This is a genomic window from Prevotella fusca JCM 17724 (genome assembly GCF_001262015.1).
Taxonomy (GTDB): domain Bacteria; phylum Bacteroidota; class Bacteroidia; order Bacteroidales; family Bacteroidaceae; genus Prevotella; species Prevotella fusca.
In genome coordinates, this window is sequence record NZ_CP012074.1 from 716,885 (window position 1) to 774,555 (window position 57,671).

Consider the following 57,671-nt stretch of genomic DNA (forward strand, 5'->3'; position numbering starts at 1 on the left):
TTGTCGCTTTCTGCAATCTGCTCTATCAGAATGTCCTAAACAAATATACGAATAAAGTATATTGTTTAGAAGTATTACAAGAATCACTGTACTTCTTATTGGTTCCTATGTTCTCCATTTGTTCAGGTAGATGGCACATACAAAAGGACGATACGCCTTAGGGATGCATCCAGACACACATGGACACGAAAGTGTTATCCGAACAAGTTAAATCTTCTTACGAAGAAAAGGGTTGTAGAATTAAGGAATAATACTTTTCAAATGGATAGAACTGTGTTTGTTTCAGCGTTTTTCATACAATTCTTATTTGTTTCATTTATATTGACCTGCGTTAAGTTCAAGCTAAAGTTTTGATTTTTAGCAGAGTAATTTCCCTGTATGGATAATTAATCGTACCTTTGCACATGTTTTTAAGATAAAAGATTGTTTTGTTATGGTCGAAAACCAGATGGAAAGTTCCAAGAGAACCCTTCGTAGAAAACTTGATCTGCTCCTTCGCACAGGACAGATTCTTATGGAAAGCTCTGCAGATACGAGTCGTGTGAAACGTAATATGGAGCGCACAGCAGCTTATCTGGGACTTCCTAAGGAAAACCTGCACATCAACATTGATTATTATATGTTGCAGGTAAATGTGAGTGACGAATTTCATAGCTTTTCGAAGATGCAACGCTGTGACAAGCACGTGATTAACATGCTTGCTATTCAGGAAGTTTCAAAACTCTCATGGCGTGCTCTCAAGGCGGACTACTCTTTGGACAAGTATGAAGAGGAACTGGAGAAGATTGCTCATGGCAAGCATTATTACAAGGACTGGATGATTGCTGTCGGTGCTGGTCTTGCCTGCGGTGGTTTCTGTATTCAGTTCGGTTGCGACTGGACAGCATTCTTCTACGCTTCCATTGCAGCAATCTTGGGCAATCGCCTGCGTATGTTCTTGAACCATTCCGGTTCCAATCTCTATGCCAACTTTGCTGTGGCAGCATTTGTGAGTACAATTCTGGCGTGGTTGTCATCTTATCTTTCTGCACCGTCGGTACAGGCAGTACTCCCTGAGTTCCTTCGCCCCATCTTACATAGCGAAACACCTTATCATCCTCTCTTGGCTTGTGCACTTTATGTTGTTCCGGGAGTCCCTTTAATAAATGCTGTTAATGACCTGTTAGACAATCATATAAACACAGGATTGGTTCGTGTGACGAATACGCTTCTTATAGTCATTGCAATGTCATTCGGTATTATGCTGGCAATTAAATGTGGCAGTATTGACAACTTTGTAAAAGAGCTTTCACTGATACCTCACCATCCGTTCTATGTGTATGCCATTGCAGCTGCAATCTCTGCGATGGGCTTTGCCACGATTTACAATATCCCTTACCGTCTGATGCCTTGGATAGCAATAGGTGGCATCATCTGTGTTTGTTCACGCAACTTTATTAATCTTGAACCCTCAGCAGACACTATTGGCTTAGGTTTGGGATTGGTTGTCGGTTCACTTTGCGGTTCAGCTCTGATTTCAATTATTAACATTAAGGCTGTACACTTCTTCCATACTCCTCACCAGTGTATTACTATTCCTGCGGTCATCCCTATCATTCCTGGAGTACTGATGTATCGTGCACTCTATGGATTTATTGGAATGCAGGGTGTTGTTGGAGAAGTTACGCATGCAATGTTCAATGCAATTAACGGCTCATTAGTTCTGATTTGCATTGCCTTGGGTGTAGCTATTCCGAACATCTTTGCCCGCAAATGGATTGCACCACATCGTAAAGCCAAGCTGACACGTTTGATAGAAGAGCGCCGTAAGCGTGGTAAGTTTGTTGATTTGCACAGCTTTGTAGTAGATTAGAACGTGTCATGATGAATATGTGCGGGGCTGCAACACCATTGGTGTTGCAGCCCCGCACGGTTTGTTCTGTAGCCCCGCACGGATGGTGCGGCAGTGTTTCAATAGCCGATTCCTTTCCCCGGCTTTGCTCTCTTGGTTAAAGACAGTGATGTTATCCTTGGCTTTATTGACAGGTGCTGAGCGTTCATTAATTGTAAATGTATGCTTTTATGAGGCTTTTTTATACTAATAAATGATGATAAAGACGCAAATACTTGACAACTACTATTGTGTGATTGACTTTTTTTTTGTTATTTTGCATGCAATATCATTACAGAAGGACAGATGAAGAATCAGAAAATGTATGAGCCCGATGATAAGATGATTTATCTTATCAGAGATAATTATGACCTGTTACAGAGCTTAGGCAGCTTCGGCATCAGCTTAGGTTTTGGCGACAAGACCGTAAGAGAGGTTTGTGATGATCAGAATGTAGATACTTACACATTCCTGGCTGTTGTTAATTTTACGATAAACGGATATAAAGGCTTTGATGATGTAGACAGACTGTCTATTCCAACTCTTATGCAATACCTCAAGGCAAGCCATTCTTATTATCTTGACTATGAGCTTCCATTCATCCGCAGAGAGTTGACTGCAGCCTTGGATGAGAGTGATAATCTTGCCCGTTTGATACTTCGCCTTTATGACGAGTATGCCCATTCTATCCGCAATCACATGCAGTATGAGGAGAAAAACGTGTTCCCATACGTTGAATCTTTGTTGAAAGGTGAAGCTAATGATACGTATGATGTTGAGACTTACTCCAAGCACCACAGCCAGACGGATGTGAAGCTGCGTGAACTGAAAAGTATCATTATCAAGTATCTTCCCTCTGACTCTCATCATAACAACCGCCTTACTGCCACCTTATATGATATATATAATTGTGAAGCCTGGCTTGAGCAGCATGCCCAGGTAGAAGAGGAAATATTCATCCCGGTCATCAGACGGTTGGAGCAGAAGAGCAAGCAGAACGATGTAAGCGTAAAGATATCAAACATGATTACGCAGAACTCAGAGTCGAATGAGGTACTGAGTGACCGTGAGAAGGATGTCATCGTTTCTGTTGCACAGGGAATGACAAACAAGGAGATAGCTGACCATTTGTGTATCTCTACCAATACGGTGATAACGCACCGCCGTAACATTGCCCGTAAACTGCAGATACATTCACCGGCAGGACTGACCATCTATGCCATTGTCAACAATCTGGTGGATATAAGCAGTGTAAAGTTGTAACAGGGATTGTGATAGAGTAGGGATGTAATCTCAGCTACTTTAGGAAAACAAGATCAAATTATACCGTTGTCAAGCGTATGGAGCATACGACAAAGATGAAGATGGGACGCCCCAAGATGGCTATAGTTGATCCTAATACGCTTGCCGTGTTAGGACTGAAACAGATATTGCAGAATGTCATACCTATCATGACAGTGGAGACATTCTCTAACTTCCAGGAGTTTGAGAATGCCCAGCCTGATACGTTCTATCATTACTTTGTGGCACAGGTGATTGTCTTGGAGAACAGGCAGTTCTTCTCGCAATGTATTCATAAGACAATCGTTCTGACAATTACAAAAGACCCTAATGCACAACTTTCAGGCTTCCATAGTTTCTGCATCAATGTTCCCGAGGACGAACTTGTCAAGGCTATTTTGAAGATAGAACAGTACGGACACTCTGGTGGCAAGAACCTTCCGGAATTGCCCCAAGTGTTGAAGAACAAGATTCTGAGCAACCGTGAGATAGAAGTGTTGTCGCTGATAGTTCAGGGACTGATTAATAAGGAGATTGCTGAGAAGCTGAATATCAGTCTGACTACTGTTATCACGCACCGCAAGAATATTATGGATAAACTCGGCATGAAGAGTGTGTCTGCATTGACCATCTATGCGGTTATGCACGGTTATATTGATATTAATAAGATATAACGTCAGTGTAGTTGGAACTATCATAAAAGAACTATCATAAGTTGGACGGTAAAACAAATGCCCGTAGCCATTGTTGTCTGGTTACGGGCATTATGCTTGCTCTTAGAATGATAATTCTGTGTTTTACTTCTTACCGAGTCCGCGAAGCCACTTCAAAGGCTTTTTGATGAGTGCCTTCAAGCCTGATTCATTCTTGGATGTTGATGGCAACTCCTCACGTATATCATACTTGGTACTCCTTCTTGAAGCCTTATCTTCAGGTGTGCGCTGTCGGTTATTACGCTTCTTGCGCTTGTTGTTCGGCTTCTTGGTCTGCTGGTTAGCAGTATTCCCGGCAGCATCCTTGTTATTGCCGGGCTTTCTGTCGCTGCGCTTCTCGTTTTCAGCTTTTGGCTTTCGTTCCTGCTGTCTGCCCTTTCCCTGACGGTTATTCTTCTTGTTTACTATCTTGTCATCTGTTGCAGCAGGATCATTCTCTTGCTGCTTCTGCGCGCTATTGTTCTGTCTGTTGCCAGTCTTACGCTCCTGTGGCTTGGCGTTGTTCTCATCCGGACTGCCTTGTGTTTGTGGGGTAGGGCGTCTGTTGCGCTGCTTGTTATTACCCTGCTTCTTGTCCTTATGGCTCTGATGGTCTCTGGCTTTTCTGCGACGGGTCTTGGCATTGTTGCCCTTCTTTGGTCGTCCGTTGTTCTTGTATTCAGGACCTTCACCCAGCTCTGCGGGAAGGGATGCCTTCTCAACTTCTTTCTCTAAGAATGACTCAATCTGCTGGAAATAGTATATATCTTCGTCATTCACGAATGTGATAGCCTTTCCGTCACGGTCAGCACGAGCTGTACGACCAATGCGGTGAACATAATCCTCTGCATCATGTGGTACGTCATAATTGATGACCATTGCGATGTCATCAATGTCAATACCACGTGATACGATGTCGGTTGCAACCAGTACGTCTATCTGACCGCTCTTGAACTTGAACATAACGTCATTACGCTGCTCCTGGTCGAGGTCGGAGTGCATTTCGCCACAGTTGATGTGCTTGCGGTTAAGTGATGCTGCAATCTGCTTCACCTTCTGCTTTGAGCCAGAGAAGATGATGACACGTTTCAGGTCACCAGCCTTGAAGATGTCCTTGATGATACCCATCTTCTGCGTCTCATAGCATACGTAAGCAGTCTGCTGAATCTTCTCAGCAGGCTTGCTGACAGCCAGTTTGATTTCAACAGGGTTCTTCAGCAATGTCTTGGCAAGTTCCTCGATTTTCGTCGGCATGGTTGCAGAGAACATGATGGTCTGACATGATGCAGGCAACTTCTTTGCAATGGTCATAATGTCATCAGAGAATCCCATGTCAAGCATGCGGTCAGCCTCGTCAAGAATGAAGAAGCTCACCTTGGACAAGTCTACGTTTCCGAGAGAGATATGAGAGATGAAGCGTCCCGGCGTAGCGATGACGACATCGGCTCCGAGTGACAGGCTCTTCAGCTCCTGGTCATATCGGTTGCCGTCATTGCCACCATAGACAGCAACACATGAAACGCCATCAAGATAGTAGGCAAAGCCCTGCATAGCCTGGTCAATCTGCTGCGCCAATTCGCGGGTAGGCGACATGATTACACAGTTGATAGCTGACTCAGGATAGCCACCATCAGCCAGTTTTGACAGAACAGGAAGGAGATAAGCCGCTGTCTTTCCCGTTCCTGTCTGGGCAACTCCCAGTACATCGTGTCCTTTTAATATTTCAGGAATGCACTTCTCCTGAACAGGAGTGCATTCATCAAAACGCATGTCATAGAGTGCGTCGAGTACGTTATCGTTTAAATCTAAATCTTCAAAATACATATTTTACTGTTTTTCCCTTCGTCACAAAGGGTAGTTCTTAATTTTTTGTTCTGTCCGCCTTATTAGCTTGGCGCATGCCGATAGCAGAAGTAGGCGATAACTGCAAAGATGATGTTTGGAATCCATGCTGCCAGTATGGGTGGTGTGTCAGCCTGAACAGCAAAGGTTGCTGATACGGTCTGGAGCATGATATAGCCGAAACTTAGTGCCAGACCGATTCCAAGATACAGTCCCATTCCTCCTTTTCGTTTGCGGGAAGAAAGTGAAAGACCGATGATGGTGAGGATGAATGATGAAAATGACATAGCTATTCGCTTGTGAAACTCAACCTCATACTGTACCACATTGCCTGATCCACGGCTTGTCTGCTTGGAGATATAATCCAACAGCTCTGGTGAAGTGAAGGTCTCCTGCTGTCCCTTGGAATAGACAAGGTCGGTCGGTTCCATTAGCAGGACGGTGTCCTTTGAGGCTCCACTCTCGATGTGTTCCTTTAATCCCTTGAGCGTACGTATCTTCCAGTTGCTGACTTTCCAGTGATACTTTGTGTCTGCAACTGTGTCATACTGAATCTCCATAGCCGTCATGTGGCTGACAATCTTCTTGTCCTTGAACTTTACGAGTGAGAATCCGTAGCCTCTCTTATACTGATTGTCGTAATGCTGGATGTAGGCTATCGTGTTCTTAGCTACCTGTAGCTGTACGTTCTCAGCCGATGTGTTCTTCTTTGAGTTACGGTAGAGTGACTCAAAGTTCTGGCGAATGACAGTGCCATGGGGTATCACGAAGCTGTTGAGATAGAATGTAAGTCCTGCAATGAGAACACATGATATCATGTATGGACGCATCAGTCGTTTGATGGAGACGCCTGCTGCCATCATTGATATTATCTCGGAGTTTCCTGCCAGTTTGGAAGTAAAGAAGATGACGGCAATGAATACGAACAGCGGTGAGAAGAGATTGGAGTAGTAAGGGATGAAGTTGGCATAGTAATCAAAGATGATTGCTCGCCACGGAGCATGATATTGTGTGAACTTTGAGAGGTTCTCATTGAAGTCGAACACAATAGCAATAGAGATAATCAGCAAGATAGAATAGATGTAAGTTCCTGTGAACTTCTTGATGATATATCTATCCAGGATGCCTATATAGCGAGAAGGGGCGAACATCTGAAGCTGATGTCCGACTTTCTTCAAGATGGGTAAGTGCTCTGCAGCACATTGCCCGACGCACTTATTCAATCCTTTTACTTTGTCAACAGTCTTTTTGACCTTACTCATTTGGTTTCTTCTTAAATTCTTCTTCCCAGTTGCTCTATGACAGAGGCTTTCCACTGTACGAAGTCGCCTTGCTCAATATGGGCACGTGCATCTGTCACGAGGCGGAGATAGAACGCAAGGTTATGAATGCTGGCAATCTGCATCGCAAGCAGTTCTCCAGCCTTGAAGAGATGATGGAGGTAGGCTTTGCTTGTGATGAGATCTACGTCACATCCGTCAGGGTCAATTGGTGAGAAGTCATTTTCCCACTTCTTGTTCTTCATGTTCATCGTACCATTGTAGGTGAAGAGCATTGCATTGCGACCGTTACGGGTAGGCATAACGCAGTCGAACATATCCACACCACGTTCAATGGCTTCAAGAATGTTCTGCGGAGTACCGACCCCCATCAGATAACGGGGCTTGTCCTTAGGAAGGATCTCATTGACCACCTCAATCATCTCATACATGATTTCCGTCGGTTCGCCAACGGCCAAGCCGCCGATAGCATTGCCGTCAGCCCCCTTGTCAGCCACAAACTTTGCAGCTTCACGGCGCAGATCTTTGTAGGTGCAGCCCTGTACAATAGGGAAAAGACTCTGGTTGTAGCCATAGAGAGGTTCCGTCTCGTTGAACCGTTTGATACAACGATCCAGCCAACGCTGTGTCATTCTCAGGCTCTTCTTGGCATATTCGTAGTCGCTCTTGCCAGGAGGACATTCGTCAAGTGCCATCATGATGTCGGCACCGATGATGCGTTCTGTATCCATGACATTCTCGGGAGTGAAGATGTGCTTGGAGCCATCTATGTGACTTCTGAACTCACAACCCTCTTCCGACAACTTGCGGATACCCGTCAAAGAAAAGACCTGGAAGCCTCCTGAGTCTGTCAGGATTGGGCGTTCCCATCCATTGAAGCCATGCAGACCACCAGCTGCTTTGAGTACTTCCAATCCCGGACGCAGATAAAGATGGTAAGTGTTACCAAGGATAATCTGTGCCTTAACCTGCTTGCGCAACTCTTCAAAGTGTACACCCTTTACTGAACCGACTGTGCCGACAGGCATAAAGATAGGTGTCTTTATCTGTCCATGGTCAGTAGTGATGATACCTGTACGGGCATCACTGGCGTTATCTGTATGCTGAAGTTCAAATGTCATTACTTCGTTTCCTCTTTTTTATCTTCTGCAATAGTGAAGTCTACTGGGTGATCCACCTTTTCATCGGTCAATGCAAAGTCCCATACCTGTTGGATGTTCTCAACAAAATGGAAGTCAAGTCCCTTGCGGTAGACCTCTGGAATTTCTTCAATGTCTTTCTTGTTCTCAGAACACATGACAATGTCAGTAATACCTGCACGCTTGGCAGCAAGTATCTTCTCCTTGATACCACCGACAGGAAGAACCTTGCCACGCAGGGTTATCTCGCCTGTCATAGCAGTGTTCTTGCGTACCTTGCGCTGTGTGAGTGCAGAAGCAATACTTGTTGCAATCGTGATGCCTGCTGAAGGACCGTCCTTGGGAGTAGCCCCTTCGGGTACGTGAATATGGATGTTCCACTGGTCAAATATGCGATAGTCTACATCAAGGGCATTGATATGCGCCTTGACATATTCCAATGCAATGACAGCCGACTCCTTCATGACATCGCCGAGGTTACCAGTCAGTGTCAGTTTTCCTGTCTTTCCTTTTGAAAGTGATGTCTCAATAAAGAGAATCTCACCGCCAAAGCTGGTCCATGCAAGACCAGTTACGACACCGGCATACTTGTTTCCTTGGTAGATATCACGTGTGAATGGTGGCTTGCCCAACAGGTCTTCCAGTTTGTCCGGAGTGACCTTTGTGTAAGGAAGCTGCTTGTCCATAGCCTGTCTGAAAGCCAACTTGCGCATAGCCTTGTTGATTTGTTTCTCAAGCTGGCGCACACCACTCTCACGGGAATAGCTTTCGATAATCTTCTCCAGTGTAGCCTTGGCAAATTTTGGACTCTCTTCCAGCTGGTCCAAACCAGTGCTTTCAAGTTCTTTGGGTACCAGGTGACGCTTGGCAATTTCAATCTTTTCCTCCGTGATATAACCCGAAACCTCAATGAGTTCCATACGGTCGAGCAATGGACGTGGAATGGTGTTAAGGTCATTTGCCGTTGCGATGAACAATACCTTTGACAGGTCGTAGTCCATGTCAAGGTAGTTGTCATGGAAAGCATTGTTCTGCTCCGGGTCAAGAACCTCTAACAAGGCTGATGAGGGATCACCGTTAATGGTGTTCTGGGTAACCTTATCAATTTCGTCAAGGATGAATACAGGGTTTGATGAGCCTGCCTTCTGAATGTTCTTGATGATGCGACCGGGCATAGCACCAATGTAAGTCTTACGATGTCCTCTGATTTCCGACTCATCATGCAGACCGCCCAGTGAGACACGAACATACTTCCGCTTCATTGCTTCAGCAATACTCTTGCCCAGACTGGTCTTACCCACACCCGGAGGACCATAGAGACAGAGGATTGGCGACTTCAGGCTGCCACGTAACTGAAGGACTGCAATATACTCAAGGATACGCTCCTTCACCTTTTCCATACCATAGTGGTCCTTGTCAAGAATACGTTTCGCACGTTTCAAGTCAAGGTCGTCCTTGGTATATTCATTCCAAGGCAGGCTGACCATCGTCTGCAGGTAATTCACCTGTACGCTATAATCAGGGCTCTGCGGATTCAGTGTTTCAAGTTTGTCTAATTCCTTTTGGAATGTCTTGGCAACATCCTCTGACCACTTTTTGTTCTTTGCCTTTTCAAGCAATTCTTTCTTATCAGGGGCTGAATCTCCGTCACCCAGCTCTTCCTTGATATTCTTGATTTGCTGGTGCAGGAAGTATTCGCGCTGTTGTTCATCAAGGTCCTCACGTGTCTTAGAACGTATATCCTGGCGGAGATGCTGGAACTGGATTTCACGATTCAGCACCTTCATCAATGTGAACAGCCGGTCCTTGATGGAGTTTTCCTCTAACAGCTGAATCTTGTCAGTGACAGAGAAAGGCATGGATGAACATACATAGTTCACGGCAACGACTGGGTTGTTGATGTTGTCGAGGGCAAACTGTGTGTCATCAGGAATATCATCACTGCCGTGGATATACTCCTTTGCCACCATTTTCATGTCCTCGACAGCCGTAGAGAACTCCTTGTCTTTCTTCGGTTCAGCCTCTTCGGGCAAAGAGACGGTGAGTCCCTTCATGAAAGGTTCTATAGCTGTGATTTCCTTTATCTGGCATTTGCCGAGTCCTTGTAGTATAACCGTGCGGTTGCTTCCCTCATAGTTGCCGGGCATGTCAAAGGCACGGACAAAACGTGCATAGACACCTGTCATGTAGATGTCGTCTACCTGCGGGTCGTTGATGTTGCTATCCTTCTGGCTGACAATTGCAATGATTGCATTCGGGTTCTCCTCCAGATACTTGACGAGTGCCAAGGTAGGCTTCCTGCCAACGAGGATAGGAGAGAGGATCCCCGGGAACATAACGAGGTTACGGGTTACGAAAATGGGAATCTCACCATCAACTTGTATGTCCAAGTTGGGCAGGTCCCCCTCGTAATCTGTAATCATCTGTATAGAGCTATTTTGTTTCATAAAGTTCTTTTGTACTTATATTAGCCTGCAAAGTTACAAAATAAAACCGAAAGACTGAAAGAATAGGGGTGCTTTAATTAGCTGATTAGGAAAAAGATGGAGATAAAGCTGTGAGAGGCAATGATAATCTGGGGTGCTTTGCATTTGCTGGTATAGATTCAAGGCAACTTGTTTTTCAGCATGAATGATGGATGGGAGTGGAAAACGTGAACTGTAAGGCTGTTGTTCTGATGCATCCTTTTGCCTTTTCTGTCGGTTTAGGAGACGAGTCTTCTGCATTCCGATAAGTCTGAAAATTATTTACATAAATTCTCTTTTACATTGCTTGTAAACCAAGACGGAAATAGATTTGTTTGTGTGTATGTAACAGTCGGATTGTTAGGCAGTTATGATGTCGTGGAAGTAACAGATGCCGAATTGGGGTTCAATTAAGCCTTAGTTGGACTTCAATTAAGCATCTATTGGACTTCAATTAGTGCTTAGTTGGAACGCAATTAAGCATCTATAGAAATTCATGGGGTGAATTTTCTTGACAAAGTTATGTAAAAATGGGTAATGGGTGATGGATTGTCAGTTATGTTTGTCTGCTATATCTTCTCGTGGTAAGAGGATAGCGTGAGGACTGTAAGTCTGCTCCATCTGAGCGATTTGATTCATGCAGCCAGTCCTTATCTGTGTTGTTCTGAATTTCCTCCAGTTAAAGCAGGTTCTGTAAAGCCTATGTAGAAAGGTCTGTTTTTATGAACGTAATCAGCTTTTTGTACCTTTGTGCTTTCTTTTTCAGTCATATAGCCTGCCGTGGTCTTTCAATAAGAAAGCAAAAAAAGACTTGTCTGAAAGACTGAATACAGGTAAATATTATTCTTCAGAATCTTTGTTAATGTAAAATTCTTTAGTCAGATTATGATACCATTCTGTGCGCGAGTTGTCAGAGTTTGTCAGCACCTCTTCGCTCACACTGCTGTGCACCGTAAGCCCCTTCTTGAATTCAATCATGCAACGTTTGGCAGGTTTTGATGTTCTGGTTTTAATGTTTACTATTCTCTCCGTTGATAATCCATTGAATACAGCTTCTGCTTCAAGTAATTCTTTGTTATCTGAAGGAATGATAACCGACAATGTGCCATGCTCTTTAAGAAGTCTTGCTGCATGAAAAACAAGCTCCTGGTGAGAGAGCGTATCAATATGCCGGGCAGTTGTTCTCTGTTGTAAAGGATTCTTTAACGAATTAATGAAATAGGGAGGATTGCAGACGATGGCATCATATATCCCTTTTTCTTGCGTGTCAGTGCAGGGGTGATAATCTTGCAATGAAGTATTGATTATGTTTATCCTGTCTTTGAAAGGAGACTGCAAGGTGTTAAAACGTGAATCTTCCAATGCACCTTCATCAATCTCTATGCCATCAATGCGTGCGGAAGGGAACCGCTGTGCCATCATCAGGGCCATGAGTCCTGTGCCTGTACCTATGTCAAGAATCTTCAAACCACCTGCAGCCCATGCTCCAAGCAATACACCATCCGTTCCGACTTTCATAGCCGTGTGGTCATCAGTAACATGAAATTTCTTAAAAGTAAAGCCCATCCGTCTGGCTTAGGTTGTTTAAATATTCAACTTGCGAAGTAGGTTCTTGTTGATTGCCTGTACCTTTCTGCTTTGTTTCGTGAGGTCCTGTCGCATGAGGTCGATGTTGAAAAAAATCTCAGAGAAAGCCATCTGCAGCATGTTCGGCTGTCGGTAATCCTTGCCTCCCTTTGGGTTTACAATGATGTTGATGCCCTTCGGGACGATGGAAATATCCACTTCAGCTCCCGATGTGACAGGGTCTCCATCGTAATGGATAATGCCTTCCTTTTTGCGACGGATACGGATATGCTTGGCTTTGAAGGTCTTTATTTTCAGATTCTTATCCAGTGTCTTGTTGAAAAGTTCAATTGCAACTTGCGGTGCATCAATGATGTCGAAAGGCTCCATAATGATAATGTCCAGCAATCCGTCACTCATAGACGCCTGCGGAGCTATATATGCGTTGTTGCCATACTGTGATGCGTTTGCTGCCGATACGAGGAAAGCCTTGTAATGGTGCGTGCCGTCTTCGTCTTCAATCTCGTAGGTCTCCGGCTCATACCGCAGTCCTTCTTCAAGTATCTTCTGCATATAAGTGATAGGACCACGTTTGCCTGCCTCCGCAAACTTCATGGATATGAAAGCATCAAAGCCCATTCCGCAGGTACAGAAGAAAGGATGCCCGTTGATGATGCCATAGTCGAGTTCCCTTACGTCGTAGAGGTTGAGAATGTCAACACACTTTTTCAGATTCATCGGCAGGTTCAGATGCCTGGCAAGACCGTTCCCTGAACCGCAGGGAAGTATGCCCATGGCAGTCTTGGTGTTGATGAGTGACCTTCCTACTTCATTGACAGTGCCGTCTCCGCCCACCGCAACAACAATGTCAACACCTTCCTGCACAGCTTCCTGTGCAAGCTCTGTTGCATGACCAGCATGCTGTGTTTCTGCAATGCGGTAGTCAAACTTGTTTTTGTCAAGACGTTCTTCTATAAGGTCAGGGATGCCTGCCTTGCTGACTGTACCCGATATAGGGTTGAGAATGAAAACGATATTCTTTTTATTCATTATGCCAAGATAATCAGCGCATGTTTTTTCCTTGACAAAGATACATATTTATCGGTTATGTCATGGATATTGAGGGGTAAAAATCTTTAAAAATCACTTTTCTAACCAAAAACTCCGTTTTATCATTCTAAATTAGTAACTTTGCAGCCTGAAAAATAATTTTAAGTAGTCATTGGCTACACCATATTAAAAATAATGGGACAGTTACAAGACAAGTACAAGAGCTACCGCGATCCGCAGAAGTTTATGGATGCTGGTGTTTATCCTTACTTCCGTGAGATTACAAGTAAGCAAGGAACAGAAGTTACGGATATTGATGGCAACGAGATTCTTATGTTTGGTTCTAACGCCTACACAGGCCTGCCAAACGATCAGCGTGTGATTGATGCTGCTCATCGTGCCCTTGACAAGTATGGCTCAGGATGTGCCGGAAGCCGTTTCCTGAACGGTACACTCGACCTTCATGTACAGTTGGAGAAAGAACTGGCTGCTTTTGAAGGCAAGGATGAGGCACTTGTCTTCTCTACAGGTTTTGCAGTTAATGCTGGTGTTCTCTCCGTGGTTGTAGGACGTGGTGATTATATTATCTGTGATGACCGTGACCATGCGAGTATCGTGGACGGACGTCGTCTGAGTTTTGCTACCCAGCTTCACTACAAGCATAATGATATGGAAGATTTGGAGCGTGTTCTCCAGAAACTTCCTGAGGAAGCTGTCAAACTGATTGTTGTTGATGGTGTCTTCTCAATGGAAGGTGACCTTGCTAATCTGCCTGCAATCGTTGAACTGAAGCACAAGTACAACTGCTCTATCATGGTTGATGAGGCTCATGGCATAGGTGTCTTTGGTCGCCAGGGAAGAGGTGTCTGTGACCATTTCGGTTTGACGGATGAAGTAGACCTCATTATGGGTACGTTCTCAAAGAGTCTGGCATCAATCGGTGGTTTCATTGCTGGTGACAAGGATACTATCAATTATCTTCGTCACACCTGCCGTACTTACATTTTCTCTGCAAGTAATGCACCTGCAGCAACAGCTGCTGCCCTGGAGGCACTTCATATTCTTGAGCAGGAGCCGGAACGTTTGGAGCAACTTTGGAAGGTAACCAATTATGCCTTGAAGCGTTTCAGGGAAGAAGGCTTTGAAATCGGTGATACAGAGAGTCCTATCATTCCGCTTTATGTCCGTGATATTGAAAAGACTTTCGTTGTAACCAAGCTGGCATACGAGGCTGGTGTGTTCATCAATCCTGTTATTCCTCCAGCTTGTGCTCCGCAGGATACATTGGTTCGTTTTGCCTTGATGGCTACTCATACAAAGGATCAGGTTGAGCGTGGTGTTCAGGCTTTGGCTAAGATATTCAGAGCACAGGGTCTTATTAAGTAAGTAAAGTATATTCCTCGTAAAAGGAGTTTATGATATTAAGAGGCGAAGGGATTATTCTTTTAGAGTAATCTCTTCGTCTTTTTTGTGTCTATACCCTTATTAAGCCTTTTAGATTATATGATGGAAACCTCTTTGACTATTATTGCTGTCCGATAAAACTGTTCCCATATAAGCTGGTCATTATAGTGGTTTATTATTATTATGACAATAACAGACCCTTTTTCCCGTTTTCACCCGATATGTTGGTGTACATCACGCATGGTGCTGTTGGTAAACACCAGTCGTGTTGAGGCTGAACACCAATGGTGTTTAGTACTCAACACCTTGCAATATGTAGTCGGGAGAGAAGAAACTTGTTGTAAGAAAAGAGTTGTACTACTAAAGGTAAACAAAACTTATTTGGTTAGGAGACTTATTTTTCTTAAGACGTCGGGTAACAAAAAGCAAGCAGAAAGGATGAAAACAAGTCTGAAATGAATGAAAGCAGAAAGGACGTAAAAGCAAAGAATCAACTGGTTTAGAAGAATAATACTAAAATCTTCTCTGCTTTCAATCCTTATCTGTAATCTTTTCGTTAACTTTGTGGCATGAAACGATTGATTAACTGGAAAGAATTCGCAGTGCTCTTCATTGTTATCGGGGGGCTCTACTATATCACTAAGTCATGGCTGATTACAGGTGGCGTGCTTGCCCTCCTGTTGTTGATAGATGGCTTGCTGCGCCAATATGACCATAAAAAACGGGGTGAGAAGCAGGCTGAGGATATAAAGAAAAAATTGGAGGAGGAATAAGGAATGCTCTGTCGGTTGTCTATGTTACACATCTGGCAACCTTATCCCTTATTAATCTCCAAGAAGGGGATGTGATGACCGATATTAATTAGGAGAAAGTGTCGTTACATCAGGGGGAAGAATGTAGAGATGTATGAATTTGTATATCCATCAAGAACAGTGGTAATGGATTCACAGAAAGTGCATTCATGTAGAAAAAGATATGGAAAAGTTATTAGAACTATATAAGAAATGGAAGGGTAGTGTACCTGCCAATGTAGAGAAGCTGGAAGGAGCTGGAAGTAATCGTGAGTATTTCCGGATGGCAGATGAAGATGGAGAAACGATCATTGGCGTTATCGGTACAAGCCGTGATGAAAACCATGCCTTCGTTTATCTTGCCAAGCATTTCGAGAAAAGGCAGTTGCCTGTGCCACACATACTGGCTGTTTCGGAAGATGAGACACGTTATCTGCAGTCTGACCTTGGCGACACATCACTTTTTAATGCCATCCGTGGAGGACGTGAGGCAGGCGGACGATACAATCTTGCTGAACAGGAACTCTTGCGCAGAACCATCCGTGAATTGCCGAACATACAGCTGCGTGGTGCAAGAGGGCTTGATTTCTCTAATTGTTATCCGCAACCAGAGTTCAACCAGGAGAGTGTGCTCTTTGATTTGAACTACTTTAAGTACTGCTTCCTCAAAGCAACAGAGCTCGATTTCCATGAACTGAAACTCGAAGCAAACTTCCGTATGTTTGCCAAGGATCTGACTTCTGAGAAGATGGACTCTTTCCTTTATCGTGACTTCCAGGCTCGTAATGTCATGCTGGATAAGGACGGAAAGCCTTACTTCATTGATTTCCAAGGTGGACGGAAGGGGCCTTTTTATTATGACCTTGCGTCTTTTCTGTGGCAGGCAAGTGCAAAGTATTCCTTCAAACTGCGACGTGAATTGGTGTTTGATTACTATCAGAGTTTGAAGAACTATACGGAGGTTCCATCCAAGCGTCACTTCGTAAACCGTCTTTCTTTGTTCGTTCTCTTCCGTACCTTGCAGGTGCTAGGTGCTTACGGTTTCCGTGGTTACTATGAAAGAAAGAAACATTTTATCGACTCCATACCTCCTGCTATACAGAACCTGCGAGATCTCCTGGCGTTAGGTGAGGATGTTTTCCATTATCCTTATATGATGGATATGCTGAAACGACTCACACTGCTGCCACAGTTTGCGCATATTGAAAAGCCTGCAGTCAACAGGGCTGATGGCTTTAAGACGGTGGAGAAGGATATTTACAACGCCAACCCGTTGGATGGTCCAGCCACATTTTCAAAGTATGATGGTAAAGGACCGCTGGTTGTCCGTGTATTCAGTTTCTCTTTTAAGAAAGGTATTCCGGAGGATTCATCCGGCAATGGAGGAGGATATGTTTTCGACTGCCGGAGCACACATAACCCGGGACGATACGAACCTTATAAGAAGATTACGGGTTTAGATGAGCCTGTCATCCGTTTCCTTGAGGATGATGGAGAGATTCTCGACTTCCTCAAGCCTGTATATAAGCTCGCTGACCATCATGTGAAGCGTTATATGCAGCGTGGCTTTACCGACCTGATGTTCAGTTTCGGTTGTACGGGTGGACAGCATCGTTCGGTCTATAGTGCGCAACATCTTGCCGAACATCTCAACGAAAAGTATGGAATCGAGGTGAGAATAGTACATAGGGAGCAGGGAATTGAGCAGACGCTGAAGGCAAGATAACAGACTGTTCCTCCTTTCTTGTCTGATGAGAATGGAGTGAAAACTGCAACTTCCCTGTTAATAACGTTCAAAAATTCTGCAAAAAGAAAGAGGAGGTACAACGGCAATTACTTGCTTGTTGCGCCTCCTCCCTTACTGTCGACAGACGGTCTGGAGTGTTTCTCCTGAACTTCAATCAATTTAACCGAAAATCTGCTAATAGTCTAATCTCCTCTGAAACAATCAATAAATTCTACCTAAACTAACTAAAACCTAAATCTATTTACTACTAATCTAAACAATCTTATTTTTGTTTTGCAAAAGTACTACGCTTAAAATAATTATACAAGAAGCTGTCGTGAAACGTTTGTCGTGCAAGAGTTTTATTGATATATGTCAAAATTTTAACGTTTAAAAAGCTGTGTTTGTGGATAAACATGTCGGTTCTGTACACAAAAGCATAAAGAGCAGAGAGGCAATGTGTTATCCTGACACACCCGATGAAACAGACTCGGCGGACTCGACAGATAAGATAAAGGCTTTGCAGATTCAGTCTGCAAAGCCTTTTGCTCACTTTAACCCAAATGGGCTCATTAGACCACAATAGTCCATTATCCTTATTAATCGTATTGTTTCCTGGCATCTTTTATTTCCTTGCCGGCATCTTTGTCTGTTTTGCTGACTTGATGTAGCCCGCTACGCCTTCGTTACAAAGACAAACAATCTGCTCGACAATAAAACAAAATCTGTACAGGCTCTAATGAACCAATTTAGGTTTAAGACGTACCACAACATCTTCTACATCATCGATTTCAGTTCCTCTGGTACACGGATAGACTCGCAGTGTAACTGCTCCAGCCGTTCCAAGCCATGCTTTGTGATATGGAACCGCTGACACCGACCGTCCTCCGAACAGGCACGGCGACGGATGAGCGAGTCATGCTCAAGTGAGGCGATTACCTTTGAGGCATTTGACCGTGTCAGTCCCATCTCATCAGCAATTTCGCCTGCCAGCATCGGCTCCTCACATTCAGAGAGCAGGCAGAGCAACATGGCTTCATTGATATTCAAGCCTATCTGCTTTTGTAAGCTGCCCTCGAAAGCTGTAATGAGACGAAGTATGTCGCGAATCTTACATATACATTGGTTGTTCATAATCCTGGAACTTACTTCAGCAGGACAGATTTGATAGCCTCCTCAAACTGAGGCTTGTTCATAGCACCTGACTGCATTGTAGGTTCGCCATTCTTCGGGATGAAGAGTATTGATGGGATTGAACGGATACCGAAGAGAGCTGCCAGCTCACGCTGTTTATCAACGTCAACCTTGTAAACATCAATCTTTCCGGCATACTCACTCGCTACTTCTTCAAGAACGGGTGCCGTTGCCTTGCAAGGACCACACCACGTTGCATAAAAGTCAATGATGGCAGGCTTATCACCCTTGAACTCCCAAGTCTTTGGGTTCTTCTCATAATCCATCACTTTCTGCTTGAACATTTCTGCGTTCATTTCCTTTACATTCATATTCTTTTCCTTTCCATCATTTTGGTTATTAACTTCTGTTTGTTCTGTTGCCGTAGCACTGCCCCTCTGTTGTGCAGCCTCCTTGCCAGCCTTGCTATCTGCTTTGCAGGCTGTCAGTGTGAGTGCCATAATAGCTACTACGAATGTTGCTGTACGTTTCATACTTTATACTATGTTATCTTTAAGATTACCGAGGCTATATTACTAGTCGGTTTGCTATTGTCGTTTTTGTTTCTTGTGGAAAACGATGCAAAGATAAGTATTATTTTGTTTTCTACCAAATTTCCAATGGAAAATTATTCGTATTATTTAAACTTTAATCTCACACACATAAGATTAGAGAATACGGATCAGATAATATTGACAAACATGAATCAGTAATTGTAGAATACATAAAAGTCTGCCTATCATTTTTTCTTTAATTATTCTTCAGGTAACTGATTTTGTTGTAGTTTAGAAGTAAAGGAACAGTTTTGCATAGTATAAAATCTATCGTCATTAAAACAATCAAGGCTTGTGAAATATATTTACATATTCTTGGATAAACATTACTTTATAGCACACAAAAAGCATCACAAAAGTTTAGGTTTGCAACAGTCAGATAATCAGTTAATTACTGCGGTGTACAAGAAAAGGTGCTTAGTTGGCTTTTGACCAACGCCCTTTAAATCTCATTAAGCCTTAGTTAGACGTCAATTAAGGTTTAATTCAAATGCAAAAGGGCATCTTTTAGGTTCATCCGACATTTGGAGTAATAACCAATGAATGATACTCAAATTTTGAGATAAAAATCTCTTCATAACCTTCTCATTAATAATGGATTTAGACTAAATGAAGTGAATTTATAAGTTATAGTAACTCCTGCACTACTAATTAGCACATTATGATTATAATTCTCCGTATATAAAGGGTTTAACATATATGAGCAATGGTGTAAGTAGTTGATTATTAATAACTAATTATTATCACTCCAAAATCCGGAAGACCCATCTTTTATTTTTCGGCATTAGAATTTTATTTACAAAAACAAACACATCTAATAGATGTAATAATCTTCTTGCACATTCAATATTAAGTTTGATATTCTTTGGCGTATAATAGTTGACAACCAACTATAAAAAACATCAGGGGTTTCTGTGATGGAGGCTGTGCGCCTCAAAAGTAAAGTCATGTGTTCATGCAAAAAGGTTCTATATAAAACACAAGATTGATACATTGCTTATATAGAAACAATAGCCCAAGAGAAAAATTGAACTTTAGAAGCCCAGAATTTGTTTCTCACAAAAAGATTAAGTAAATTCGCATTTGGTCCTTGAATCTGTCGGCAATATAAAGAAGGTATTTTTTTCAAATGTCTATATAACTCCTTAATTCAATAGTATAGGGACGAATGCAGGTTCAAGAGCTGGAAGTGTAATTTATAAAAAAAAAGAGATGATGAATCTAAAAAAAATATTAAATAAAGAAGCAACTTGGTATTTCTTGGCCTTAGCGGGGCTGTTGATACTACTCTATATGGGAGGAAATATCATTATAGATACGTATTTCTATGTGATATCATTAAATATTTTGATCTTTTTATTTTCTTATATAATACTTAAAATAAAGAATAAACTGCATTACTACTCTTATGTTGTAGGCTGTGCGTTTTTTGCTATTTGGTTTATCTTTTATAGCATATGCGATCTGCGAAGCAGAAACATGAAAGGTTATCTCACCAAACAACTCCCGATATTGTTTTATATTCCAACGGGTACTGAAGGGAGGTGGTCCAGTAGTGGAATCGAAATAGAATGTAAAGGAAGTAAGCATAAAATACCAACAACTCAAGAATCAGATAATCTATATCAGATTTACGGAGATTCGGTTATCAATCATATCGTAGTACGTTTTTTGCTAAAGGAACCTTTTCCTTCTGTGTATTATGTAGATAGCGTACGAATAACTTATAAATAAGTTAGTTCTCTCAATACATACTTGACAGGTTGAGAGTCTTACGAGCAATAAACAGGGACGTCAGAGCGTTATTGTTGATATAATAGGTTACGACAAGGAAGGTCATACGGTCTATACGAAGCTCGGCAATGGCACGGAAACCACCTTATACCTACGACAAGCAGCGTGAATGTCTGCAGGTGATGAACCTTACGGCGGATAGTCAGACTGTGATGGAAAACAAGTATCGCTATGATGCTGTAGATAATATCCTCGGTATCACGAATGCTGCCAACCCAACGTCGCTGACGAAACTCAACAAGGCTAAGCTGGGAGGAATGAGTAAGCATACGTATTAGTATGATGTTATGAACTGGTATCAAATAAAAAAAAACATATACTATTCAAATGACGATTATGTCAGAGATATAATTGCTCTGCACCTTAAAAATGGTGCATTGAAAGCTATTTATAACTATATCTGTCAAACATCTTTGGTTTCTATGGAAGAGAGATTTAAAGGTATTGCAGAAGATATAGAGCATGATGTTTGTAATGAGATAATCACTCTTTTCTTATGCAAAAAACCTGTTTTTAGGTGGTACTTAAATAGTGCAGAACAGTTAGAAATGGATATTGATGCAAGATTTGTAGACAGTTTGAATATTCACAATACGATTTGTGAATTCTTGACAAACTTGTCATGTCTGATAGATGAGGATATTTTTTTATTAGATGATGTTATCAAGGAAAAATCTTTGGTATTAATGGTATTCAAACCTCAAGCGCCACCAGAAATAATAGAAGGTACAAAATCTATTGAAATTCCTTCTTGTCTGTAAGATTTGAGTTTGGGCAGCTATGCCCTCTGTCGGGCAGGTGATGACCGTTCTGCTTCCTAACGCCAAGGAGACAAAGTGTGACTAATGACAAGTAGCGTGATGATCTGCAGATGATGAACCTACAGAGGAGGTTTGGCAGCAGGACTATGCTGTGCGCATGAATCATTGCTCGCCAAGATGTGTTTAATTTTGATAGCGAAGACATGAAATGAAAAAGAAACTTATAGCTATGTGTTTATTGTCAATCTTTGTTTTCGTTATTGGCAGAATAGCTTATAACAGCTTTATGCTTAATTCATATTATAGTCATGGGGATGAACTAATTGCTAAGATAGAAAAATACAAAATAGATAGACGGACTTATCCACTTTCTTCAGACTCAATAGGAATAAAGGAATATGATTTTTAGGTGGAGGTCTTATATATAAGAATCTTCCTTTTAGATATTCCTGTGTCGGTATAGGTGACTTCCGCTTGGCATTCGAGCATGGTTCATTACTCTATACCTATTCCCATTATTAAGGAAGTGGGGCAAGGACTTAGACTTAGATACCTAAAGTTTCCCACCCCTTAATCATGCGATAGAAACAGTTCTTGGCATGATTTGAAAGCTCATATATCTTATGCTTGCATATGCGGTGGATGCTCTCACAGACAATGCGGAAGAGGCAAAGAGAAAGAATCAACTCCGAAGCGCAGACCCCGTCCTGTTTCTCCAATGACAGGCGAGATAACAGGTGACCGATGCCAAACTTGCCAAAAAGATGAAATAAATCATCACTCATTCGGTTTTTAACACTCAAAAGCTTGGACAACTCGCTTATTTTCTCTATTTTTGCTTCCATAACAGTTTTGTTGTTTTGTCTTTAAAATCAGTTCTTTAGCGATTACTAATTTACAAAGAAAATTCGACAAACTGTTATTTTCCTATCTATTTATTAGGGTGGGAAACTTTAGTTATTAAAAAAGACAAAAGGAATTCCAACAGGACAGGACGCTGGAGATTTTATACTGAAGACGGAAGGAACCATTATGGTGTCCTATGAGGATAAAGATTATCAGAAAGGAATTTTTATAATGGAAGGATTCCCGCTAATGGGGATTATGATAAATATACTTATCAATGAATATTATTTATCTGGATTTACTCATCGATTAAAGAACATTCCCTTTATTGGCAGTTCCTGTTCTCAACTACCCTGATGACGATAAAAAATCCCACATCCCACCCTCGTCAGATATGTTATAGTCAGCTTATGGTAATGCTATATGCAAAATGCTATGTACACCGTACGGTCCTTTTAGACATTATGTGCTGGGAAATGCTACCTGCGAATGATCTTCAGAAACCCCGTACTCTGATGCTAAATTGGTTTTCAGCTCACACCTACAACATAATAAGACTACACCAAAAAATCTTTATGATAACTTCTTACAACACAGAATACTACTCTATTAATTCGGTTGTGAAGTTCAGAGCCTGAATCTTCATGTCAAGTTCGCGTAGTCGCTTAGACAGTTCGTCAATCTGTTTGCCCAAAGCCTTGATGTCTATTGTAGTTACCAGTTTGATTTCCGACCGGCTGTAACGGTCTTGAGACTCGGATGCCTTGTTAAATATATCACGAAGAGCAGTGACACGCATAGAAAGCACATCACGTTCTGCCATCATCTCTGTAACGGTTCGCCCTTCGCTTACGGTGTTCATATTCGTCTTGTTAATCTTGAAGATCAGAGCAAAAAGGTCTTTCAAGCAAGCATCCATCTCCCCCATCAGTTCCGCTGGGTTTTCAGAAGGAATGTCACCCTCCTGAATACGAACATTGTTCAACACTCTGCTTTTGAGCTGTTCTATCTTCTTTTGCTTGTCCTTGCGGATAGCCAATGCTTCTGCTAATTTCATTTCTATCAATTTTTAACTGTTATTCCATTGTTATCTGATTGTTCTTACGTGCTTCATCAAACTTAGCTTTCATCGTTGGATTCTTGTAGGTCAGTTTGCGTATGGTGAGGTCGTCAGTATCTTGGTTGGATAGGCGTAGATAGTTCTCGCTACCGACAAGTTCCTCACGTATCTTTTGAAGTTTGGTAATTGTAGCATCAATATCCTTAATGGCATCATTGAATTTCTTGGAGGCAAGCTCATAATGACGACCGAACTTGGACTTGAAGTCTTCTATCTTGCTTTCAAAGTTGGTGACATCCACTTCTTTACTCTGTGCAAGAATAAGTTGCTTCTTATACTCCAAACTCTTTTTCGATGTCTGTACAAGTAGATTGATGAATGGTACAAAGAACTGCGGACGGATAACATACATCTTCGGATAGAGATGACTCTTGTTTACGATTCCTGTGTTATAGAGCTCGTTATCAGCTTCCAGAAGACTGACTAATACAGCGAACTCACAGCCTTTCTTTTTGCGGTCATCATCAAGTTTCTTCAGGAAATCTTCATTCTTGTGCTTGGTGGCAGTAGTATCCATCTCATTCTTCATCTCAAACATAATGGATATATACTCTGCACCATCTTCTGAAGCACGAAAAATGAAATCACCCTTTGTGCCATCACTTGCATCATTATCCTTATCGAAGTAGGCATTAGGCATCATGGGGCGAATATACTGATCGAATTCAATACTACAGTGTTGCTCCAGTGTTTCACCAACCATCTTGGTAGACATCTTGGTTTTCAAGTCTTTATAGTAGTCTACCTGTTCCTGCTTCATGCGAAGTTCGTTCTCATGGTGTTGGATGAGTGATGCCTCGTGAAGCTGTGCCTCACGCTTCTCCAGTTCGGCAGCAGAACGAAGTTGAGAGATTTCCGTATCCTTTGCCTGAACTTCCTTCTGAGCTTTGTTACGCTCTTCCATAATCGCAAGCTGCAACTTAGAGTCATTCTGTTCTATGGTTGAGTTGAGCCTTGAAATTTGCTGGTCTTTCTCTGCCAAAGCAATAGTCAACTCGTTCTTCTTTTGTGCAGCGATATTCTCCAACTGTGTTTTAAGAACTTCTATCTCAGCCGAGAGTGCACTCTTCAACTTTGTGAGTTCATTTTCTTTCTCACTCTTCAGGCGTTCAATCTCTGCATCCTTGGCACCTATCTCAATCTCTTTCTTGGAGAGTTGGTGCTGGAAAGACTGTTCCGTCTTAGCTGTAGCCAAGGCTTGCTCTGCTTTGTGTTGTTCACGAAGTTCTGCTATGCGACGGTCAACTTCCTCATTAAATGCTGTGTTCTTAACCTGATTAACGATGGAGGCATAGTCAGCTTCGTCGACAGTGAATGCCTTATGACAGTTGGGGCATATTAATTCTTTCATGAATGTAATGTCTTTATATCTTTATTGTCTACCAACAGAATTCTGAATATCAAGGATTCTTGTAGTTTATCGTCTCTCGCTCTGTATCAACTTTTACTTTAGCCTTTGTATAAATAAAACAGATGCGAATATACGAAATTATTTGCTAATTTCAGATAATCACAAGAGAAAATCATCAACAGCATACTAAAATTCTATGATTATATATCTTTATCCGAATAGTCTTGCCCGTTTTACTTCTGTCACCGTGTTTTGTAATCATCTGATTGTCTGACTGTTGCAAATTTGACTTTTAATGGTCTTTTTTATGTTTGAAAGCTATTTCTGATTGATATTTTGTAAAATCAGAAGAACAAAAGAACGTTGATAACAAGAAAAAAGAGGTTCATCCGTTAAATGAGTGGACACTTTTCGTATAATAGCTTTAACAAAAGAACCGAAGTTATGCATTATACAAAAAGACAGCCAAGACAGTCTTGGCTGTCTTTTTTATTATCATCCTCCGACACAGAAAACCTTTTCATGTCAATACTTTGAAAAGCGCAGACAACAGATTGAAAAATCATGACATAATTCCGGATAAAACATCTACAGATAAAGGCAAAAATACGCATAAAAAAGCAACTTCGCAACCAACAGGAAATCAGTTAGTTATAAAGCCGTGCAAGAAAAGGTGCTTAATTGGACTTCAAAAGGGCGTTAGTTAGACCTCAAAAGGGCATCTATTGCAAGTCAATTGGGCGTCTTTTAGAAGCCAATAGAGCATATATTGGTTTTGAGTTGCATGAAAATAGTTTACAGACTCCGATTGACACGGGAATAAGTTGTTCATAGAAGACTGAAAGACATAGTAACGGGTAGACATCGTACTCATTTGCCTTTTCTGCATTTTATATTGTAGTTTATCCCCCCTTGTGAGACCATCTTATTTTGGATAGTCATACCATGCAAGCGTATAAGCCTTTATTCTATTTCCAATTCCATGCATTTAACGGAAGAACCAAAAAAGAGGAACATCCTTTAGGATATTCCTCTTTAAATTCTGAGTGATTCCGTTGGGATTCGAACCCAAGACCCACAGCTTAGAAGGCTGTTGCTCTAATCCAACTGAGCTACGGAACCATCATGCGGGTGCAAAGGTACGGATTTTATTCGGTTCTGCCAAATTCCGTTCCATCAAATTTCGTGCCACCAAACTATCAAATATAGTTTATTTGTACTTCTGTAGGAATGTGTCAGCTTGCGCATTGCCAAGTTCCTTAGCCTTTTGAATATTCTTGAGACCTTCTTCTTTCTGTTTGCTTTCACATTGTGCAATACCCAGAATAAGATGAGCATCAGGCTGAGATGCATCAAGCTGGATTGCTTGTTGAGCAGCACTGATAGCAGCATCTACCTTGTTCAGACGTAAGAGGAGGCTACCAGCCTCTGTTGGATATAATGCTTCTTTAGGGTCAAGTCGTGATGCAATGAGGATATCCTGCAGGGCTTGCTGCCACATGCGCCCCTTCACTTCACACTGTTCCCGCATATAATAAAAAGCTGCTCCAAGGCGTCCTTGATTAAAATATTCATACGTATAATAGTCCTGCACCGCTTTACGATACTCCCCCATCTTCTCCAACTGCTGACCACGTGTATAGAAATAAGGTGCAGAAGTTGACACGTATGGTGTGTCACAAAGTTCGATGCTCTTATTGAGCAAGTCGAGAATTTCCTGATCAGTAGCTCCCAAGTGCTGACGACTCTGCGCCATCTCCAAATAAAGTTCAGAATTATTGAACTTAGTCTTGGTCAGTGCATCAAACTCACTGTAGGCTTTTGCATAATCACCCTTTGCAAAGATAATCTGTGCCTGAAGGTGACGATAGGCATCATTTGCTTTCACAGTTTGAGCTTTCTGAATTTCGTCCAAGGCTTTATCAAGTGTCCATCCTGCTGCCTTGGTATTCTCTTCAAGCACGGGAAGAACTGTATTGTGATAAACAAGACGGGCGTAGTTGTAGTGTGCTTCATCCTTTGCCGTAACTTTCGCAACAGCAGTCTGTAATGTTTTGTCAGCATTGGCTATCTCACCCTTTCCAATCTGCATGTTCGCCAACGCATAGTACCCATCGTTTGCTTGTGGGAACTTTGCAATAAAATCATTGATAACAGCTTCATGAACATTTGCTGGTTTCTCAGAAGAGAGCATCAGAGCCACAACAGCTTCCTCGATGGTGTTGGGCAGTCCTATGCGAATACCACTCTGTCGAAGGGTCATGTCATTCTGTGACAATCCTTTCAGAATAAAGTCTTTAGCATAATTTGCATCTGTCGCACTCTGTGAATCACCTGATGTATTGAACAGACCGACAACCTGTCCTTTAGCGTTAAAGACAGGTGAACCATTTAACTTATCAGTTGCAGAAGAAGCCAGAATAGAATAGTTGTACTTATCCATGAACTTCTCAACATTTGACACATTAGCTTTTACTGCGCTGCCACTCTGTGTCATAGGAGTAACCCATACTTCTTCACCAGCAGGAACGGCACTTGCCAAAGGAGCAGCGGTGGTTTTCCCACTCACTTGGAACTTTGCTATATCATAAATCTCATTGGCTCCAAGCAGACATTCCACGTCGTGTTTCTGCCCTTTTGCATCAATAATAACAGCTTTATCAGCCCCTATAAAGGGTTTCCAAGGACTTACGGCAATACCATCCGCACTGATACAAACGCCATTTGAAGTTGCCTGAATACTGCCGTCTGCTTTAAAGGTTGTCAATGTAAAGGCAGCATTCGCTGCTTTCTTCACAGCACCAGGCTGAGCGAAAATGCTATTCGAAACACCCAGTACGAGGGCAATGATCAAAATTAAAGTTCTCAGTTTCATGTTCATTCTTTCTTTCATTGTATATTTTAGTAAGGCATATTACTTCTTCTTGATTAAATCTAATAATTCACGGGCATTCTGCAAAGCAGCGTCAGAGACGTCAGCACCCGAAAGCATCTGGGCAATCTCGCTTACACGCTGTTCTTTATTCAATTCACACATGTGGCTGCGAGTTCCTTCTACAGTCTCCTCTTTCTCAACTTTATAATGTGAACTACCCAAAGCTGCAATTTGTGGAAGATGAGTAATAGAAATTACCTGGCGATTGTTATTACCCATTTCCTGCATGATAAGTGCCATTTTCTGAGCAATCTTACCACTCACTCCTGTATCAATCTCGTCAAAGATAATCGTTGGCAGCTTTACAGCCCCACTTACCATAGCCTTCAATGACAACATCACACGTGCAATCTCACCACCTGAAGCCACCTGTGCAACTGGTTCCATAGCCGTACTTGTGTTAGCAGAGAAAAGGAACTGGACCTTGTCAGCACCATCCAATGACAAAGGTTTAGGCGACAACTCAACCTTAAACCTAACATTAGGGATGCCCAGTGGTATAAGTCGGCTACTCATCTGCTCCTCAACAGTCTTGATAGCCTTGCGTCTGAGCCCCGTCAACTTCTCAGCTTGCTTTTCACAGGCTGCCAGTTTCGTCTTTACCTCCTGCTCCAGCAATTCCAGCTCCTCATCGCTGTTATCAATATTCTTCAGCTGTTCAGCTATATTATCACGAATATCTATCAATTCTTTCTCTGTAGAAACATGGAACTTCTGCTCAAGTGCATTCAAAAGGTCAAGCTGTTGGTTGATGTTATCCAGACGAGAGGGGTCAAAGTCGATATTCTCAACTTCACTACCTACCTCGCCTGCTATATCCTTTAATTCTATATGCACTGACGATAAGCGTTGTGCGAGTTCCTGTGCCTTTGGATAAACCTTCTCGATGTTTCCAAGGCTATCCAGACTCTGTCCCAGCTTGCGGATAACTCCGTTGTCATCATCATTCAACAGATTATCAGCCTCATAGAAAGCAGTCTTGATATCTTCTGCATGAGAGAGTGTTTCACTCTCCTGCTCCAGTTCCTCCTGTCTGCCTTCTATCAGCCCTGCACTATCCAATTCGCTGAACTGGAAACGCATAAATTCTTCATTTTCCTGTGCTTTGGAAATCTGCTCCTTCACCTCTGACAGGCGTCGTTCTGCTTCTTTATAGTCTTGATAAGCTGAACGATAAGCCGTCAGTTCCTTATTATTCTGGGCAATGATGTCAACAACATTCAGCTGAAAATCATCCTTCTGCAACAACAGATTCTGATGTTGTGAGTGAATATCTATAAGCTGTTCGCCCAATGCACGCATCATCTGAAGTGATACAGGTGTATCATTGATGAAAGCACGTGATTTGCCTGTAGCCGTCAACTCACGGCGGACGATTGTATCATCGGGTTCAAAATCAATGTCATGCTCTTCAAAAAAAGGCTCAAAGCCATAGTTAGAGAGGTCGAAATGAGCTTCAATCGTACATTTCTTCTCCCCTTGTTTAATTTGCCTGCTATCAGCCCTATTGCCTAACAGCAAACCTATTGCACCAAGGATAATACTCTTTCCCGCACCCGTTTCACCAGTAATCACCGAGAACCCCGAGTGGAAAGCAATATCCAGCTGGTCTATTAATGTGAAGTTCTTTATATATAGATGTTTCAGCATATCTGACAATTATTATAGTTGAAGTTAAGGTATATGAACGTATTGCGGTGTAATGAGGCTACTATTGCTTGATTTTCTCCCATGTAATATTCTGGCTGGCATTGATTCCAAAGAGAATGTCATAGACCAGTTCCTTTTCCTTTTGCGTACCTTTTCCCTTATAAATATTAGCCAGTTCATCTTTCTTATAGTCTGTCCATATCTGTGGCAACATACTTATAGGACGATTCTCATGCGCTTTCTTCAGTCCGTTCTCCAAGGCTGTCGTTATATTTGTCCTGCCACGTTCAGCATTATTTGCCATCTCATCCAATCCTGTTCTGTAATAATCATACTGCAACTGACGGAAAGGTTTCATGGCTCCATCAAGATAATCGTTGATAATAGCAAAGCGGTTACGTGAATTATCAAAAGCCTTCCACCCCGTGAAACTGAGGTTCTGCGCATTATTCGTCAGAATCATACAACGTTGCAGGATGTCTTCGCCCCCCATAGGGGAAAAAGAATCAAGATCTAATCCTATGATAAGATAAGCATAATAGGCTATCAATGCCGTCAGTTGGTTATCGATATTCTCCTCATTGAACTCAATCTGGTCATACTGAGCAAAGGTAAAGTTGAAGTCACCATCCTGATTATTGTAGAGCGTTGAAGTATAAGCTGCATTGTACACAGGGCGATTCGCCTGTATCAAAGCAGAACAGGTGAACATGTTGCTACCAGGGTCATACTTGTTTACGGTAATATTAAAGTTGCAGTTTATACGTTCGTTTCTTTGAAACTGATAATGAGTCCATTGACGAGTATTTATAAACTGCTCCAAAGTCTGCTGTAGATTCTCAAAGACCGATGCATCCGTGCCTTGAATCTGATTATGATTCACGGTTACTTTTGCATTCAATTCCTGTGCAGACAGTTCTCCCTTAGAGAACAGAAACAAGCTCATCAATAATATCACGAGCCACTTCTGTCTTTGGTTTCTTAGCATAACTCTTCCTACCTTCTTTATTGATAATCGTTATCTGGTTATCATCCGACTGGAAAGTTGTTCCCGGAATCCTTGTTGAATTCAGCACAATGAAATCAGCATTCTTCTTCTCAAGTTTCTTTCGGGCATTGTTCTCTTCTTCATCTGTTTCCAAGGCGAAAGCTACAATGCGCTGCCGCTCTCCCTTCATATTGCCTATAGTTGCAGCAATATCCTGTGTCGGCTTCAGCTTTAGCAACAAATCATCCCCCTCACGCTTAATCTTATGAGCAGCAATCTCGCTGGGACGGAAGTCAGCTACGGCAGCACAGAGTATCGCAGCATCGCATCCAGGAAACTCCCCTATCGTCACCTCATACATTTCCTTGCAGCTTTCAACATCAACTCGCTGAATACTATCAGAACAAGCAAGGCTTACAGGACCTGCTACAAGAATTACTTTTGCACCGCGTCGGCTGCATTCTTCAGCTAAGGCAAAGCCCATCTTACCGGATGAATAGTTACCGATAAAACGTACAGGGTCTATCTTTTCGTATGTAGGACCAGCCGTAATAAGAATCTTTTTACCCTTTAAATCTTCTGTTACAGATTGCTTCTCATCCGAAGCGGAGAAGAAGTTATCCAAGACCTTTACAATATTCTCAGGATCCTCCATCCTACCCTTCCCCTCCAGACCACTGGCAAGGAAACCGCTACCCGCCTCAATGATATGATTTCCAAAGCTACGCAATGCCTCTATATTCCTCAATGTTGAAGGATGCTTATACATATCCAGATCCATTGCAGGTGCAATGAAGACCGGTGCTTTCATTGAAAGATAAGTAGTGACAAGTATATTATCAGCTACTCCGTTCGCCATCTTTCCCAACGTTGCAGCAGTACAAGGTGCAATGACCATAGCATCTGCCCATAGTCCGATGTCAACGTGAGAGTTCCACGTGCCGTTTTTCTGTGAGAAGAATTCGCTGACAACAGGTTTATTTGTCAGTGCAAACAGTGTGACAGGGGTTATAAACTCCTTACCAGCAGGCGTAATGACCACCTGCACTTCTGCTCCACTCTTTACCAGTTCACGGATAATAAGACAACTCTTATATGCCGCAATGGAACCTGTTATGCCTAATACTATTTTCTTTCCTTTCAGCATCACCTTATTTATTATTGAACTCTCTCAGACGGATACGTGTCAACACCTGTTTTGTGTTGTATGTAAAGTCACTTGCAAGCATCCAACTGTAATATCCTGGATCCTTGTGTAATACCTCAGCTACATCCCAACCTCTGTACTTACCAAAGTTGAATACTTCATGCCGACGTGGTTTCCCTGCAGCATCAAGCAGCACATTGCCATCCTTGTCAGTCATATCACACCATATCATACGACCCGCAAAGTCAACAAAGTCATTCATGCGTGAGAACTCGGCGAGCTCGTCCATGTCGTTATTCAGCACACGATCCTCTTCCTCCTGCTTGCCAGGTGCATACATTTCAAGCTCACCCTGCAGCACACGCCATGTAGCTTCCGTATCCTGGTCAGCCCTGTGTGCCTCAAAGTCGTCTTCCATCTTCCTGCCACAATAGAACTTGTAGGCAGCAGCAAGATTGCGACGTTCCATCTTGTGATAGATGTTCTGTGCATCAATCAGACGACACTTTGAGAAATCAAAGTCAACACCTGCACGCAGAAATTCCTCTGCGAGCATCGGCACATCAAAGCGATTAGAGTTAAATCCGGCGAAGTCACAGCCCGTGAACCTGTCAGTCAGCTCCTTTGCCTTCTGCTTGAAGGTAGGTGCATCAGCCACGTCAGCATCTGAAATACCCGTCAACAGCGTTACTTCAGCAGGTATCGACTTTCCTGGATTGATAAAGATATTCTCTCTTTCTTCCTTTCCATCAGGATAAACCTTGATGAAAGAAATCTGAATAATTCTGTCGTTAACAAGGTCAAGCCCTGTAGTTTCCAAGTCAAAAATGACCAAAGGCTTTGTCAAATTCAGTTTCATACGTTTGTGTATAACCCTCTATAATCATAAAGGAGAATGGCTATATAGAAGATACACAGCCATCCTCCCGATAAAATCTATCTAATTAATGTTCGTTAATCGCTCAACAACATCGGCATAATCAGCATGAGAATGTCCTCATTCTCCGGCTGTGTGCCTGGCACGATTACGCCTGCACGTGATGGGTCAGCCAGCTGGATAATAACATCATCACCCTCAAGATTATTCAAGATGTCAAGCATACTTGAACCCTTAAAGCCAATGCTCATAGGATTGCCGCCATACTCGCAGGTAACACTCTCCTTGGCACTTGTAGCAAAGTCGATATCCTCAGCGTTCAGTTCAAGCAAACCTGTAGAAACATGAAAACGAATCAGCTGTGAAGAGTCGCTTGCAAAAGGCAGGACACGACGCAAAGCGCCAATCAATGACTTGCGGTCAATCGTAACCTGATTAGGATTGTCCTGTGGGATTACACTGTTGTAATTAGGGTATTTACCTTCTATCAGGCGGCAGGCAAGGTTTCCTTCAGCAAAAGAAATCTCTGCCGAACGGTCATCGAAGCGGATAATAACGTCACCACCGTCCCTTGAAAGCACATTCTTCAGCAATGATGCTGGTTTCTTAGGAAGGACAAAAGCAGCAGGATTATCACTCTTGATAGAGAAATTCTTGTTTCTCACGAGCTTATGACCATCACTGGCTACGACTGCAAGGCAGTCCTCCTTCAAGTCAAAATAAACACCGTTCATCACAGGACGAAGCTCGTCCTGTGCTGTTGCAAAGAGTGAACGTGTCAGACTGTCTGAGAGTTTCTCTGCCGGTAGAGTTATGGTTGTAGCATTATCAGATACTGACTGAGCTTTTGGATACTCGTCTGCACCAAGAATCGGGAAGTTATATGAACCATTCTGATAGGTAACATAAATCCTCATCTCATCCATATTCACGTCCAGTGTGAGCGGTTGCTCAGGGAGTTCTTTCACAGCATCAAGAATCGTATGATTGTTCACTACAAAATCGCCCTCGCCCTCACAACTCTCAAGATTCAATGTTCCACGCATGACATTCTCACTATCTGATGCCGTAATTGTAAGCTGTCCGTCATGAACCTCAAACAGGAAGCAATCCAGAATAGGCAGAGAATTCTTGCTGTTAATTACTCGAGAGAGAGTCAACAACCGGCTGCTCAATGCAGTGCTTGAAAGGTTAAATCTCATTAGTATGTATTTTAGTTAATATTTTTATTTACCCGTATCCAGACGGCTGGAACTTGTCCATTATCGTCTTTCAACTTCATCGTACAAAAATACAAAAAAGGGACGTGAAAAACAAAAATTAAGTATAAAAGTTTCGGTTTTTAGAACTATTTTAGTAATTTCGCAAACAGTTTAAAGTAATAAAATAACCAAAACAAGTAGATAAATGGATTTACAAGGAAAAGTAATCGCAGTCCTTCCTGCACGAGAAGGAACTTCTGCCAGAGGCCCATGGAAGTCACAGGAGTATGTTATTGAGACGTACGACCAGTACCCGAAGAAGATGGTTTTCAACATTTTTGGTGCCGACAGAATTGACCAGTTTGCCATCAAGGCTGGTGAAGAGATCAATGTCAGTTTCGACATTGATGCACATGAATACAACGGTCGTTGGTTCAACAACATCCGTGCATGGAACATCCAGCGCGTAGATGCTACGGCTGCAATGGCTGGCGCACCTGTTGCAGCAGCTCCAGTTAGCCCACAACCTGCTCCTGCAGCAGCTCCACAGGCAACTCCATTCCCTCCTGCACAGCCAGAGGAAAATTCCACAGATGACTTACCATTCTAACAGAATTACACAGTTTCCCAATACAAATAAAGACAGACTCTCTGATTTTAATTGAGTCTGTCTTTTTTTATTAGACTATCTATTTAGATTTTACTTTAAATTCATAATTCTATCTTGTACTATCATTAGAAACATAAAGACGATATTTTGTTGAAATAAAATCATGTATAAAATTTAATTGATGCTCTTTGGGCTTCCAATTAATGCCCTTTTAGCTTGCAAAAGATGCCCTTTTGAGGTCTAACTAACGCCCTTTTGAAGTTCAATTAAGCACCTTTTATTGCACCCTCTTGTAATAGTTTAATTATCTGATAGTTACAAGAATGAATAAAAACGCATTTATCTTGTTTTTTTAGATGTACATACAAGAAAATATGTAAAGTTTTTTCACGTTAAACAAAGTGTAAGACAATAAATTAAAGAAAGACATAAGAACCTCTAAAAACATAGTAACAAAAGAACAAATTACGGCAACTAACAAGAAAATTCTCTTTCTTAGTTTATTTACTTTTGGCTATAAAACTCATTTCTAACAAAAAGTTGCTTCAATTCTGACAACATACTGAGCTATGTTTACTACTCAACACTATTGGTGTTTACCATCAACACCAGATGTGATGAGCGTCAGCACAATAGGTACTTATCATCAACACATCCATTAAAAACAGTAATTATGAGAAATCATCATAAACAAAAAATCGCCCAAGGATTAACTGAAATCCTTGAGCGATTTATATTAATTATTTAATAACAATGAGCTTATTAAACTGCTGCTGCAATCCACTCATAAACAAAGCTGCATACACCGAAGAGGAGGATGCCTGCCATGCAGACTGCCAATGCAAACTTTGTGTTACAGTCACTCTTGAAGGTTGGCAACGGACTGTCTGTACGGACAATATACATTGCCTTTACTATCTTGAGATAATAATAGAGTGAGATAACCGTGTTGAGCAATGCGATGAATACAACTGCGTATGCCCACGCTCCCATTGTTGTGTTAATGTCGGCACCATTGACGCCAGACATGAAGATGAAGAACTTGGAGAACATACCTGCAAACGGAGGAATACCACCGAGTGAGAACATCGCCAAAGTCATCAGGAAGCTCAGACGTGGATTAGTCTGATAGAAGCCATTGTAATCGTCGATATTGGTCTTGCCGCCATTGTTCTGCTCTACAACAGAGATAATCGTGAAGACTGCCATGTTGGCAACAACATAAATCAGGACGTAATAGCTCAGAGCAGCAACAGAGCTTGCCCAATCGTTACCGATAGCTGCCAGCATGATGTAACCCGCCTGTGAGATAGAGCTGAACGCCATGAAGCGTTTCAACTCACTCTGACGTACAGCAAAGAGGTTGGCAATGGTAATAGAAAGGACTACAACTATCATCAGCAATACGTGCCAGTACTCCATCATGCCACCGAAGACATGGAAGAGAATGCTCAGCAACGTGAACGCTGCAGCACCCTTTGAGATGACGCTCAGATAACCGGTAACGGTTGTCGGCGCACCCTGATAGGTGTCGGCTGTCCAAAAGTGGAATGGTACAAGGGAAATCTTGAAGCCAAGACCACTGAAGAAGAACACGAGTCCCATGATTGCCAATGGAGTTGCCTCCATCTTTGTAGCAATGTCAGCAAAGTAAAGTGTACCGAACTGACCGTAAAGGAAGCTGATACCATAGAGCATCACACCGCTTGAGAATGTTGCTGTCAAGATGAACTTGGCTGCACCTTCCGCAGAGTTCTTACGGTACATATCAAAGGCAACAGTACATGCCATTGGCACAGATGCCATCTCAAGACCGAGGAAGAACATAAGGAAGTTGCCTGCGCTCATCATGGAAAACATACCGAGCAGTGTTGAAACGATGAGCATATAGAACTCGCCTTCCTTACCGCTCTTTGCAGCCCAAACACGACTCTGAACCACAACAATAAAGGTACCCATAGAAAGGATTGCCTTCATTACGTTGACAGCAGGGGTTGTTACATACATACCACCAAACAGATTCTGTGGCTCCATTGGATAGAGGCACACAAACGTGTTCAGAAGCAGGAATACAGAAGCCAGCGGATTGAACCACTTGCGTTCTTCAGTCTTTGCCGTTGCAAAGTCAGCAACAAACAAAACAATCAGGATGGCAACGAGACTTGCCTCCGGAATCATCTTAAAGAAATCACTATAATTCATTTCGCCAGTTTATTAAAGATTACCCAAGTTTGGTACATACGTGATAATGTGATCAAAGATAGGATGAACCGCATCAATAATCATATTCTCAAAGAACAGTGGGAAAAGGCCCAGACCTGCAACACAGAAGATGAGTGCACCGATAGAGAAACGCTCGTCCCATGTTGCATCATGCAGCTCGTAGAACTTTTTGTTTGGAATGGCCTGGAAAAGAATCTTTCCTACTACTCGCAAGATATAAACAGCCGTGATAACAATTGCTGTACAAGCAATGATTGTTGCTACACGATGAAATGTACCTGCATTCTCGAATGAACCTACGAAGATTGTCATCTCGGCAACGAAGCCAGAGAAACCAGGCAGACCAAGATTGGCAAGACCTGCCACAACGTAAGATACTGCGAGGAAAGGAACAACCTTCATCAAGCCACCGAGGTAACGCACATCACGAGTTCCTGCACGATGATAAATCATACCGATACATGCAAAGAACAGAGCTGTCATCAAACCGTGTGAAAGCATCTGGAGGATTGCACCTGTGATAGCTGTCTGTGTGGTCATAACCAAAGCGAAGAGCACCATACCACAGTGTGAAACTGAAGAGTAGGCGTTGATATACTTCAGGTCGGTCTGCACACAAGCTGAAAGTGCACCATATACTACAGAGATAGTTGTCAGCACGAGGAATATTGGAGCCCACATCTCCAAAGCGTCAGGCATAAGGAACATGGCAATACGCAAGCAGCCATAACCACCGAGTTTCATCAATACACCTGCATGGAGCATTGATACAGCTGTAGGGGCTGAAGCATGACCGTCAGGAGACCATGTGTGGAATGGGAACAGCGCACCAAGTACACCGAAACCGATGAATACCAATGGGAAAAAGATGTTCTGAACATCCTTTGGCATAGCGTGCAAACGTGCCAGTTCTGTCACATCCATAGTGGTAGCACCACTGAAGTAATAGATACCGAGGATACCGAGAACCAGGAGAGCAGAACCACCCATAAGCATCAGTGTAAGTTTCATTGCAGAATATTCCTTTGGACCTGTACCCCATACACCGATGAGGAGGTACATTGGAATAAGCGCAACCTCATAGAACATGAACATTGTGAACATATCCGTAGAGATGAAGAAACCAAATACACCTGAAGACAAGAGTACGAACCAGAGGAAGTACTCCTTCTTCATCGGCTCAAGCTGCCAGCTGGCAAATGTACCTGTGAAGACGATAATTGCAGAAAGCAGAATCATTACGACAGAGATACCATCCACACCTACCGAGAAGGCGATGTTCAGAGGCTTGAACCACATTACGGAATTTGCCAACAGCATCGCATCATGATTACCTGCGTTGCGCTGCTGAACGAAATAAACAGTCAGCCAGATTGCACCTATCAAAAGTGCCGTAGAGCCGGCTACCATCACGCCACGTACCTGATTATCGTTCTTGGCAACCCACAGGCCGCAGAGCATCAGGACGGGGATAATTACAAATACAGTTAATATCCAACTCATTTCTTTAAATCAAGCAAAGTAATATTAATGTTAATGCTACAGTACCGGTGATGAACCATACAGCATACTGACGGACATCGCCACTCTGCCATGAACGGATAGACTCACCAGCCTCCTGTGTACCCCAAGCCATGAAATTGAATGTGCCGTCAATAACGTGACGGTCGAACCATGCTATTGGAATAGAGAAGCAACGGAACACAATCTTGTGTGTGAAGAACTGCCATGCATCATCAATATAGAATCTGTTGAGGGCAGCCTTGTGCAAACGTGGGAATGTACGCTGCAAAGCGTCAGCAACAGGCTGTTTCTTGCCTGCATACATCCAGGTTGAAAGAGCAATACCGATAACTGCTGCAATGATACTGGTAGTAGCAATGCTCCAGTCAATATGGATATCATAGTTCAAACCATTGGCACTTACAAAATGACCGAATGGTATCCAGCCTGCACAGACAGAGATGGCAGCAAGGAATACCAATGGACCCCACATTACGAAAGGAACTTCCTGTGGACGGCGACGGTTCTCTGGGTCCTGCTCATAGTAAGACTCGCCCCAGAAGATAACATAGTAAAGACGGAACATATAGAACGCTGTCATACCAGCTACGAGGGTCATAATCCACTTCAAAGCCTGACCTTCAACACCCGGCAGGGCATTACATGCTGAGATAATCTCATCCTTTGAGAAGAAGCCGGCAAATGGAGGGATACCTGCAATCGCCAGACAACCGATCAGGAAGCAGATGTTTGTAATCGGCATGTACTTGTGCAAGCCACCCATATACTCCTTGAAGTTGCTGCCAATGATAACTATGATAGCACCAGAACAAAGGAAGAGCAGAGCCTTGAACATAGCGTGAGTGAAGAGGTGGAACATTGCTGCCATATAACCAAGACCACCGTGGTGGAGATATTCTGGACTGTTGAATGAACCATTCTTGCTGTCATAGAAACAAACACCAAGTGCTACGAGCATGTAGGCAATCTGTGAGATTGTCGAGAATGCCAGACCACGCTTAATGTCGCTTTGGGTACAAGCCACTGCTGCGGCATAGAAGGCTGTGAATGCTGCAATCCAGGCAATCCAGTGAAGTTGTTCCTGTGCACCAAACTGTACGTAGATTGGCAGCAGTGATGCAACCTGGAATACACCGGCAACAACCATCGTAGCGGCATGAATCAAAGCAGATACTGGTGTTGGTCCTTCCATGGCATCTGGCAACCAGATGTGTAAGGGGAACATAGCTGACTTACCTGCACCACCAATAAACATCAAGAAAAGAGCTGTTGGAAGTACCCATGCAGACTCTGGATTAGTAGCCAATCCCCTCAATGTTTCAGAGAGACCGGGATTGACACTGAGGTCATAATTGAATGTCCCTACATAGAAGCTGAAGAACAGAATACCAATCAAGAAGAACAAGTCAGCAAAACGAGTAACAATAAACGCCTTCTTGCTGGCATGTACTGCTGTATGCTTTGGATAATAGAATCCAATCAACAGATAAGAACATACACCTACCAATTCCCAGAACAGATACATCTGGAAGATGTTGGTTGCCACTACGAGTCCAAGCATGGACATCGTAAAGAGTGACAGATAAGCATAGAAACGCTGGAATCCATGCTCATACTCCTCAAACTCATAGTTCTCATCACGTTCAGCCATATAACCGAATGAATAGATATGAACCATGAAGCTGACGGTAGTAATGACTATCAACATCATTACACTGATAGGAGAAAGGCGTAAACCTATGTTGAATGTCAGAAGTTCTGTAAACTTCAACCATGTGAAGTTGAATACTGTAACAGTTGGATATACACCATTTGCCAAACGACCATCAGTTACGTTGAAGGTCTCGCCCATTGCTGTAAATTCGCCAGTATAGAAGAAATAGCGGTAAGCAGTGTAGAGACTAAGCGCAAATAGCGTACCTACCACACAGGTGCCGATAATACCAGCGACCTTGCGAGGCATCTTCATTCCGAACAAACCAAGCACAATAGCACTCAGGAACGGGAGAAGAAGTATCAAAAATGCGTAATCAAACATATTTGTTTTCTTTTTATAATTTCATATTTTCAATACTGTTCACCTGATCGCTGTGGAAATGACGGTAAACATTGATGATAATAGCGAGGGCAACCGCTGATTCAGCTGCGCTTACACCGATGGAGAAGAGCGTAAAGAACATACCCTCATATCCATCAGGGAAAAGCAGACGATTGAATGCAGCGAAGTTGATATCAACACTATTGAGAACTAACTCTACGGAGATAAGCATTGCAACAAGGTTGCGACGGGTTACGAAACCAAATACTCCGATAAAGAACAACAGTCCACTAAGGACAAAGAAATATCCTACTGGTATCATTTGCTTTCCTCCTTCTTATTGTTATTCAGAATTACCAAGCCACCGATGATGCAAGCCAGAAGGAATACAGAGATGAACTCGAATGGGAGTACATAACCATACTTGTCGGCTGTCATCAAATTATGACCTATAATATCCATAGTAACCTCATTTGCCAGAGAATCTCCATCCACAGCAGTATAACGCAGGACTTCATTCTTCAACAGAACCAAGATTACTGTTCCAAAACCAACCAAAGCAATAATGGCAGCAAGGAAAGTACGCTTCCCTAACCAACGTTCAGAGAGTCCCTGCAATGTACGCTTGCTTACCAACTGGATTGCAAAGATGTACATCATTGTGATACCACCAGCATAAATACTGATTTGTACAGCACCAAGGAATGTGTAATCGAGCAGGAAGTAGAGACCTGCAACGCCAAAGAGAACGAACAGCAATGCTGTCGCAGCTCGCATGATACGCTTCGTCGACACGCAGAATACGGCTGAAGCCAGTATAACAACGGCGAGAATCGCAAACATAATTAATCTTGCCATATCTCTAATCCTTTATTTCTTTTTAGTATTGAATGTTCCAACTTTCCAGTCAGCACCACCGTCAATAAGACCAGGCAGTGAACCACCTTCATAGACTTCCTTGTCAAGGTGAAGAATTAACTTAGAACGGTCAAAGACTGAATTCTCGAAGTCATTAGTAAACTCGATTGCATCGAAGTTGCAGGCATTAACACACAACTCACAGAACATGCAGTCACCTAAGTCATACTCATAATCAACGAGCTGCTTCTTTTTCTTACCTGTCTCTGGATTGGTAACCATCTCAGAAAGAATCTTGATAGTACCATTAGGACAAGCCTTCTCGCACATTGTACAAGAAGTACACTTGTGATTTCCTTCCTCGTCACGTTTGAAGACCAGACGGCCACGGTGACGCTTGGCTACGTGAAGGGTTGTCTTGCGGTTCTCAGGATACTGCTCGGTAGATTTAGGTGTGAAGTATTCCTTCATGGTCACCTTCATACCCGTAGCAAGTGTCTTGAGCGCACTCCCGACCTCACCAAAATATGATTGTTTTTTATCTTCCATTCTCTTTAACCATTAATAGTGAATAGTCCAACCAAATGCTACGCACACAGTCATCAATACGAGGATAACCAGTGACAGCGGCATAAGATACTTCCACTCTAATTTCAGAATCTGATCGATACGGAGACGTGGGAAAGTCCACTTAATCCACATCAGCAGGAATACTACAACGAATGTCTTACCAAGGAACCAAACGAGTCCTGGAATGTAATTCATAATTGCATCGAAGCCATCTAATCCAATGTTCAAAGGAGCCCAACCGCCTAAGAATACAGTAGTTGCAACACCTGATACAACAAAAAGATTAAGATACTCAGCCAGATAATAGAAACCGAAGCCCATACCACTATATTCAGTGTGGTAACCTGCAGTCAACTCACTCTCAGCTTCTGCCAAGTCGAACGGACCACGGTTAGCCTCTGCATTACCAGCAACACAGAATACGAGGAAAGCCAAAGTAGCAGGAACATGTCCCTGTACAATCAACCACCGCAAAGGACCAGTCTGAGCTTCGACTATACCTGAAACCTGCATTGTACCAGTCAAAATAACTGCTGAAATCAAACAGATGCCCAATGAAAGCTCATAGGAAATCATCTGTACGGCTCCACGCATAGCAGAAAGGACTGAGTACTTGTTGTTACTACCCCATCCTGCGATAAACACACCAATAACACCAATAGAACTGATTGCTGTTACGAGGAAGATGCCTACATTGAAATCCAGAATATGAGCTCCATTGTTCCAAGGAAGGAAGGAGAATGTACCGACTGAAGCAATGATTACCAAGAAAGGAGCCAGATAATAAAGCAGTTTGTCAGCCTTATCGACAGCAAAGATTTCCTTGATCAACATCTTCAACACGTCGGCAAAGACCTGCAAGGTGCCCCACCAGCCTACTCGGACCGGACCGATACGGCACTGGAAGTAGGCGCAGACCTTACGTTCCATGAAGATAAGTACGATAGCAAGCAGAGCATAAGCAAGAAGTATTGCCAGTCCCACCACAACGCACTCAATCAGAACAGTCCAGAAGTTGCTCAAGCCACAAGTGACACGGAGCAGCTCATCGAACCATGTTGTTACTATTCTAAAATCGAACATAGTATGATTTTAATTCTTAATTGATTACTTTAATGATAACCTTGTTAGCGGTCAATATCAGGAATAACGAAATCAAGTGCAGCACCAGTAGTCACCAAGTCGGCAATCTTCTGACCACGCAACATCTTATCCATAGCACCAACAAGAGTCAGACCCATAGGACGGAACTTTAAACGATATGCACTCTTGTCACCACGTGAATCCAGATAAGCACCGAACTCACCACTTGCACCCTCAACTGAGAAGTACCACTGTCCCTCTGGAACTTTAATGATTGGCTTCTGCTTGATATAGAACTCACCTTCAGGAATATTGTCAATCAGCTGCTCGATGATATTGAGACTCTGATAAATCTCCTGAATATGACAATAGTAACGATCCATGGAGTCACCATGTGTCAAGGTTATCTGCTCAAAGTCCACCTTATCATATACAGCGTATGGATGGTTCTTGCGGACATCATTCTTCCAGCCACTTGCACGACCGGCAGGACCTGTCACACCGTAGCTGATGCAATCCTGCTCGTTCATAGTACCTACATCACGGAAACGTTGATGCGTGATGACGTTGTCACCAAAGACATCCAGGTACTCCTGCACCATCGGACGCAGATACTTACAGAGCTCCTTGACATTTGAGACGAAATTCGGATCAATGTCTGCCTGCAGACCACCAATTCTATAATAATTCTGAATCAGACGACCACCGGTTGTCTCCTCCATCACATTCAACACATGCTCGCGGTCACGCATACCATAAAGGAAGGCTGTGAGAGCACCCAGGTCCTGAGCACAGCAAGCTGTATAAAGAAGGTGATTGTCAATACGCTGCAACTCATCCATGATGGTACGGATGTAGAGGATGCGGTCAGACAGTTCAATGCCCATACCTTCCTCGATAACGCCGACAAGCGCATGGCGATGCATCATGGCTGACAGATAGTTCATACGGTCAGTCAATGCCAATGTCTGAGGGTAAGTGAACTGCTCGCAAAGTTTCTCAATACCACGATGGATATAACCCAAATGCGGATAAATCTTGGTAATAGTCTCACCATCCAAAACTGTCTGCAGACGGAGCACACCGTGAGTAGACGGGTGCTGAGGACCAATGTTCACAACGAAGTTGTCATCAGTAAACAGCGGACGCTGTGTACCGACGAGTTCACCATTCTTATTAAGATTCCACTCTGTGGTAGTATCAAGTTCAACATCATCCTCCGTAGTGTACATGTTCTTTGCAGGGTCCATGTCATAATCCTTACGGAGAGGGTAGCCCTTGAAGTCGTTTCTCAAGAAGAGACGACGCATGTCAGGGTGACCGAGGAACTTGATGCCATAGAAGTCATATACCTCGCGCTCCAGCAAGTCAGCATCAGCCCAAAGATTGTAGACAGAAGGAATAACAGACTCTTCTTCCACCTTCTTTGCAAGCTGCTTGACAGAGCAACGCTCGTGCGTATTTGTATTCTCAAGAATATAGATACATCCAAGACCTTCTTCTGCACCAAAGTCTTCACCGACAACAGTTACAAGGTAATCGAAATGCTTCTCATTCTTCAGCCTTGCCATTTCTGAAGCAAAGCTATCAAAACCGAATTCTTTGTTTTCTAATTTCATTCTCGCGTACCTTATATATTAATTGTTAGCAGCACTCTCTTCTGTAGCCTTGCTTGCTGCATCAATCTGGTCAATTTCCTTACCCAGCTTCTCTACATCTTCCTGTGTTACCGGCTGGTTAACGACAATTGTCTCTTTCTTTGGAGCTACAGCTTCAGGAGAAGGAGCAGCTGGCTCAGCAGTTTTTGCCGGAGCATCGACAGGTTTGGCAGCTGCAACAGCAGGTTTCTCTGCAGGACGTGTAGGTTTTGGAGCAGGCTTTTTAGCTTCAGCCCATGCTGCTTCACGCTTTTCCTTTATCTCTTCCGGATCGATTCCCAGCTTCTCGCTGAATATAAGTTCGGCATTACTCTTGCCAGTTTCACGTTCCTCTGTGGTCTGCTTATGGTTGACACCACCGAAGAACTTTTCAATCTTCACCTTACGCTGAAGCTGCATCATACCATAGATAATAGCTTCCGGACGTGGAGGACAGCCCGGGATGTAGACATCCACTGGAATAATCTCATCGACACCACGCATGACGTGATAGCTGTCTTTGAACGGACCACCAGAAATGGCACAGCCGCCAACTGCCACAACATACTTCGGTTCTGCCATCTGGTCATACAGACGCTTCAATGCTGGTGCCATCTTGTTTGTAATAGTACCGGCACACATAATCAGGTCAGCCTGACGTGGAGAGTTACGGGTTACCTCAAAACCAAAACGGGAGAAGTCGTAACGTGCACAACCGACAGCCATGAACTCAATACCACAACATGATGTTGCAAAGGTCAGAGACCAGAGTGAGTTGCTACGCCCCCAGTTGATGAGCTGATCCAGGTTACCGAGAACGAGGTTGGTTCCGCCATCGTTCAAATCGCTTGCCATCTTGCTAAGCGTATCATTGTCCTTCCAATCCTCGTATGGAAGAGACTTGATTTTTGGCTTCCTTATTTCCATTCAAGCGCTCCTTTCCGCCAAGCATACGCAAGGCCAAATACTAATACCAGCATAAAGAACCCGATTGTGGCGAGTGCCAAAGGTCCAATTGTCTTTACAACGACTGCCCACGGGTAGAGGAAGACGGTCTCCACGTCAAACATCAGGAACAAGATGGCAAAGAGATAGTAGCCGACATGCATTGGTAACCAAGAGGTTCCATGAGTCGGAATACCACACTCGTAAGGCTCACCCTTCGCCGGATTGTATGAACGCGGACCAATCCACTTAGCAATAGCATAAGCTGCCACTACCAGGAATGCGGCCGTTATCAAAACGGTAACAAAAAGTGTGAAATACATAAACTTTATATAGCTATAATTTAACTGTACAATTTTGCTCTAATAGAACATATTTAAAAACGAGTGCAAAGATACAAAAATATTTGAGAACGAGTGCAAATTAAATGGAAAAACATACCACTTTTTGCAAAGTCCACTTTGCAAACCGCCTACTGCGTGATTCATAACCCTTTCATCAGTAATCCATCAAATGCAATGTGCTTCTTTCCCTTTGCTACATAGGGGCTGAAGCAACAGCTATAAAGGGATGTGCTACGGTGTCAGCAAACGCTATTCACCCCACAAAACAATACGTACAACACGGGGTATATATAACGGACAACTTTGATCACTCCTTCCCAACGGGCAAGCTCCTCAACGTAATGACATCACACACATATCTTCAGACAATCCCTTTGTCCTACACAGGGATTTTCAAACGGTCTCCTATAGTTAACACCCTCAAAACGGCCTTAGAAATATTGCTGCCGACAAAACTTAAGACAGCATACGCTCCAATGCGAAATCTCTTTTAAGCAGATAACATCCTACTTGTCTTTGGTAAAGCAAACCCTGCGAATTACAAGACGTTTAACCCTCAACACCAATGGTGCCGGACAGCAACACCAATGGTGCTGGGCAGCAACACATTGCGTGCTGGTCAACAACAGATCAATAGAAAACAGGAAGCGAGGTTGATTATGGTCATCATAAATACAGTAAGATACTAATGGCCAACTTACATGTGAAAAGCTATATCAGACACCAACTATCTTAGATAAGAACTAAGAATAATATTCTATCAACCCTTCTATGGGAGAAGCTATCACCTTCCTGACCCGATAACCAAATCTGTCTGCACTTTTCCTCAACTGCTCTTCAAAAGCTGCAGCGATACCACCGACAGCAGAAATTGTACGAGTAGAGGATGAAGAATACTTCAAAATATTCTTCTTAAAGAAATTATCAAAGTTATTTATCACTAACTCCTCTAATTCAGAATATTGAAGGTTTTTCTTAATAAACTTTGAACAGCCTGCCAGAAAGCGATTGGCAAGTGGTTGACGATAGACTTTATCTATAATTTCCAGATAGGTCAAACCACTCCAGGACAAATATAAATCACGTGTCTCTTCTGACAAATCACCCTTGAATATACCATTGAGAAGCAGTTTGCCAAGCACTGCCCCACTGCCTTCATCCCCTAAGATATAACCCAGTGGAGGCACATTTGCAGTAATCTGCTCGCCATCATAGAGACAGCTGTTGGCACCAGTACCTAAAATACAGGCAATACCTGCCGCATGCCCGCATACAGCATGGGCAGCACCTAACAGGTCACTTTCAACCTTTATACTGGCAGAAGGGAATGCAGCAGCGAGAGCTTCACCAACAATGGGTGAGAGATTCTTTGTACAGCCCGCTCCATAAAAGGCTACCAGTGTAACCTTCTCTGCTATATCAGCCTGCTTGGGAAAGCACTTGTTTTGCTCTGCAGCCCTGTACAACGCAGGGAGTAGTTCCTGCTCTAACGACTTCAAGATGACTTCCTTCGACTGATGAAACGGGTTCAGTCCTTGCGTACGGACTTTCAATACATACTTACGAGTATCTGACGGCAGACTGACCAGTGCCCAGTCTGTCTTGGACCCACCACTGTCGGCAATTAGTATCATAGTTTTCTTTTTTCGTGCAAACTTACATAATTTTATCCGTTTATATGCCTCAGGACGTAAGAAAAGCACTTGCAGACACTTCTTTAGTATCATTTTACATTCCTATATAAGCCTAAATGACAAACTTTCCGTAACTTTGTGCACATTTAAAAATCACAAGAATTATCTTCATAATAAAACAGATATGCACAAAAAGCTATTCTTTATCACCATATTGCTGTTCTTCCTCACCCTCCCGGCAGCTGCTGTGCTGCAAGAGGATTCGCTGAAAAACTCACTTTCAGTGCTTCGCCATGAGCTGATTGCACAGCACCTCGAACAGACAAAACAGCTGAACAAATCAAGATTTATTACCGAGCAGGTGACGAATCAGCTGAAGGAAATCGGCGACAAGTCAGCACAGGTGTCATTGATGCTTTATTCGCAGAAAACTGATAATATCTTCGACCTCACCTATGCCTGCCAACAGGCAACTGAACTCTGGAAAGACTTCCAGACAAAGACACGCCCTTTCCACGACCTCATCACGGAGAGCAACGAAGAGATAGCACGCTATGACTCGCTCGTCAACGTACTCAGTACGATGTACACGTTCGGTCTTACCCCTAAGATGAAGACCGACCGCAACGTCTGCCTTACCCTCGCTGTAAGTATCCGAAGGATGTTGAAGGAACGCAACGATTCTTATCAGGAGTACATCCAGTACTATGAATACAGCCAGCATCAGCTGCAAGCACTCGACGCATACGCACAGAAAAGATATGAAGAGATACAGTCAAGCATCTTTGCGAATGGTGGAGACAACTATATAAAGATCCTGAAGGCAGCACCTTATCGCATCACTCACATAAGCAATACACTCGCTGAGAAATATACTCCGCAGAATGTTGTGATGTCACAATGGGATGTTAAATGGATTATCACGCTCTTCAGTATGATTCTGATCTACGGATTGATAGCCATTCTAATCAATTATCTAAGTATCCGTTTCCTTGTAACAAAGGTGATGAAGGCGAACCGCTTTGAGCAGAAGAACCATGCCTTTCTTGCCAAGCGTACCTGTATTATCATGCTTGCTTCAGTCGTCACTTTCAGCATCGTCCTCATAATAATACGCCTTTTCTCGCCTTCCAACTTCATACACATGGCTTGCAGCCTGCTTCTGGAGTACACATGGATGCTGGCAGTAATCTTTGCATCCCTGCTCCTGCGTGTTGAAGGCTCACAGACACATAATGCCTACCGCATCTACTATCCACTGATTGCCGTAGGATTTATTGTCATCACCTTCCGTATTGTGATGCTGCCCAGTTCCATCGTAACACTTCTCTTCCCTCCCCTGTTGCTCCTCAATGCACTGTGGCAGGCAAGAATGATTTACAAATACCATAAACTTGTTCCACGTTACGACCTGAACTTTGCGTATTTCTCGCTGCTCGTGTTCATCTTCTCACTTGCATGTTCGTCGATTGGCTATACGATGTTAGCTGTGCAGGCTATCATCTGGTGGTCAATGCAGCTGGCTTGTATTCTGACGATTGCTTTCTTCCACGATTATCTTAACCAATACAGGGAGAAGCATCCTGCAAAGAACCTGTCAGTCAATAAGACCTGGCTCATCCGGTTCATTGATATTGTCCTCATCCCGACAGCCTTGGTAATATCGTTTATTCTCGCAATCTACTGGGCAACGGATGTATTCAACCTTAGTGACCTGACATGGAAGCTGTTCCGCACTGACTTCATCAACTCCGACAAGTTCAAGATGAGTGTCTATTCTATCGCTATAGTAATCACTCTGTGGTTTGTCTTCAACTATCTGAATCTGACAATCCGGGAGGCTATCAAGCTATATCTCAAGCGGAATGACCCTTCTACGGCCGATGCGCGTGCCACAATGTATATTAATGTTTTGCAGGTTGTTGTATGGGGTTCATGGCTGCTGACCACGCTCAACATCTTCCAAATCAGCAGCACTTGGCTGGTTGTGGTAACGGGTGGTCTGTCAACGGGTATCGGTTTCGCTATGAAGGATATTCTTGAGAATATCTATTATGGCATCTCGCTGATGGCCGGACGCATCAAGATTGGCGACTACATCATCTGTGACGGTGTGCGTGGCAAGGTCAGTTCCATCAACTACACCTCAACAATGCTCGAGGCACTTGACGGTTCGGTCATTGCTTTCCAGAACTCGCAGCTGTTTACCAAGAACTATAAGAATATGACAAAGAATCATGGTTATGAGCTGGATGTTCTTGAAGTGGGCGTTGCATACGGAAGCAATATAAAAGAGGTCAAGGAACTGCTTGTGAATGCCATTACCGAACTCGGCGTTACTTTCAGCAAGCAACCTGTCACCGTCAGACTCAAGAGCTTCGACGACAGCTGCATCACACTGAAGATTCTTGTTTGGGTAAATGTGTTTACGCAGGGAAGTGATATTGGTGTAATCATGGAATGTATTTATGAAACGCTGAATAAGAACGGTATTGAAATACCATTCCCGCAGCGTGAAATCACCATCAAGCACCAGCAGGAAAGCTAAAAGTTAAACCTGTCAATAAGCTACAGGAAGGCTTTTTCTCAAATTATATCATGATGAAAAAAAATGTTTGCTTGCAAAGAAAAAGTCTTTTTAAGCAAACAGGTTGTGTCATTGCCTGATAATGAAGTAGACATGCGTCATCATGTAAGGTATATGAAGGTTCTTTCGAGGATATAAGAACGGCTTTTGAGCAACCGATTAGCAGCAATGAAATATCTTTGCATAGCTCTTGGTGTACGATAAGACTTTTCCCATATAGATTAGCCTTTAGTATCATACTCTATATTATTATAATGACAATGAGAAACCTCTCATGCCATTTGCTATAGAAGTGTTGTTGCCCGACACACGTGGTGTTGTAGGTAAACACCAATGGTGTTGAGGCTGAGCACCAATGGTGTTGAGGGTTAAATACCATGCAATATACTGCCGAGGAGGGAATGACTTGTTGTCATGAAAGAGCTGAGTCTCCAAAAGCAAACAACACTTATTTGACAAGGAAACTTACTTATCCAAAGCCAATACAATAACATCTATTTAAAAGAGATTCTGCATTGGAACATATGCTGTTTAAGTTCTATTGGATAGCAATAGTTCTTTTACTTCTGTAATCTTGCATTCGTACAGTTCGTGTCATTCGTAGTTGTAGGATTTCGCAGCATCTTGAAGTGGTGAGTATTCAGATGAGCAGTTGGAATTTAACTCTGTCACAGAAAATCATAGAAGAGAAACTGCATTCTAAACAAGCATTCATTATTCTCATTATCCTGTAAAGTATTGATTGTGAAGACAGAATCTTGCAGCTCCCCCATTCCGTTCTTGTTTCGTAGCATGTACAAGGAAGAGAACGTCTAATAGGTGCTAAAAGGAGTTTTCACAGCCTCATGAATATTCCGGCAAACCTATAGGAACGGTGAAAGCAGATGAGCAAACCATCCACGGAAACGCTGCCACGGTGTACGCCATTTCCTCCACTTCTCTTCAGTAAGTTTAAAGCTGTCTTTCTTCTGTGCATCAAACAGTTCGTTCAGTTCATGCGTGGTGCAGGCATCAATGATTACAGCATTCTCTTCCCGGTCCCACCGTAGACTTCTTGAATTGAGATTAGCTGAACCGACGGTGCAGAACTGTCCGTCTACCATAATGATTTTCGTGTGATGGAAGCCCGGTTCATACATCCATATCGTACAGCCGTCCTTCATCAACTGGTGTGCATTATAGAAACCACAGTCGGGTGTCAGAGGAATATCACTCTTCACGCTGAGCAGGATTTCCACTTTCACACCCCTTTTTACAGCCTTTCTGAAAGCCTTTTTCAAGGTACGTGTCAGGGTAAAATAAGGATTGATGACCTTTATGCTATCCTTTGCATCGTTTATAGCATTGAGATAGAAATACCGGATAATATCTTTCGTAGTATGCGGTTCACGATTGATGATACCCACCATCTTCTTTCCGGCACTCCTACAGGTGTCTGGCTTGAGTCCTTTGATATAATCAGCATTGGATACACCACGATAGTACTTTGCCCCATGTATCTCTTGTCCTGAAGCCAGAAACCACATCCGAAGAAATATATTCTGTAATGTGTTGACTTCATCTCCCTCGATTCTGCAGTGCATGTCGTGCCATGACCCCACTACTTCTGTACCATTAATATAGTAGTCTGCAACGTTCATCCCACCTGTATAAGCCACTTTTCCATCAATAACGACAATCTTGCGGTGGTCACGATTGAATATATCGTGCAGCCAGGGGAACTCCATAGGCTTGAACTCATGAATCTCTATTCCCTTTTCCCGGATTGCCTTCAGGTGTCGTTTCTTCATCGGACGGTTATTGCTTGCATTACCAAAACCGTCAAAGACAGCTCTCACCTCAACACCTTCCTTTGCCTTTGCAGCCAGATGACGTACAAGTTCCTCGTTGATTGAGTCGTTGCGGAAGTTGAAGTATTCCAGATGAATACTCGACTTAGCCTGGTCAATAGCCTTGAAAAGATCATCAAACTTTTCCTGTCCGCTCGCAAGTAAGATAACGGAATTGTTATGAGAGAAGTGCACACCTTTCCCACGAAGCTGATAAACAATCATTGAATCAGCTCTTGTTTCTATTTCTTTTTGGCCTTGTGAAACAGAATCCCTTGTGTTGCTTTGCGCAGAAAGTTGAACAGGTAAGAATGTGCAACATAACGCCATCACAACCGTGATGGCGTTTCTTTTTATATAATTCATTTTGTCTCTCTCATTTTCCATCATGGGCAAACAGTAGTCTTGCAGATGTCAAAGCTATGTCAGCCCCGTATAAATATCATAAACAGAACGGCTGGATGCCATCCTTACAGCATACAACTGTAGTGGTCAACAATACCTAAGAAATGCCTTTCTTCATCACACACCAATACTGTATGTATCTTGTTCCGGTGCATAACCTGCTGTATCTCGGTAATCTTCGTTGTAGGCAAGACCGTCTTTGGTTCTTTTGTCATAATATCGCTGACCGTATGATCAAAGAACTCTGCCTGCCAACGCTCCATAGCCCGGCGAATATCACCATCAGTTATCAGCCCAATGACCTTTCCATTGTCAAGTGATACGCCTAATCCTAACTTGCCCTTGCTGACATGAATGATGGCTTCACCCAAGTGCATCTCTTTTGGAATGACAGGAAGGTCGTCTGAACGCATTACATCCTGTGCTGTTGTCAGCAGGCGTTTACCCAGTTCACCACCAGGATGGAACTGTGCGAAGTCCTGTGGTTTGAAGTTCCTGACACACATAAGGGCAACAGCCAGCGCGTCACCCATGACAAGTGCTGCGGTAGTTGAGCTTGTCGGTGCAAGGTTCAATGGACATGCTTCTTTCTCAACCCATACCTTCAAGTGGGCAGTGGAGTATTTTGCCAACAATGAGTCAGGGTTGGCACTCATTCCGATGATAGGAATATTCATGTGAAGCACCATTGGTATGAAGCGGAGCAATTCATCTGTCTGACCAGAATTGGATAATGCAAGGACAACATCGTCCTTCGTCATTACACCAAGGTCACCATGATAGACATCCAGCGGATTGACAAAGAAAGCAGGTGTGCCCGTAGATGACAGTGTTGCGGCAATCTTGGCTCCGATGTTTCCGCTCTTGCCAACACCTGTTACGACAATCTTGCCCGTACAATGGAACATAAGGCTTACAGCCTTGTCAAAGTTCTCATCTAACTGGTTAATCAGATTAAGCGTAGCGTCAGTTTCTTCTTTAATACACTGTATGGCGTAGGTTCTTACCTGTTTCAGTCTTTGTTCTTCTTCATTCATACCAGTTTTCCTATTAATTCGTCTAACTTATCAAGTTCCAGCATATTGGCAGCATCCGACAGTCCTGCATCCGGGTCAGGGTGTACTTCAAAGAAATAGCCCGTTGCACCGAATGCCTTGGCAGCCAATGCCATCGAAGGAACAAACTTACGGTCACCAACCGTCTTGCCGTCTCCTGCGCTTGGACGCTGTACGCTGTGTGTACAATCCATTATTACATCAGGGACTATTTCCTTCATGTCTGGGATATTGCGGAAGTCAACAACAAGATTATTATAGCCAAAACTATTTCCACGCTCAGTCAGCCAAACTTCCTTTGCTCCACTTTCCAGACATTTCTGTACAGGGTAACGCATATCCCTGCCACTCAGGAACTGTGCTTTCTTGATATTAACAGTCCTGCCTGTCTTTGCAGCAGCAACCAACAAGTCGGTCTGCCGACAAAGAAAAGCCGGTATCTGGATGACATCAACAACCTTGCCGACAGCCTCTGCCTGACAGCTCTCGTGAATGTCTGTCAGCAGTCTCAGTCCATACTTTTCCTTGACAGCCTGCAACATAGAAAGGCCTTTTTCAAGTCCCGGACCACGGAAAGAGTGTATGCTCGTACGGTTAGCTTTATCAAAACTTGCCTTGAAAATGATATCAATATCATATTTCCTATTCAGCCTTACCAATTCTTCCGCAACGGTGCTGAGCAGTTCTGAGTTTTCTATAACACAGGGACCTGCAATGAAAGTAGGTTTATTCATCATAACTTGATCTATAGAGCTCCTGTTTTCATAATTTACATTGATGTTTTCTCTTAGGAGTAATGCAAAGTTATATATTATAAGGTGAACGCACAAGGGATTAACTTTCATTTACATGTTTAAAGTAAAAGTTATAGATAAAATTTGGTTGTTTGCTTTAAAACTCTTTACTTTGCACCCAGATAAGAGCTGCTGTTACTGCTCAAACAGGCGGTAAGCGGTAAATGATAAAGAGAAATAATTTAGTATTAATATTTAAAGTTTTCTATTATGAAAAAGATTTTAATGTCACTTGCTGTTGCATTCATTGCACTTGCTGCTAATGCACAGGTTTATGTTGGTGGTAGCGTTGGTATTTCTAACTCTAAGATGGGTGATGCTGACGAAGTTACAACTTATCAGTTCCTCCCTGAAGTTGGTTTCAACCTTGACGAAAACTGGGCAATCGGTACAGTAATTGGTTGGGGCAAGGGTAACCCTGTTGATATTGTAGCAGCAGAAAAAGTAAACAACTATTTCCAGATTGACCCATACGTTCGTTACACTTTCGTTCGTACTAAGTATGTAAACGCTTTCATTGATGGTGGTGTTGATTATAAGCGTTACAGAGGTGGCGATGATATATGGCAACTTGGTTTGAAGCCAGGTCTTGCAGTAAACCTTAGCCCGAAGGTTAGCTTTGTTACCCACTTCGGTTTCGCAGGTTGGGCTTCTGCAAAGGCAAAAGGTGCTGACAAGGACAATCACGCTTGGGGTGCAAGCCTTAATGGCAACAATATCACATTCGGTGTTTACTACAACTTCTAAGAAAATTGTTCTGAACAGTATTTAATATTTATATAGAGGGGTGCATTATTAAATAATGCCCCCCTCTTTTATGTTTTCGATAATCTTACCCCAAATTCTGAAGGTAACAAATATCGGTTGACAAACGGGTTATTTGTAATAAAGATGAAAGAGCAAAGATGCTGCCTTCACAGAGAACAGAAGATAAGTAACACAATATCATCAATTTAAAAGAGAGTATTTATGAGAAAGTATGCCTATTTAGGCTTTATCAGACAAAAACAGGTTAAAGCATGTTATTTCCGTCTATTGTAGCCCACCCGTTTGTCAGAATATTTCATCCATACTAAAACTGATTAACCATGAGTTGCAATCCAATTAAGCACAAATTGAAGTCCAATAGGTGCTCAATTGAAGTCCGAATAAGGCTTAATTGAAGCCCAACTAAGCACCTTTTCTTGTGGTATTTTATAACAGGTTGGTCTTCTGATGGTTACAAACAAGGATATAACAACCTTTTTATCCCTGTTTTTAACAAGAACAACTGCATCTTATGTAAATATTTTTCAGAGCATTGCCACAAAAAGTCAGCCCTTGTTTTTGCTACATGACGATGAAAGTCGTACCACCTCTGTAATCGTGCAATTCGCCAATACGAATCTTATCTGTTGTCATTGCTGTGTAGCTTTAACAAGAAATAAGATGCGTTGCAGACCAATATTTTAGGATAAATAAGATATAATGACAAAACAGGATTCTATCACAGACTGCCAAATGTCTTATTCATACCATAACATGATATTTAACAGCAAAATAACACATATTTAATCAAAATTCGTTATCTTTGCAACATAATCGTTTATAATAATTCGTTTTAATACAAATCAGGATAAAACAAAAACGTCCAATAACACCAATAGATTATGAAAGCAACAGAAGTCGTAGAGAGATTAAAACAGCGTTTCCCGAATGAACCGGAGTATATTCAGGCAGTGTCACAGGTATTGACCACCATCGAGGATGAATACAACAGGCATCCTGGATTTGACCAGGTCAATCTCATTGAACGACTCTGTGTACCAGACAGAATCATCAAGTTCCGGGTAAACTGGATTGACGACAAGGGAAACGTACAAACCAATATGGGCTATCGTATCCAACACAATAACGCCATCGGTCCATACAAGGGTGGACTTCGTTTCCATGCTTCTGTCAACGAGTCTATTCTCAAGTTCCTTGCCTTTGAGCAGACCTTCAAGAACTCCCTGACTACTCTGCCCATGGGTGGTGCTAAAGGCGGCTCCGACTTCTCGCCCCGTGGCAAGTCAAATGCCGAAGTCATGCGTTTCTGTCAGGCATTCATGAGAGAACTATGGAACTATATTGGTCCCGACTGTGATGTACCTGCCGGCGACATCGGTGTGGGTGGACGTGAAGTAGGTTATATGTTCGGACAATACAAGAAGCTGACAAACCAGTTTGTAGGCATTCTTACGGGTAAAGGACAGGAATTCGGCGGCTCGCTCATCCGTCCTGAAGCGACAGGATATGGCAATGTCTATTTCCTGCTGAATATGCTCAAGACACGTAATATCGACCTCAAAGGCAAGACGGTTCTCGTGTCTGGTTCTGGCAATGTAGCCCAATACACAATGCAGAAACTACTGCAACTTGGAGCAAAGCCTGTCACCTGCTCCGACTCTGATGGCTACATCTACGACCCGGATGGTATAGATGAGGAGAAACTCGCCTATATCATGGAACTGAAGAACATTGAACGTGGACGCATACGTGAATATGCTGAGAAATACAATGCCAAGTATGTGCCCGGAGCAAAGCCTTGGTCTGAGAAGGCTGACATTGCAACTCCATGTGCCACACAGAACGAAATCAACGGAGAAGCTGCAGCTGAACTTGTAAAGAACGGTGTCATTGCCGTTACGGAAGGTGCCAATATGCCATCGACCCCTGAGGCTGTAAAGATATTCCAAGAGGCAAAGGTGCTCTATTGTCCGGGTAAAGCCAGCAATGCCGGTGGCGTAGCGGTATCAGGACTTGAGATGAGTCAGAACTCCGGAAGACTGAAATGGAGCCGTGAAGAAGTGGATAAGAAACTCCTGCAGATTATGGATGACATCCATGCTAACTGTGTAAAATACGGCACTGAAGCTGATGGATACATCAATTATGTGAAAGGTGCCAATGTTGCAGGCTTCATCAAGGTTGCCAAGGCTATGACGGCACAAGGAGTTATTTAGACTCCAAGCGGTCATAAGACATGATTTTAGAGTATTACCAGTCGTTTGTAATGATGTTACAAAGGCTTTGTAATCGTATTACAAACGGTTGGTAATAATAAAAAAGAATAGGTAGTGATTTGTAATATTCTGCTTTTATAATCCGATAATGACCGACTTAGGATGAATAGTACTCACCTTATGGATCACAAGATGTCAGAGTAAAAGAGTGGAACAGGGTATAAGGTTTTGTGCTTATAAGCAGAAAATCTTTTGTAGGATCAGATATTATGGGGATGGAAAACAAGCATTAAGGTTCTTATTTCTAAGCAGAAAGAACCCCAGATGCAAAGAACGGAAAACAATCGTAAAAGTGGGTATCTGCCATTATTATTGTTTATTTCAATGCACAAGACATAAATAATACAGCTTATTTTCGTACCTTTGCAAGCTCATTAGCAAATAAAACAGAAAATAGCAGAATGTCATATCAATTTTCAAAATACGAAACACACTATCGAAACCTCACTTATTTAGGCGTCCCAATCATCATCGGACAATTAGGAAATCTCATTCTTAACTTTGCCGATACGCTCATGATTGGTCGCCACAGCACGAATGAATTGGCGGCGGCGGCATTTGTCAACAACATGTTTACGCTGGTTATAATCTTTGCCATCGGCTTTACTTACGCTATCACGGCACTTGTCGGCACGCTTTATGGGCAGGAAAAGACACATCGTATCGGAGAGTTGATGAAGAGTGCGGTGTCTGCAAATACCTGTATGGCGATATTCCTGTCAGTAATCATGATTATCCTATACTTGAATGTTCACCGATTAGGGCAGCCGGAAGAGCTGTTGTCACTCATCCGTCCTTATTTTCTTATCCAGCTTGTATCCCTGCCTTTCGTCTGCTGGTTCAACACCTTCCGTCAGTTTACGGACGGAATTACCGACACAAGGGTGGCAATGTGGGTGCTCATTGGTGGTAATGTGATGAATATCTTTGGCAACTGGGTACTCATCTATGGTCATTTTGGAATGACAGAGTTGGGGTTGATAGGTG

The 57,671-nt window shown here is 42.8% G+C and carries 44 protein-coding genes, 1 tRNA gene and 2 pseudogenes (1 of these 47 cut by a window edge); 15 read left to right on the plus strand and 32 right to left on the minus strand.

Annotated elements, in window-relative coordinates; translation table 11 throughout:
* The first annotated feature begins 433 nt into the window (after window positions 1–433).
* The 3 genes from ADJ77_RS02910 to ADJ77_RS02920 all read left to right on the plus strand — a co-directional run bounded on the left by ADJ77_RS02910 (window position 434) and on the right by ADJ77_RS02920 (window position 3,825).
* Window positions 434–1,852, plus strand: a complete 1,419-nt coding sequence (locus ADJ77_RS02910; RefSeq protein WP_025078905.1) for a threonine/serine exporter family protein — start codon at window positions 434–436, stop codon at window positions 1,850–1,852.
* A 324-nt stretch (window positions 1,853–2,176) separates the two neighbouring features.
* Complete coding sequence (locus ADJ77_RS02915; RefSeq protein ID WP_025078904.1) at window positions 2,177–3,133, plus strand: LuxR C-terminal-related transcriptional regulator; 957 nt, start codon at window positions 2,177–2,179, stop codon at window positions 3,131–3,133.
* Between the two features lie 77 nt (window positions 3,134–3,210).
* Complete coding sequence (locus ADJ77_RS02920) at window positions 3,211–3,825, plus strand: response regulator transcription factor (protein WP_025078903.1); 615 nt, start codon at window positions 3,211–3,213, stop codon at window positions 3,823–3,825.
* 123 nt (window positions 3,826–3,948) lie between these two features.
* On the opposite strand, the gene ADJ77_RS02925 is transcribed toward ADJ77_RS02920, so the two are convergent.
* The 6 genes from ADJ77_RS02925 to ADJ77_RS02955 all read right to left on the minus strand — a co-directional run bounded on the left by ADJ77_RS02925 (window position 3,949) and on the right by ADJ77_RS02955 (window position 13,185).
* Entirely contained in the window at window positions 3,949–5,667 is a 1,719-nt protein-coding gene (locus ADJ77_RS02925) for a DEAD/DEAH box helicase (protein WP_025078902.1), read from the minus strand.
* Between the two features lie 62 nt (window positions 5,668–5,729).
* Window positions 5,730–6,947 carry an LptF/LptG family permease gene (locus ADJ77_RS02930; protein ID WP_025078901.1) on the minus strand — a complete coding sequence of 406 codons (1,218 nt, stop codon included), beginning with the start codon at window positions 6,945–6,947 and terminating at the stop codon, window positions 5,730–5,732.
* An 11-nt stretch (window positions 6,948–6,958) separates the two neighbouring features.
* Window positions 6,959–8,086, minus strand: a complete 1,128-nt coding sequence (gene tgt, locus ADJ77_RS02935; RefSeq protein WP_025078900.1) for a tRNA guanosine(34) transglycosylase Tgt — start codon at window positions 8,084–8,086, stop codon at window positions 6,959–6,961.
* Window positions 8,086–10,551, minus strand: a complete 2,466-nt coding sequence (gene lon, locus ADJ77_RS02940) for an endopeptidase La (RefSeq protein WP_025078899.1) — start codon at window positions 10,549–10,551, stop codon at window positions 8,086–8,088. The genes tgt and lon overlap by 1 nt, the downstream gene beginning before the upstream one ends.
* Window positions 10,552–11,409: 858 nt before the next feature.
* Window positions 11,410–12,135, minus strand: a complete 726-nt coding sequence (locus ADJ77_RS02950) for a tRNA1(Val) (adenine(37)-N6)-methyltransferase (protein WP_025078897.1) — start codon at window positions 12,133–12,135, stop codon at window positions 11,410–11,412.
* An 18-nt stretch (window positions 12,136–12,153) separates the two neighbouring features.
* Window positions 12,154–13,185 carry a diacylglycerol/lipid kinase family protein gene (locus tag ADJ77_RS02955; RefSeq protein ID WP_025078896.1) on the minus strand — a complete coding sequence of 344 codons (1,032 nt, stop codon included), beginning with the start codon at window positions 13,183–13,185 and terminating at the stop codon, window positions 12,154–12,156.
* Window positions 13,186–13,380: 195 nt separating this feature from the next.
* Between ADJ77_RS02955 and spt the strand changes: the two genes are divergently transcribed.
* The 3 genes from spt to ADJ77_RS02975 all read left to right on the plus strand — a co-directional run bounded on the left by spt (window position 13,381) and on the right by ADJ77_RS02975 (window position 17,106).
* Complete coding sequence (gene spt, locus ADJ77_RS02960; RefSeq protein ID WP_050696005.1) at window positions 13,381–14,571, plus strand: serine palmitoyltransferase; 1,191 nt, start codon at window positions 13,381–13,383, stop codon at window positions 14,569–14,571.
* Between the two features lie 587 nt (window positions 14,572–15,158).
* Window positions 15,159–15,362, plus strand: coding sequence for a hypothetical protein (locus ADJ77_RS02970; protein ID WP_025078894.1), 204 nt, complete (start codon window positions 15,159–15,161; stop codon window positions 15,360–15,362).
* A gap of 202 nt (window positions 15,363–15,564) precedes the next feature.
* Window positions 15,565–17,106, plus strand: coding sequence for a RapZ C-terminal domain-containing protein (locus ADJ77_RS02975; protein ID WP_050696006.1), 1,542 nt, complete (start codon window positions 15,565–15,567; stop codon window positions 17,104–17,106).
* 777 nt (window positions 17,107–17,883) lie between these two features.
* Here the strand turns inward: ADJ77_RS02975 and ADJ77_RS02980 are convergent.
* Window positions 17,884–18,240, minus strand: a complete 357-nt coding sequence (locus ADJ77_RS02980) for a MarR family transcriptional regulator (RefSeq protein ID WP_025078893.1) — start codon at window positions 18,238–18,240, stop codon at window positions 17,884–17,886.
* Window positions 18,241–18,251: 11 nt separating this feature from the next.
* The gene (gene trxA / locus ADJ77_RS02985) at window positions 18,252–18,773 is read right to left on the minus strand and encodes a thioredoxin (RefSeq protein WP_025078892.1); all 522 of its coding nucleotides are present in this window, start codon (window positions 18,771–18,773) and stop codon (window positions 18,252–18,254) included.
* Window positions 18,774–20,045: 1,272 nt separating this feature from the next.
* Between trxA and ADJ77_RS02990 the strand changes: the two genes are divergently transcribed.
* The 4 genes and pseudogenes from ADJ77_RS02990 to ADJ77_RS03005 all read left to right on the plus strand — a co-directional run bounded on the left by ADJ77_RS02990 (window position 20,046) and on the right by ADJ77_RS03005 (window position 21,797).
* On the plus strand, window positions 20,046–20,567 hold the full coding sequence (locus ADJ77_RS02990) for a hypothetical protein (protein WP_025078434.1): 522 nt from the start codon (window positions 20,046–20,048) through the stop codon (window positions 20,565–20,567).
* Window positions 20,568–20,592: 25 nt separating this feature from the next.
* Window positions 20,593–20,902, plus strand: a pseudogene (locus tag ADJ77_RS13170) (hypothetical protein); the annotation flags it as partial.
* 12 nt (window positions 20,903–20,914) lie between these two features.
* Complete coding sequence (locus ADJ77_RS03000) at window positions 20,915–21,388, plus strand: hypothetical protein (protein WP_025078432.1); 474 nt, start codon at window positions 20,915–20,917, stop codon at window positions 21,386–21,388.
* A 208-nt stretch (window positions 21,389–21,596) separates the two neighbouring features.
* Window positions 21,597–21,797, plus strand: coding sequence for a hypothetical protein (locus ADJ77_RS03005; RefSeq protein WP_025078431.1), 201 nt, complete (start codon window positions 21,597–21,599; stop codon window positions 21,795–21,797).
* 163 nt (window positions 21,798–21,960) lie between these two features.
* On the opposite strand, the pseudogene ADJ77_RS03010 reads toward ADJ77_RS03005, so the two are convergent.
* The 10 genes and pseudogenes from ADJ77_RS03010 to dnaN form a co-directional block, all read right to left on the minus strand.
* A pseudogene (locus ADJ77_RS03010) lies at window positions 21,961–22,233 on the minus strand (IS4 family transposase); the annotation flags it as partial.
* Between the two features lie 602 nt (window positions 22,234–22,835).
* Window positions 22,836–23,291 (minus strand): DIP1984 family protein, encoded by a 456-nt coding sequence (locus tag ADJ77_RS03015; RefSeq protein ID WP_025078429.1) that lies wholly within the window; start codon window positions 23,289–23,291, stop codon window positions 22,836–22,838.
* A gap of 19 nt (window positions 23,292–23,310) precedes the next feature.
* Window positions 23,311–24,705, minus strand: a complete 1,395-nt coding sequence (locus ADJ77_RS03020) for a DUF2130 domain-containing protein (RefSeq protein ID WP_025078428.1) — start codon at window positions 24,703–24,705, stop codon at window positions 23,311–23,313.
* 1,047 nt (window positions 24,706–25,752) lie between these two features.
* Window positions 25,753–25,827: transfer RNA gene (locus ADJ77_RS03025), tRNA-Arg, on the minus strand.
* Window positions 25,828–25,915: 88 nt separating this feature from the next.
* A complete protein-coding gene (locus tag ADJ77_RS03030) occupies window positions 25,916–27,598 on the minus strand; it encodes a serine protease (protein ID WP_025078427.1) in 1,683 nt (560 codons plus the stop codon).
* Window positions 27,599–27,619: 21 nt separating this feature from the next.
* On the minus strand, window positions 27,620–29,290 hold the full coding sequence (gene recN / locus ADJ77_RS03035) for a DNA repair protein RecN (RefSeq protein ID WP_025078426.1): 1,671 nt from the start codon (window positions 29,288–29,290) through the stop codon (window positions 27,620–27,622).
* 61 nt (window positions 29,291–29,351) lie between these two features.
* Window positions 29,352–30,236, minus strand: a complete 885-nt coding sequence (porD, locus tag ADJ77_RS03040; RefSeq protein ID WP_025078425.1) for a type IX secretion system protein PorD — start codon at window positions 30,234–30,236, stop codon at window positions 29,352–29,354.
* Window positions 30,214–31,425, minus strand: coding sequence for a bifunctional phosphopantothenoylcysteine decarboxylase/phosphopantothenate--cysteine ligase CoaBC (gene coaBC / locus ADJ77_RS03045; protein ID WP_025078424.1), 1,212 nt, complete (start codon window positions 31,423–31,425; stop codon window positions 30,214–30,216). Before coaBC ends, porD begins: the two co-directional genes overlap by 23 nt.
* A 4-nt stretch (window positions 31,426–31,429) precedes the next feature.
* A complete protein-coding gene (locus tag ADJ77_RS03050) occupies window positions 31,430–32,284 on the minus strand; it encodes a 3'-5' exonuclease (RefSeq protein ID WP_025078423.1) in 855 nt (284 codons plus the stop codon).
* 95 nt (window positions 32,285–32,379) lie between these two features.
* Window positions 32,380–33,504: a DNA polymerase III subunit beta gene (gene dnaN / locus ADJ77_RS03055; RefSeq protein ID WP_025078422.1), complete on the minus strand. Its 1,125-nt coding sequence runs from the start codon at window positions 33,502–33,504 to the stop codon at window positions 32,380–32,382.
* 205 nt (window positions 33,505–33,709) lie between these two features.
* Between dnaN and ADJ77_RS03060 the strand changes: the two genes are divergently transcribed.
* Entirely contained in the window at window positions 33,710–34,114 is a 405-nt protein-coding gene (locus tag ADJ77_RS03060; protein WP_025078421.1) for a DUF3127 domain-containing protein, read from the plus strand.
* A 762-nt stretch (window positions 34,115–34,876) separates the two neighbouring features.
* Here ADJ77_RS03060 and ADJ77_RS03065 read toward each other — a convergent pair.
* The 11 genes from ADJ77_RS03065 to ADJ77_RS03115 all read right to left on the minus strand — a co-directional run bounded on the left by ADJ77_RS03065 (window position 34,877) and on the right by ADJ77_RS03115 (window position 46,970).
* A complete protein-coding gene (locus ADJ77_RS03065) occupies window positions 34,877–36,316 on the minus strand; it encodes an NADH-quinone oxidoreductase subunit N (protein ID WP_025078420.1) in 1,440 nt (479 codons plus the stop codon).
* A 12-nt stretch (window positions 36,317–36,328) separates the two neighbouring features.
* Entirely contained in the window at window positions 36,329–37,840 is a 1,512-nt protein-coding gene (locus ADJ77_RS03070) for a complex I subunit 4 family protein (RefSeq protein ID WP_025078419.1), read from the minus strand.
* Window positions 37,841–37,844: 4 nt separating this feature from the next.
* Window positions 37,845–39,899: an NADH-quinone oxidoreductase subunit 5 family protein gene (locus ADJ77_RS03075; protein WP_050696007.1), complete on the minus strand. Its 2,055-nt coding sequence runs from the start codon at window positions 39,897–39,899 to the stop codon at window positions 37,845–37,847.
* 13 nt (window positions 39,900–39,912) lie between these two features.
* A complete protein-coding gene (gene nuoK, locus ADJ77_RS03080; protein WP_004360908.1) occupies window positions 39,913–40,221 on the minus strand; it encodes an NADH-quinone oxidoreductase subunit NuoK in 309 nt (102 codons plus the stop codon).
* Window positions 40,218–40,757, minus strand: a complete 540-nt coding sequence (locus tag ADJ77_RS03085) for an NADH-quinone oxidoreductase subunit J family protein (RefSeq protein ID WP_025078418.1) — start codon at window positions 40,755–40,757, stop codon at window positions 40,218–40,220. The genes nuoK and ADJ77_RS03085 overlap by 4 nt, the downstream gene beginning before the upstream one ends.
* Before the next feature lie 12 nt (window positions 40,758–40,769).
* Complete coding sequence (locus ADJ77_RS03090) at window positions 40,770–41,306, minus strand: 4Fe-4S dicluster domain-containing protein (protein WP_025078417.1); 537 nt, start codon at window positions 41,304–41,306, stop codon at window positions 40,770–40,772.
* A gap of 12 nt (window positions 41,307–41,318) precedes the next feature.
* Complete coding sequence (nuoH, locus tag ADJ77_RS03095; RefSeq protein WP_025078416.1) at window positions 41,319–42,410, minus strand: NADH-quinone oxidoreductase subunit NuoH; 1,092 nt, start codon at window positions 42,408–42,410, stop codon at window positions 41,319–41,321.
* Between the two features lie 44 nt (window positions 42,411–42,454).
* Entirely contained in the window at window positions 42,455–44,029 is a 1,575-nt protein-coding gene (locus ADJ77_RS03100; protein WP_025078415.1) for an NADH-quinone oxidoreductase subunit D-related protein, read from the minus strand.
* 18 nt (window positions 44,030–44,047) lie between these two features.
* Window positions 44,048–44,974 carry an NADH-quinone oxidoreductase subunit B gene (locus tag ADJ77_RS03105; protein WP_025078414.1) on the minus strand — a complete coding sequence of 309 codons (927 nt, stop codon included), beginning with the start codon at window positions 44,972–44,974 and terminating at the stop codon, window positions 44,048–44,050.
* Window positions 44,965–45,315, minus strand: a complete 351-nt coding sequence (locus ADJ77_RS03110) for an NADH-quinone oxidoreductase subunit A (RefSeq protein WP_025078413.1) — start codon at window positions 45,313–45,315, stop codon at window positions 44,965–44,967. Before ADJ77_RS03110 ends, ADJ77_RS03105 begins: the two co-directional genes overlap by 10 nt.
* 764 nt (window positions 45,316–46,079) lie before the next feature.
* Complete coding sequence (locus ADJ77_RS03115) at window positions 46,080–46,970, minus strand: ATPase (RefSeq protein ID WP_025078412.1); 891 nt, start codon at window positions 46,968–46,970, stop codon at window positions 46,080–46,082.
* A 184-nt stretch (window positions 46,971–47,154) separates the two neighbouring features.
* On the opposite strand from ADJ77_RS03115, the gene ADJ77_RS03120 reads away from it, so the two are divergent.
* Window positions 47,155–49,518 (plus strand): mechanosensitive ion channel family protein, encoded by a 2,364-nt coding sequence (locus ADJ77_RS03120; RefSeq protein ID WP_050696008.1) that lies wholly within the window; start codon window positions 47,155–47,157, stop codon window positions 49,516–49,518.
* A 902-nt stretch (window positions 49,519–50,420) separates the two neighbouring features.
* Here the strand turns inward: ADJ77_RS03120 and ADJ77_RS03125 are convergent.
* From ADJ77_RS03125 to kdsA, 3 genes are all read right to left on the minus strand, one after another.
* Window positions 50,421–51,752, minus strand: coding sequence for a phospholipase D-like domain-containing protein (locus tag ADJ77_RS03125; RefSeq protein ID WP_394330590.1), 1,332 nt, complete (start codon window positions 51,750–51,752; stop codon window positions 50,421–50,423).
* Between the two features lie 104 nt (window positions 51,753–51,856).
* The gene (locus ADJ77_RS03130; protein ID WP_050696009.1) at window positions 51,857–52,828 is read right to left on the minus strand and encodes a KpsF/GutQ family sugar-phosphate isomerase; all 972 of its coding nucleotides are present in this window, start codon (window positions 52,826–52,828) and stop codon (window positions 51,857–51,859) included.
* Window positions 52,825–53,583, minus strand: a complete 759-nt coding sequence (gene kdsA, locus ADJ77_RS03135) for a 3-deoxy-8-phosphooctulonate synthase (RefSeq protein WP_025078410.1) — start codon at window positions 53,581–53,583, stop codon at window positions 52,825–52,827. The genes ADJ77_RS03130 and kdsA overlap by 4 nt, the downstream gene beginning before the upstream one ends.
* A 267-nt stretch (window positions 53,584–53,850) precedes the next feature.
* Here kdsA and ADJ77_RS03140 point away from each other — a divergent pair, with 267 nt between their 5' ends.
* The 3 genes from ADJ77_RS03140 to ADJ77_RS03150 all read left to right on the plus strand — a co-directional run.
* Window positions 53,851–54,387, plus strand: coding sequence for an outer membrane beta-barrel protein (locus ADJ77_RS03140; RefSeq protein WP_025078409.1), 537 nt, complete (start codon window positions 53,851–53,853; stop codon window positions 54,385–54,387).
* 902 nt (window positions 54,388–55,289) lie between these two features.
* Entirely contained in the window at window positions 55,290–56,624 is a 1,335-nt protein-coding gene (locus ADJ77_RS03145) for an NADP-specific glutamate dehydrogenase (RefSeq protein WP_050696010.1), read from the plus strand.
* Window positions 56,625–57,085: 461 nt separating this feature from the next.
* A protein-coding gene (locus ADJ77_RS03150) for an MATE family efflux transporter (protein ID WP_025078408.1) crosses the window boundary here: on the plus strand, window positions 57,086–57,671 show its start. It continues 770 nt past the right edge of the window; 586 of the gene's 1,356 nt are visible here — the first part of the coding sequence; it begins with the start codon at window positions 57,086–57,088; its stop codon lies off the right edge, out of view.

Coding starts and splice junctions, on each gene's coding strand:
- ADJ77_RS02910 (WP_025078905.1), top strand. CDS start 434: ATGGTCGAAAACCAGATGGAAAGTTCCAAGAGAACCCTTCGTAGAAAA.
- ADJ77_RS02915 (WP_025078904.1), top strand. CDS start 2,177: ATGAAGAATCAGAAAATGTATGAGCCCGATGATAAGATGATTTATCTT.
- ADJ77_RS02920 (WP_025078903.1), top strand. CDS start 3,211: ATGGAGCATACGACAAAGATGAAGATGGGACGCCCCAAGATGGCTATA.
- ADJ77_RS02925 (WP_025078902.1), bottom strand. CDS start 5,667: ATGTATTTTGAAGATTTAGATTTAAACGATAACGTACTCGACGCACTC.
- ADJ77_RS02930 (WP_025078901.1), bottom strand. CDS start 6,947: ATGAGTAAGGTCAAAAAGACTGTTGACAAAGTAAAAGGATTGAATAAG.
- tgt (WP_025078900.1), bottom strand. CDS start 8,086: ATGACATTTGAACTTCAGCATACAGATAACGCCAGTGATGCCCGTACA.
- lon (WP_025078899.1), bottom strand. CDS start 10,551: ATGAAACAAAATAGCTCTATACAGATGATTACAGATTACGAGGGGGAC.
- ADJ77_RS02950 (WP_025078897.1), bottom strand. CDS start 12,135: ATGGGCTTTACTTTTAAGAAATTTCATGTTACTGATGACCACACGGCT.
- ADJ77_RS02955 (WP_025078896.1), bottom strand. CDS start 13,185: ATGAATAAAAAGAATATCGTTTTCATTCTCAACCCTATATCGGGTACA.
- spt (WP_050696005.1), top strand. CDS start 13,381: ATGGGACAGTTACAAGACAAGTACAAGAGCTACCGCGATCCGCAGAAG.
- ADJ77_RS02970 (WP_025078894.1), top strand. CDS start 15,159: ATGAAACGATTGATTAACTGGAAAGAATTCGCAGTGCTCTTCATTGTT.
- ADJ77_RS02975 (WP_050696006.1), top strand. CDS start 15,565: ATGGAAAAGTTATTAGAACTATATAAGAAATGGAAGGGTAGTGTACCT.
- ADJ77_RS02980 (WP_025078893.1), bottom strand. CDS start 18,240: ATGAACAACCAATGTATATGTAAGATTCGCGACATACTTCGTCTCATT.
- trxA (WP_025078892.1), bottom strand. CDS start 18,773: ATGAAACGTACAGCAACATTCGTAGTAGCTATTATGGCACTCACACTG.
- ADJ77_RS02990 (WP_025078434.1), top strand. CDS start 20,046: ATGATGAATCTAAAAAAAATATTAAATAAAGAAGCAACTTGGTATTTC.
- ADJ77_RS03000 (WP_025078432.1), top strand. CDS start 20,915: ATGAACTGGTATCAAATAAAAAAAAACATATACTATTCAAATGACGAT.
- ADJ77_RS03005 (WP_025078431.1), top strand. CDS start 21,597: ATGAAAAAGAAACTTATAGCTATGTGTTTATTGTCAATCTTTGTTTTC.
- ADJ77_RS03015 (WP_025078429.1), bottom strand. CDS start 23,291: ATGAAATTAGCAGAAGCATTGGCTATCCGCAAGGACAAGCAAAAGAAG.
- ADJ77_RS03020 (WP_025078428.1), bottom strand. CDS start 24,705: ATGAAAGAATTAATATGCCCCAACTGTCATAAGGCATTCACTGTCGAC.
- ADJ77_RS03030 (WP_025078427.1), bottom strand. CDS start 27,598: ATGAAAGAAAGAATGAACATGAAACTGAGAACTTTAATTTTGATCATT.
- recN (WP_025078426.1), bottom strand. CDS start 29,290: ATGCTGAAACATCTATATATAAAGAACTTCACATTAATAGACCAGCTG.
- porD (WP_025078425.1), bottom strand. CDS start 30,236: ATGAGCTTGTTTCTGTTCTCTAAGGGAGAACTGTCTGCACAGGAATTG.
- coaBC (WP_025078424.1), bottom strand. CDS start 31,425: ATGCTGAAAGGAAAGAAAATAGTATTAGGCATAACAGGTTCCATTGCG.
- ADJ77_RS03050 (WP_025078423.1), bottom strand. CDS start 32,284: ATGAAACTGAATTTGACAAAGCCTTTGGTCATTTTTGACTTGGAAACT.
- dnaN (WP_025078422.1), bottom strand. CDS start 33,504: ATGAGATTTAACCTTTCAAGCACTGCATTGAGCAGCCGGTTGTTGACT.
- ADJ77_RS03060 (WP_025078421.1), top strand. CDS start 33,710: ATGGATTTACAAGGAAAAGTAATCGCAGTCCTTCCTGCACGAGAAGGA.
- ADJ77_RS03065 (WP_025078420.1), bottom strand. CDS start 36,316: ATGAATTATAGTGATTTCTTTAAGATGATTCCGGAGGCAAGTCTCGTT.
- ADJ77_RS03070 (WP_025078419.1), bottom strand. CDS start 37,840: ATGAGTTGGATATTAACTGTATTTGTAATTATCCCCGTCCTGATGCTC.
- ADJ77_RS03075 (WP_050696007.1), bottom strand. CDS start 39,899: ATGTTTGATTACGCATTTTTGATACTTCTTCTCCCGTTCCTGAGTGCT.
- nuoK (WP_004360908.1), bottom strand. CDS start 40,221: ATGATACCAGTAGGATATTTCTTTGTCCTTAGTGGACTGTTGTTCTTT.
- ADJ77_RS03085 (WP_025078418.1), bottom strand. CDS start 40,757: ATGGCAAGATTAATTATGTTTGCGATTCTCGCCGTTGTTATACTGGCT.
- ADJ77_RS03090 (WP_025078417.1), bottom strand. CDS start 41,306: ATGGAAGATAAAAAACAATCATATTTTGGTGAGGTCGGGAGTGCGCTC.
- nuoH (WP_025078416.1), bottom strand. CDS start 42,410: ATGTTCGATTTTAGAATAGTAACAACATGGTTCGATGAGCTGCTCCGT.
- ADJ77_RS03100 (WP_025078415.1), bottom strand. CDS start 44,029: ATGAAATTAGAAAACAAAGAATTCGGTTTTGATAGCTTTGCTTCAGAA.
- ADJ77_RS03105 (WP_025078414.1), bottom strand. CDS start 44,974: ATGGAAATAAGGAAGCCAAAAATCAAGTCTCTTCCATACGAGGATTGG.
- ADJ77_RS03110 (WP_025078413.1), bottom strand. CDS start 45,315: ATGTATTTCACACTTTTTGTTACCGTTTTGATAACGGCCGCATTCCTG.
- ADJ77_RS03115 (WP_025078412.1), bottom strand. CDS start 46,970: ATGATACTAATTGCCGACAGTGGTGGGTCCAAGACAGACTGGGCACTG.
- ADJ77_RS03120 (WP_050696008.1), top strand. CDS start 47,155: ATGCACAAAAAGCTATTCTTTATCACCATATTGCTGTTCTTCCTCACC.
- ADJ77_RS03125 (WP_394330590.1), bottom strand. CDS start 51,752: ATGAATTATATAAAAAGAAACGCCATCACGGTTGTGATGGCGTTATGT.
- ADJ77_RS03130 (WP_050696009.1), bottom strand. CDS start 52,828: ATGAATGAAGAAGAACAAAGACTGAAACAGGTAAGAACCTACGCCATA.
- kdsA (WP_025078410.1), bottom strand. CDS start 53,583: ATGATGAATAAACCTACTTTCATTGCAGGTCCCTGTGTTATAGAAAAC.
- ADJ77_RS03140 (WP_025078409.1), top strand. CDS start 53,851: ATGAAAAAGATTTTAATGTCACTTGCTGTTGCATTCATTGCACTTGCT.
- ADJ77_RS03145 (WP_050696010.1), top strand. CDS start 55,290: ATGAAAGCAACAGAAGTCGTAGAGAGATTAAAACAGCGTTTCCCGAAT.